The following is a 57671-nucleotide window of genomic DNA, read 5'->3' as shown; positions in this document are numbered from 1 at the left end:
CGGCCGTGACGGCAAGCCCAACGCCCCGCACCGGCTGGACGTGATCGGTCTGGACAACGGCAAGCAGTGGTTCTTCGCCGACGACGGCAGCAGCCAGGCCTCCGCCAGTAAGACGAAGATCCGCGTACCCAGGGGTCGCTACCTGATCTCCGCCCAGCTGACCCCGGACACGGACGAGCCGGTGGAGGTGACCCAGCTCGTCGCGCCCCGCCTGAACGTGAACAGGACCACGACAGTGACCCTGGACGCCCGCAAGGCCAAGCCCTTCAAGGTCACCGCCCCCGACCCCCGGGCCCGTCTGTCCTCCGGCGCGGTCGTGATCGGTGCGCGCGGGGCCAAGCCGGAGTACGACTACGCCGACTGGCTCGGGCTGGGTGACAACGACGTGTACAGCCGCTACTTCCTCGGCCAGGTCGGACCGTCCGCCCCCGCCGGGGACTTCATCGCCCAGGCCGGCGGCGTCTGGCAGCGCGGCACCACCGGTGACGTGTACGACCTGGTGACCACCCGCAGGGGCTCGTTCTTCACCGGTCTCACCCGCACCTACTCGGCTCGTGGTCTGGCCAAGGTCGTCACCTCGATCGGCTCCAACGCCAAGGGAAGCCTGGCGGCCCCGACGGCGTACTGGAGCACACCGGGATGGCCCGCTCTCTCCGCCGGCCCGGCCGGTGGCACGGGCAGCTTCCGCCCGGTGCCCGCCGCGTCCGTCGTGCACCACGTGTACACGGGTGACGGCCTGCGCTGGGACCTCGGCCCCGGCGTCACCAGCGACTCGATCTCCAGCACCTTCAAGGCGACCGCACCCCGCCGCTACTCGCCCGGCCGCACCTACCGCGAGACGTACAACACCGGCGTGTTCGGCCCGCTCACCACCGACTCCAAGACCGTCGGCGATCCCGGTGCCGTACGTGCGGGAGAGGCCTACGCGGTGTGCGTGCCGATGCTCTCCGACGGAGCGGGCCACGCCAACTACGACGCCGGCACGACACGGTTCCACCTCACTTCAGGCTCCAGGACCATCGCGGACATACCGGCGAACCCCTGCGGGGCCCCCTTGGCGGGCCTGCTGCCGCAGAAAGCCACCTACCGCCTCGCCATCAGCACCTCCCAGTCGGCCGGTTCGGTGACCGTCGGAGGCCGGGCATCGGCGGTATGGACCTTCACCTCGTCCCCGACGGCGGACAACAAGGTCGAACGCCTTCCCCTGTCCGTGGTCCGATTCACCCCGAAGCTGTCACTGACCAGTACGGCGAAGGCGGGCACCGAACTCACGGTGCCGATCCGGCTGCAGGGCCCGGCAGCGAAGCGGGGCGCGGTCAAATCCCTCGTGGTCAAGGTGTCGTACGACGGCGGCCGCACCTGGAAGTCCACCACCGTGCACACGGCCAAGGACGGCAAGCGGCACCTCACCCTCACCAGCCCCGCCCGCCCCACCACGGTCGGCCTCAAGGCCACGCTCGTCGACCGCGACGGCAACACGGTGACCGAGACCCTGCCCAGCGCGTACCGGACGGTCAGGTGACCTGATCGCTCTCCTCACCAGGTCACGGGAAGTTCGGTGACACCACCCGTGAGCGTGGGGCGTACCTCCAGCTCGTCGAGTCCCTTGGCGAGCTGGAGGCCCGGCAGACGACGAGCCAGGGTGGCGAAGACCACGCGCAGCTCGACACGGGCCAGGCTCGCGCCGATGCAGAAGTGCACGCCGTGGCCGAATCCGAGGTGGGTGTGGTCGGAGCGGTCGGGGTCGAAGTTGTCCGCCTCCGGGTAGACGGACGGGTCACGGTTGGCGGAGTTGACCGAAAGGATCACTGCGTCGCCGGACGGGATGGTGACGCCAGCGATGTCGACGTCGGTATGGGCGTAACGCAGCAAACCGAGGTCGCCGGGCGCGCCCATGCGCATGATCTCCTCGACCGTGGCGTCGACCCGGCCGTCGGGGTCGGCGGTCAGCGCCTGCCACCTGTCCGGTCGGGTGAGCAGGAACAAGGTGCCGAGACCGATGCGGTTGACGGTGGTCTCGTGCCCGGCGAACAGCAGGCCGACGCAGAGGCGGACCATCTCCTCGTAGTCGAAGTCCGGGTCGGCGCCCTGTGCACGGACGACGTCGGAGATGACGTCCTCGCCGGGCTGCGCGCGTTTGCTCTCGGCGAGCGAGGTCATGTAGTCGCTGAACTCGGCGCGCGCCCGGTGGGCTTCCTCTCCGATGGTGAGGTTGGCCATGCGTTCCGACAGCGAGGCGAAGTACGGGTGGTCGTCCTCGCGCACGCCGAGCAGCCGGCAGATGACCGCGACCGGCAGGGGGAAGGCCAGTCCGGTATGCAGGTCGACGATGCCGTTCGGGGCGGTGGTGTGCGCTGTGACGAGCTGGTCGACGCAGTCGTCGACCAGGTGCTGCACATGCTCGGAGAGCGCGCGCATGCGCTTGGCCGAGAACGCCGGGGTCAGCAGTCGACGCATCCGGGTGTGGTCGGCCTTCTCGGTGGCGTAGTTACCCGAAGGGCCGTCCTGGACCGCGGCTGTGGTGATGCGGGAGGCCCGCTCGGGCTCGGGATGGGAACGCCCGAGGCGTGGGTCGCTGAGCAGGTCACGGACTTCCGCGAAGCGGGTGACCAGCCAGGCCGGATCCCCGGCCGGTGTGATGACCGGTGTCACCGGTGCCTCCCGGCGCAGCACTTCGTACAGCGGGGCCAGGTCGAGGATGTTCGGCCGGTCGAGGGGCAGTTGGAGACGTTCGTCGGCGATGCTCATGGCTTTCCTCCGGTGATCTTCCGGTGGCTCGACCGTAGCTTTACTGGCAGCATCTGCCAATAAAGCTTTCGGCCAGTCGGCCCACGCCGCGGCCGTGTCTAAGATCCTTCGATGGAGGACTTCAGATCGGGCGGCGGCCGTGCGCCTCGTCGGGGGCGGCCGCCGGTGAGCGACGAGCAACGTGAGCTGCAGCGCCTCGACATCTCCCGCCACGCCGTACGGCTTTTCGCCGAGCGGGGCGTCGCGGCCACCTCGGGAGAGCAGATCGCGCAGACGGCGGGAGTCTCGGAACGTACGCTGTGGCGCTGTTTCCGCACCAAGGAGAGCTGTGTGGAGCCGCTGCTCACGAAGGCGATCGAAGCCTTCCGCGCCGCCCTGCACACCTGGCCGGCGGACACCGAGTTGACGGAGCATCTGCGCGAGGCCTACGAGGTTGTCCCCGACTGGTCGTCCGACACGGACGCCGAGGCGGTGCTCGCCGTGATCCGGATGACCCTGGACGAACCGGCGCTGCGTGCCGCCTACCTGATGCTTCGTGAGCGCGCGGAGGACACGTTCGCCGAGGTGCTGGCCGAACGCACAGGCGTGGAGCCCGACGCGTTCGTCCTCCGCGCGCAGGCTGCCGCCGTGAGCGCCGTGTTCAAAGTGGCGACCGATCGCCTCGCCGTCGACGCGGCCGCATCGGGCATCAGCACGGAAGTCCTGGACCGCCACCGCGAGCAGCTCGCGAACGCACTCAGTCTGGTCACCCGGGGGCTCTCGGATGCCTCCCGGCCCCGGGCTGACGGCTGACCGATCGTCATTTGAGTCATGGGGGCTTCCTCCATCCCTGTTTCAGCCGCCCATTCCAGGGTGGGTCAGCCGCCGAGCCCCGGCGTGCGAACTTGCCGCCGCAGCCTCACTCGTTGGCGCTGCAAGGAGGCCGGGCTAGGCCGGCGCTGCAGAAGAAGGGCCTGCGGGGGCCCGCCTCTTCGCCCGGCAGGTTTCGTCATACTGGACCCGCTTTCCGCTGGGCACTGTCGAAGGCGGTGACAGGATCCTGACCGGCGTGATTCCAAGGGAACTCGGTGACCACGCCCCCCAGCGAGCGGAAGACGGGTGCGGCGAGCGGCGCCCGCCTGGCCGCGACCAGCGAGAAGGCGAGAAGGTTGAGATCACGCAGGGCCTCCGCGTGGACCAGTTGGCCCGTCTGCGGCCACTGGGCAGCAGCATTCCTCAGCACGGTATCCGCCTCCTGCCCGGACCAGAAATGGTCGGCCATCAGGGCGTTGACGCCACCGTGGGCCACGGTCCGCAGGTATCGGTGGACCAGGGAGAACAGAGGCAACCCCACGATGGGCGCTGTGATCGGCGTCGACGTCCGCACGCGGTCGACGAACTCCAGAGCCTGAGCGTGGGAACCGCACTCGTCAGGGGAGAGATAGCCGTACATCTGCAGATGGGCCTCGCGATGCCACCGATCCCGTGCGGCGATCTCTTTCCATACGGCGAAGACCTCCTCGCGAGGGTGTCGCCACTGCCTGAGCAGTCCAAGGCGTGCCACCCATGGGCTGGGATCGGAGGGGTCCAGGCGAGCAGCCTTGTGGCACGCTTGCAGGGCGTCCGTGACCTCGCTGTGGGACAGGGCGGAATGGGCGCCGCGGACCATGGCGCCCCATGCGAGCAGGTTGTGCACGTCGGGACTGCCGGGCGACTGCTCGATGAGGGCGTACTGGCTGCCAGCGCTGATCGTGGCGCCCAGGACTGCGAGGCGGTGAGCGCGCCGGTCCCAGTCCCGGCCGGCGTCGTGGAGCAGCCGCTTCACGATCGGCTCTGTCAGGGGACGCCCTCGCGGGTTATGCCTGATATCGAACTGACGACATGCCTTGCCGAGGTCGGAGTCGTCGAGTTCCGGGGCCAGATGGGGGGTCGGTCTTCTACGGTTGAAGATCACAGTTCTGAGTTCCTGCACGGATCGGGGACGGACGTACTTCCGTATGGGCATGGACAGATACCGTGCGGCGAGCGGCGGCCAGCCGGTGCGAGAGCGTCACCGAACCAAACCTCGTCGACTGGGCTTTCGCGTCGGCCTCGGCCGTCGCCGGTCCCCAGAGCAGGGTTGGTACGGCCCGGTCCGGCGCCGGTGGCATCCCGACCGCGAAGTCGACCCATGCCAGCAACACCACCGCCGTGTCGCCGTGTGCCGACGATGGCGAGTCCTGGGGGCGCGACGCGGGATTCACTGGCGGTAGCCAACGGGGCGATCCTTCCAAGGGGAATCCTGAGACCCGCCAGCCGTCGTCGGCGAGTGCGTCCGTGGCAAGTCCTGATGGGCTGCCGCTCCCCGTACATTCGATGAGCGGACGATATGTGTCAAGCGGCGAACGGATAGCGTCCGTTGGTCTAAGCTTGACCAGCCTTTGGCGAAGTCCCTGGCCTGCCGCAGGATGTACGCGCCGGACTCGGCGAAGGCTGTAGGCACCTGTGCGGGGGCTGATATAGCCGATCTTGGTGGTGCTTCGGGACCACTTCAGGTCGGCGCTGCAAGCGGCCAGTAGTGGGCCGGCACCCAGGGTGGCGGTGCCCACACCGAGGCCTCTGAGGGCGGAGAAGCGAGTGAGCTGGTCGGCGGGGTGTCCCATGGCGGCTCCCAAGGGCCTTCGTCCGCAGGGGCGAACACTGCAACGGCATGCCGCGTGATGGGTGCCTTTTTTCCTCGGGCGACCGGCAGACCTTCAGCCAGTGCCGGATCATCGCCCGGCAGGACACCGTCCTGTGCAAGGCACCGGTCGCGACCGGCAGTACCGGCAGTACTTCGTCGGCTGTTACGTCGAGGGCGCGATCGACTTCATCTTCGGCAACGCCACCGCCGTCTTCGACGGGTGCAACATAGCCATGCGCAACTGGGTCGGCGGCACGGTGCTCGCGCCGAACACCGACAAGAGCCAGAAGTACGGCATCCTGATCGCCAGCAGCACGATCTACACCAACGGTGTACCGGCCAACACGATGTACCTCGGCCGCCCCTGGCACAACTCGGTCGACGCCTCGCCCCAGGCCGTGGTCCGCAACTCCACGATCAACTCCGGAGTCACCGCGGCTCACCCCTGGACCGACATGACCACCGACTATTCGTGGACGCAGGCCCGGTTCAAGGAGTACAAGAACACGGGTGCCGGCGCGGGCACCGGCACGAACGCGCCTCAGATGTCGGACTCCGAGGCTGCCGACTACACCGCCGACAAGTACCTGGCGGGCACGGACGGCTGGAGCCCGGTCTTCCACAGCTGACCGCTTCGGAGGCGACGGTCCCACCGCCCAAGCGAGGCCCTTGAGCCAGCGGCGTGACCGAGTCTCTCGGGGTGGCGGGTGCAGCGCGGCTGCACCCGCCACGCACGCGCGGGCCCGAGCGTCCTGGCGGACGAGCAGGGTCATTGACCGTGTGTCCCGCATGTCGAAACTTCGCGCATGGCCTGGCGGACAAGCAGCGGGGGCAGGGCGCTCCGGGCTTCGACCTACCGCAGTAGTAGGCGGGCGCCCGGAGAAGTACCGCGTATTCGGTAGGCGCTCATGCCGTTTCAGCAGTCGAAACTGCCAGCAGCGGCACGACGACCCGGCGGCACCTTCAAAGGCAGCCTGAGCAGGTACCCGAGACCGATATGGAGTCTGCCGTGGCTACCTTCCTCTTCCGACTGGGCCGCTGGGCTTTCCGACGACGCTGGTACGTCGCCCTTCTGTGGGCCGGCGTCCTGGCCTGTGTGGGGTTGGGCGCCCTCAAAGCTCCCGGCACCACTGACCAGGAGTTCTCGATGCCTGGGATCGAGTCCCAGAAGGCATTCGATCTCATGGAGGAGCGCTTTCCCGGGGCGGCTGCGGACGGGGCTACCGCTCGGGTGGTGTTCGTGGCTCCTGATGGCCAGAAGGTGACTGCGGCCGACAACCGCAAGGCCGTCGAGGAGGCGGTGGACTCGTTGGGTGACGGGTCGCAGGTGGCTGGTGTGGCGGATCCGTTCGAGTCGCAGGCGGTGAGCAAGGACGGCTCGACGGCGTATGCGACGGTCACCTACAAGGTGAAGTCCGAGGAGGTCACCGACGCCAGTCGTACGGCGGTGGACAAGGCTGCTGAGCAGGCGCGTGAGGCCGGCCTGACGGTTGAGGCGGGCGGCTCGGCGATGGACAGCGGTGGTGGGCCGGGTGGAGTCGCCGAGATCATCGGTATCTCGATGGCCGCGGTTGTGCTGCTGATCACCTTCGGTTCACTGGCTGCCGCCGGACTGCCCCTCCTGACGGCCATTATCGGTGTCGCCATCACCATGTTCACGATCACCCTGCTGGGCAGTGCCCTGGGGCTGTCCACGAGCACTGGCACCCTGGCGATGATGTTGGGGCTGGCGGTCGGCATCGACTACGCCCTGTTCGTCGTCTCCCGCTACCGCGAGGAGCGAGCCAAGGGCCACTCCCCACAGGAAGCGGCCGGGCTGGCCGTCGGCACAGCCGGGTCGGCGGTGGTCTTCGCCGGGCTCACCGTGGTCATAGCCCTGGCCGGTCTCGCGGTGGTCGGCATTCCGATGCTGACCAAGATGGGCCTGGCCGCCGCTGGCGCGGTCGTGGTCGCCGTGCTCATCGCCCTGACGGTCGTCCCGGCTCTCCTCGGCTTCTGGCCGAACGCCGTGCTGCCTCGCACCGCGCGTAGGGGGGCCAGGCGAGCCAAGAAGGCCAGGGTGCCTACCAGGACTCTGCTCGTCAGGAGAGCTGTGGCGGGGAAGAAGGCCGTATCAGGCCGCACAGTCCTGTCAGGCGAGGCGGCACTGGGCGAGCACCGCCTGCCGGGCGGCGAGGGCTCGTCCGATGCAGAGGCACCCAAGGACAACCTCGGTACCCGCTGGGCGCGTTTCGTGCTGCGTCGCCCGCTCCCTGTTCTGATCCTCGGCGTTCTGGGCCTCGCCGCCCTTGCGTTGCCGGCGACGGGCCTGCAGCTGGGAATGCCCGGTGACGAGGCCAAGTCAACCGCCACCACCGAGCGCCGGGCCTACGACGCGCTCGCGGACGGCTTCGGCCCCGGCTTCAACGGACCGCTGACCATCGTCGTGGACGCCAAGGGCGCCGCGGATCCGAAGGCCGCGGTGAGCACGATCAGTGAGGAGGTCTCCGACACCAAGGGCGTCGTCTCGGTCTCGCAGGCGCGCTTCAACGAGGCCGGCGACACCGCGGTCTTCAGTGCGACGCCGTCCACCAGCCCGACGGACGCGAAGACCAAGACGCTGGTCAAGACGATCCGCGCCGAACGCTCCGCGACCGAAGCCGCTGCGGACGGTGTCACCTTCGAGGTCACTGGTACTACGGCCTTGAACATCGACATTGCGACCAAGGTGCAGGGCGCACTGATCCCGTATCTGATCACCATCGTCGGCCTGGCGGTCGTTCTCCTGCTGATCGTCTTCCGCTCCCTGCTCGTCCCGCTCAAGGCGGCCTTCGGCTTCCTCCTCTCCGTCCTGGCGGCCCTCGGTGCAGTGGTGGCGGTCTTCCAGGAGGGGCATGGTGCGAGCCTGTTCGGGGTGGAGCAGACCGGGCCGATCATGAGCATGATGCCGATCTTCCTGGTGGGCATCGTCTTCGGACTCGCGATGGACTACGAGGTCTTCCTCGTCTCCCGGATGCGGGAGTCCTACGTACATGGGGAGTCGGCGCGCGAGGCTGTGGTCTCCGGATTCCGGCACAGCGCCCGCGTGGTGGTCGCCGCCGCACTGATCATGATCGCTGTCTTCGCCGGCTTCATCGGCGAGAGCGACTCCATGATCAAGATGATCGGCTTCGGTCTGGCGACGGCTGTGCTCTTCGACGCCTTCGTCGTCCGCATGGCCCTCGTGCCTGCGATCCTCAGCCTGCTCGGCGATAAGGCCTGGTGGCTGCCCAAGTGGATGGACCGGATTCTGCCGCGCGTCGATGTCGAGGGCGAGACCCTCAATCGTCGTCCGGCGGAGCACGAAGTTGAGGCTCTGGCTCCGGAGGACCCGGTGCGCGCGGGCGTCTGATCAGGAGACCGGCTCTCCTAAGTCCGCCCGCGGTGAACGCCGCGGGCGGACTTCGCAGGCTGGCGACCTTCCACCATAGAGCTCGGTTTGCCCCGGGCCCGATGCCTACCAGCCGATCTCACCCAGCCCTGCCACAGCGAACAACTCCGGAGAGCGACCGTCGTGATCACCATTCTCCTCATGGACAACCAGACCCTGCTTCGCCTCAGCTTCCGCGCGTTGCTGGATGCTCAGCCCGACATGACTGTCGTCGGCGAGGCCGCAGACGCCGCCGAAGCGGTCCGCAAGAGCGCTGAACTGAGCCCCGACGTCGTCCTGATGGATGTCCACGACCCGGGCATGGACAGCATCGAGGCCATCCGGCGCATTGCTCAGAGAGCCGTACTCCCGCAGAACTTCGGCTCCGTCGGGGCGGGGAAACGCATGCCCAGTGTCCTGGTCCTGACAACGCTGGACGTCGACGAGTACGCCTATGAGGCCTTGCGTGCCGGCACCAGCGGATTCCTGTCCAAAAATGCGTCGCCGGACGAACTGATCGCGACGATCCGGATGCTGGCGGCTGGAGACGCCGTCATCGCACCCGGCCTGACCCGCAAGTTCATCGACGCGGTCGCCCGTTTCCTTCCCCACTGCGTTCCGCAGCCGGAGCGGAATCTCTCGGAGCTCACAGCCCGTGAACGCGAGATCCTCATCGCTGTGGCCGCCGGCTGGAGCAATGCCGAGATCGGCGAACGCCTGCACGTCGCTGAGAGCACGGTCAAGTCCCATGTGAGTCACATGCTCGCCAAGATCGGGGCCCGCGACCGGGTCCAGGCCGTGGTCTTCGCTTACGAGGCGGGTCTGGTCCGGCCCTGTGTCGCCACTGCGCCGGATCCGCCGCACTCCGCGGTACGCCGCGTCGGCCTGCCTCAACAGCCGACCGGCGCTGTGAGGACAGTTGATCACAGGAACACTCGCCAGCTCTGCCGGTGAAGGTGGTTCGGGTCCGAGGCGATCGCGTCCGTCCCGCCACCGGTCCGTCACCTTCGGCCTTTCGGCGCACTGTGCGCGAGCACTCAACCCCTACTGCTCCTGCGCCTCGCCGGGACACATGTCGGCGCCTCCGAGCCGGAGCATGGACCGGTGGAGTTGGTCGCCGGTCAGCGGCGGTTCGGGGAGGAGATGGGCGCGGTCTGCGCGGAAGGCGTCGAGCATCAGATAGAGGTGGCGGCGCCAGTTGTCGGGTGCGATGCCATGGGTTGCGTGGGCGATCCGGGTATGGGACCAGACGACGTACGCCAGGTCTTCAGGGGTGATGTCGGTGCGTAGGGTGCCCTGACGCTGTGCACGCTCGACGATGTGGGTCGCGAGTTGTGCGATACGGCGTTGAACCTCATCCAGGCCTGCTGACTCGGGCAGGCGCACCGACGCCAAGTCGCCCAAGCCCCGGTCGTCGGCCAGCAGCTCACACGTCGTCTCCAGGTAGAGCCGGAAGCCTTCCCACGCGTCCTCTGCCGCCGCCGCTCGCTCGGCCGCCTCGTGCCAGAGACGCAGCTTGTGCACGAAGATCGCCTGGAGCAGTTCCACCCGCGTCGGGAAATGCCGGTACAGGGTGCCGATGGCCATGCCGGCGCGGCGTGCCACCTGCTCAAGCGGAGCGTCCAAGCCGCGTGCGGAGAAGATGTCCCGCGCCGCGGCCAACAAAGCGTCACGGTTGCGCTGTGCGTCGCGCCGCAGGGGCGGCCGCGCCGTGTCGCTGGCGCTCTCCATCTCGGCAGGCATGCCTCGACCCTATCAATCGGAGGATGCCCTCATGTTACGGTTCTCCTCAACCTGAGGGCACCCTCACATTTGGAGAGGCCGTGAGCAAGACCGAGAACGCCGCGCCCAAACTTCCTCCCGTCAAGGTATTCCGGCTGATGAATCGGGTGATACGCCCGCTGCTCGCATCACGCCTGCACCGCCTGATCAGCGGGCGTGTGATGCTGCTGAGTTACACCGGCAGGAAGACTGGGCGTGACATAACCGTCCCCATCTCCTACTTCGCCTGGGATCCCGGCACGGTCCTGGCCATGTCCAGCCAGCTGAGCTGGATCCCGAATCTGCGCACAGGCCCCACCGTCCGGCTCCGTATCCGCGGCCGCGAACACGACGCGGTTCCCACGGTGTTCGAGGAGCACATCGCGATCGCCGAACTGCTGGCGGAGTTCGCCCGCCGCAACGGACCGCGGGCGGCCAAGGCCCTGATGCTCGGCCTTCCTGGCGATCGCCAGCCGGCGCCGGAGGAACTGCGTGCGGCCAGCCAGAGGACACGCTTGGTTGTCTTCCGCCTGGCTCAGTGAGTGGTGTGCATCGCGTACTGATCACGGGTCTTCCGTAGGTGGCGGCGTGGAGTGGATCGCGCCTTGCCGGACGGAACTGGGGACGGCCACTGCGGAGTTGGTCGAGCAGCCACAGGGGTCCAGGAGGGAGGGGCAGAGCTGCTGATCATGGGGCGGGGCCTCAAAAGATCCTGGCGATCGGGCGGCACACCAGCACCCAGGTCCAAGCAATAGCGCTGGGTGAGGAGTTGGGTCCTCAGGCGGCTGTGCCGGAACCGAGCGTCAATCGATGCACGAGCCTGCGGCGTGCGGCGGACTCGGTCGTTCCTACGTACCTCGACTTCCTCGGAGTAATCCACACTGAGCCCGGCCTCGACGGCGACCTCTCGGCCCGGGACCAGATGCTCGACGCCCCGTGGAGTGGCTGAGCAAGGCGACGTGCCGGAATCCTTCGTCCAGCGGGGCCCAGCGGACCGGACGTGTCTTGTCTGCGTCTACCCGGACGTCGCGGTCGAGGCCGGTGGAAGTTCGTCCTGCCAGACCAGGAGCAAGGCACCAAAAGATCTTGCCGCCGTGTCCCGAACGGGCTGGGACAAATAGTCCCTGCGGTAGTGACGCAGAACCGCCGTGTGCCGCCGGTCGCCTCCAGGGGTCGGCGGCACACGACTGTGCAGGCATTCAGGACGGCGCCTACTGCCGACTTGTTCGCTGTGGGAATCAAGACGGCTTCCGTGTGAGGCGCTGCTGGCTGGTAAGTGATCAGGCAAGTGGCTCATATGGGGCGCAAGTTGTAGGCGCGACAGCCCCGTGACCTGCACATCGGCACGAGGTCGCGAAGTAGCTGTGCAGGCGCGAACAAGCGATGCCGTACTGCGATTTCAGTAGGAGCTCCAGCACGTTCAGTAGGGCCGACTGACAGCACAGGCAGGACGACCGGGGAGGGGCTCTCGCGAAAGGCTGGGCATGCACGCGGGACCGGAGGCGACCTTCCCCTAATCGTCTCCGGCTCGCGTCGCGATATCCCCACGTCCGCCGAGCACGGCGGCCCCCACAGCCCGTGAGGAACTTTTATGACCAGTACGGCGCCCGACGCTCCCGACTTCCCCTTCCGGCGCACCAGCGTTCTCCACCCCGAGTCCGCGGAGGGAGCGCCGCAGATCAAGTGCCCGGTGACCCGCGTGACGACCCCTGCCGGCGATCCCGCCTGGCTGGTTACCGGATACGACGAGGTGCGCGAGATCTACGCCGATGACAAGCGCTTCCTGCGTTCGCACCACGCCCCGGAGACGGCGCCCCGCATCACCCAGGCCTTCTTCCTGGGCGGCCCCACGCTGAACTACGGCAGGGAGCAGCAGGACCACGACCGGATGCGCCGGATGCTGGTGCCCGCGTTCTCGGTTCCCCGTATCCGGCGGCTCACCGAGCAGATCCACACGTTCATCGAGGAGTGCCTGGACGGCATGGAGGCGGCACGTCAGGCCCGGCCGGACCAGCCCGTGGACCTGTTCGAACTTCTGGCGAGCCGCCTGCCCGCCATGGTGGTCTGCGCGATGCTCGGGGCACCGGTCAAGGACCACGTCAAGTTCCATGACTGGTCGCAGCGGCTCGGCGCCGTCCACGGTGGCGACGACGGTAAGGCCGCCATGGGTGAGTTCATGGCCTATACGAGCCAGTTGGCCGACTTCAAGCGCGAGAACCCGGGAACCGACGCCATCTCGGACATCCTGGCCATGCAGGCCGAAGACCCCTCGTTCACCGACCGGGACGTGGCGATGATCGCGGCGGTCCTGCTGTCCGCGGGTGTGGACACGACCACCGACCGGATCGGTATGGGATCGGTGTGGCTGCTGTCCGACACGAGTCGGCGGGACTGGCTGGCGGCCGATCCGGATGCCCGGGTGAACGGAACGGTCGAGGAGATCCTGCGGATCGCCGCTCCGGGCGGTGTCGGTATGTTGCGCTACGCGGACGAGGACGTGGAGGTGGGCGGCGTCACCGTCGCCCGTGGCGAGGCGGTACTGCTGGGCAACGACGTGGCCAACCGAGACGCTGCCAAGTTCGAGAACCCTGACGAGTTCGACCCGAGCCGCAGCCCCAACCAGCACGTCTCCTTCGGCTACGGACCACGCGTGTGCATCGGCTCGAGCCTCGCCCGCACCGAGCTCCGCATGGTCTTCCCCGCCCTGCTGCGCCGCTTCCCCGACCTGCGTCTCGCCGTCGACGTCGACGAGATCGAACTCCGTTACGACCAGCACGTCACCGGCGGCGTAGGCAGTGTCCCCGTCCTCTGGTGAGCGTGCCCATCGAATCGACCTCCGTCTAGACCGGAGCCCTTGATCCGTCCGGGCGCGATGACCGCGCGCCCGGAGCCACAGGCATACCCCAACGTCCCTGTACGGCCGGTCCGTTGCATGCCGTGCGGACGAACCCCCACAACCCGAGGAGCAAGCATGACTGTGTCTGCCACCGGAGAGACCGTCCTTCCCCCCTTCCCCGTACCCCGTCCCGCAAGCTGCCCGCTGCAGATGGCTCCCGAGTACGGCGAATGGGTCGCGCAGGAGGGCTTGGAGCGGACCGTACTGGCCGATGGAACCCCCGTATGGGCGGTGAACCGGTACGCGGACATCAAGGAGGCGCTCGCCGACGAGCGGCTCAGCGCGGACGGCCGTAACCCCAACATGCCCGGACCGGGTACCGGCCCCGACGGCACACCGTCCTTCCCGAGGATGGACGACCCGGAACACAACCGGATCCGCCGCATGTTCACGAAGGACTTCACCGTCAAGCGGATCGAGGCGATGCGGCCCGGTATCCAGAAGATGGCGGACGACCTCCTCGACACCATGACCGCCAAGGAAGGCCCGGCGGACCTGGTCCAGGAGTACGCGCTGCCGCTGCCGTCCCTGGTGATCTCCCTCCTGCTCGGAGTGCCCTACGACGACCACGAGTTCTTCCAGAACCACACCATGCTCGTCCTGCGCTCCGGCGTGTCGAAGGAGGAGATGATGGGGTCGCGGAGGGCGATGTTCTCGTACCTGCTCGACCTGGTCGAGCGAAAGGAGCGCGAGCCGGCCGACGACCTGCTGAGCCGACTGGCGCAGGAGCAGATCCTCACCGGGCAACTCCGGCGCGAGGAAGCCGTGGTGAGCGCGAGCGCTCTCCTCGTCGCGGGGCATGAGACCACCGCCAACATGATCGCGTTGAGTACCCTGGCCCTGCTCCAGCACCCGGATCTCCTTGCCCGGATCCGCGACACCGACGACCCCAAGGTGGTCGCGAACGCGGTCGAGGAACTGCTGCGCTACCTGACGATCGTGCACAGCAACGTCTTCCGCGTCGCCACCGAGGACCTCACCCTCAGCGGGACGCGGATCAAGGCCGGCGAGGCCGTGTCGATGAATCTGCCCGCCGGGAACTGGGACCCCGCCTACACCACGGACCCCGGGACCTTCGACCTCGACCGGGACACCCGCGGCCACCTCGCCTTCGGCTACGGCACCCACCAGTGCGTCGGACAGCAACTCGCTCGCGCCGAACTGCAGATCGCCCTGCCCACCCTGCTGCGCCGACTGCCGGAGCTGAGCCTGGCGGTGCCGGCCGAGGAACTGACCTTCCGCAACGACATGATCGTCTACGGCCTGTACTCGCTGCCCGTCACCTGGTGACCCCCCACCCCCCCACTCACACCCAGGACCTGAGGAAAAACACCATGCATGTTGTACTTGACGAGCCCAAGTGCGTCGCCTCCGGGCAGTGCGTCATGGCCGCCCCCGACGTCTTCGACCAGCGTGACGAAGACGGCATCGCGATCCTGCTGAACGAGAACCCCGGCGACGAACTGCACGCAGGGGTGCGCGAGGCGGCCGCCATCTGCCCCGCCGCCGCGATCCTCCTGGCCGAGAAGTGAAGCGCGTCGTCATCGTCGGTGCCTCGGCCGCCGGACTCGCGGTAGCCGAGACACTCCGACGGGAAGGCTTCGACGGCACCCTCACCCTGATCGGCGACGAACCGTACCTGCCCTACGACCGACCGCCTCTGTCGAAGCAACTCCTGACCGGGGACTGGGACGCGGAGCGGCTCGCGCTCCGCACTCCCGCCGACGTGACCGGCCTGGAGCTGGACATGCTCCTGGGCGTTCCCGCGACCGGCCTCGACCTGGCGGACCGCACGGTGCAGCTGGGCGACGGCACGCCGGTGCCGTACGACGGACTGGTCATCGCGACCGGCGTACGACCGCGCCGCCTGCCCGGCGAGGGGGCGCACGTCCTACGCACCTTGGACGACGCGCTCGCGCTGCGGGGCGTGTTGAAGCCGGGCCGACGCCTGGTGGTGGTCGGCGCGGGGTTCCTGGGAGCCGAGGTGGCCGCGGTCGCCCGACAGCGCGGCTGCGACGTGACTCTTCTGGAACCGTCCCCGGTGCCGTTGGCGCATGCCGTGGGCGACGAGGTCGGCCGAGTGCTGACGCGGGCCCACCTGGAGCACGGCGTGAGCCTGCGCTGCGGAGTCAGCGTCACCGAGGTCGCGGAGCACGGCGTACGGCTCGCCGACGGGGAACTGGTCGAAGGCGACGCGGTGTTGGTCGCCGTCGGCTCGCTGCCCAACACCGAGTGGCTCGAAGGCAGCGGCCTGTCCACCGGCGATGGCGTGATGTGCGACGAGTACTGCGAGGCCGCGCGGAACGTGTACGCGGCCGGCGACGTCGCCCGCTGGTGGAACCCGCTCTTCGACACCGTGATGCGCATCGAGCACCGCACCAACGCCGCGGAGCAGGGCATGGCCGCCGCGCGCAACCTGCTCAACCCGGAGAGCCGCAAGCCGTTCGCGCCGGTGCCGTACTTCTGGTCAGACCAGTACGACATGAAGATCCAGGCGTACGGCTACCTGCGGGGGCACGACGAAGTCGCCGTGGTCGAGGGCGATGTGACGGATGGTCGGTTCCTGGCCGTCTATCGCACGGGCGACCGGCTCGTCGGCGCCCTGGCGGTCGGTATGCCGCCCAAGGCCATCCGGCAATGGCGGCAGGCCATCGCCGTTCGCGCCACCTGGCGTGACGCCGTACCGGACCGGTCGGCGGCTGCTGTCTGAGTCGCTTCGCTCAATAACGGCTGCGAGGCGCCCACGAGCCTCGCAGCCGCCACCACTACACGGCCCCCCGGCCTTCTCCCCGGCCGTTGTCACAGGCCACCCCTCACAGAGGCCAGTCCATGCATCCGACACATCCCTCCGCCCTCGACACCAAGGGCGCGGCGCAACCCAGGCTGAACGTCCTGGTCGCTGTTCTGACGTTCGCCGGCATCGCGGTCGCGTTCACGCAGAGCATGGTCTTCCCGATTGTTCCTCTGCTGCCGGGTCTGTTGAGCGCTGGATCGGCGGACACGGCGTGGGCCGTCACCGCCACACTGCTGTCCGGCGCCGTGGCCACGCCGGTCATGGGCCGTCTCGCCGACATGTACGGCAAGCGCCGCATGGTTCTGCTCGGCATAGTTGTGCTGGCGGCGGGATCGGTGCTCTGCGCGCTGAGTGAATCCCTTGCCCCGTTCCTCGTGGGACGCACACTGCAGGGCCTTGCGGCGCCCGTAGTCCCGCTCGGCATCAGCATCATGCGAGATCTGCTGCCCACCGAGAAAGTGCCTGGTGCCACGTCCGTCATGTCCGGCTCTCTGGGAGTCGGCGGCGCCGTGGGCCTGCCCGTTTCCGCCTTGATCGTCGACAACTTCGACTGGCACGTCCTGTTCTGGGCCGCCGCAGCGTTCGGTGTCGTCGCCGGAGCGCTCGTCGTGCTGCTGGTGCCCGAGTCGACGGTGCGGGCGGGAGGACGCTTCGATCTGACCGGCGCCCTCGGTCTGGCGGTCGGCCTGGTCTGCCTGCTGCTCGCGGTCTCCAAGGGCGAGGACTGGGGATGGGACAGCGGCAACACTCTCGGCCTGTTCGCAGGAGCCGCGGTTGTCCTTTCTTGGTGGGGCTGGTTCCAACTGCGCTCCCCACAGCCCCTGGTGAACCTGCGCACCGCCGCCCGCCCTCAGGTGCTGTTCACCAACCTCGTAGCGCTGGCGATCGGGTTCTCGCTGTTCGTGATGAGCCTGGTCCTGCCACAGCTGCTTCAGACACCGGAGTCCACCGGCTACGGGCTGGGCCAGTCCCTGGTGGTCGTCGGCCTGGTCATGGCTCCTTCGGGACTGGTCATGTTGGCCACCACGCCGCTGTCCTCCCGGCTCACCCGGGCCAAGGGGCCGAAGGTCACCCTCATGGTCGGATCCGTGATCACGGGAGCCGGATATCTGCTGGCCATGGTGATGATGTCCGAGATCTGGCAGCTGATCGTGGCCTCCTGCATCGTCGCCGTGGGCGTCAGCCTCGCACTCGGCGCGCTGCCCGGACTCATCATGGGCGCCGTACCGGTGTCCGAAACCGCCGCCGGCAACAGCCTCAACGCTCTGATGCGTTCCATCGGCAACACCGTCTCCAGCGCTGCTGCGGGCGTGATCCTCGCCCACATGACCGTCAGCTTCGGAGATGAGGTCCTGCCGTCCGAGAACGGTCTGCGTGCCGTCCTGGCCATCGGTGTCGGCTCTGCCGCCCTCGCTCTCGCCGTCGCGGGCTTCATCCCGCGTCAGAAGCCGGCCGCCCTACCTGAGGAAGTGTCCGCGTCGGCGGAGACGGCAGCCAGAAGGCCCGTCGCCGACGCCGACTAGGTGCCGTGAAGCAGCCCGCACGGCCCCCCACACCTGACAGAACACCTCCCTGAGGAGAAGCATGCAGTTGTTGCTTGCCCAAGCCGCGAACGAACCGACGACCGGCGTCGCCGGCTGGGCCCTCGACCTGATCGACTCACTCGGTGCAGTGGGCCTCGCAGTGCTCTCCGCTCTGGACAGCATGACCTCGGTCCTGCCTGTCGACGTGCTGCTACCGCTGGTCGGGTACTCCGCCACCCAGGGCGGCATCCTCATCGCCACCGCCATAGCCTGCGCCACCGCGGGATCGGTCACAGGCTTCCTCGTCCTGTACACCGTCGGGGCGCGGCTCGGCCGTGACCGTTCGCGGGCGATGCTGACGAAAATCCCGGGCATCAAGGGCGAAGGCGTCGACCGCGCCGAGGCGTGGTTCGCCCGGCACGGCACGAAGGCGGTGCTGTTCGGCCGAATGCTACCGGGTGTCCGTTGCTTCATCTCAATCCCGGCCGGGGTGGAGCGGATGCCGTTGCCGAAGTACCTGCTGTTCAGCGCACTCGGCAGTCTGATGTGGAATTCCACCTTGCTTCTCTCCGGCTACCTGCTCGGTGAAAATTGGCACCGCATCACCGACGTCGTCGGCATGCTCCCGTACGTCCTCATCGGCGCCGTGGTCGTGGCCGTCCCGATCGTTCTCCTCAAGCGCCGACGCCGTCGGCAGGGGAAGACCGCCGCGGTCCCGTCCGCCTTGCCCGTTCGGTCCGGTAGCAGCCGCCGGAAGCGGAAGGTCGCTGCGGTCCTGGCCGTCCCGATCGTTCTCCTCAAGCGCCGACTCCGTCGCCAGGGGAAGACCACTGCTGTCCCGTCCGACCCGCCCGCGCTGTCCCACTCGTCGGGCCGCAGCAGCCGGAACCAGAAGATCGCCGGGATCTTGGCCGCCCCGTCCGTCCTCCGGCGTCGCAACCGTCGGAAGAAGGTTGCTGAGCCTGCGGTGACCGAGAACGAGCACGTCGAGGTGACTCAGCCGTGAATGACGGACGCAGACTGGGGTCGACGGACTACGAGATCAGCCCCATTGGTCTGGGCTGTCTGCAGTTCGCCCAGGGCCGGGGCGTGGCGGGCCGGATCTTCTCACCGCTGGACGCGACCACGACGCGTGAGATCGTCGGCGCGGCGCTCGCCGGCGGGGTGAACTGGTTCGACACCGCCGAGGTGTACGGCCGCGGCGCCTCCGAACAGGCCCTGACGACAGCTCTCCGGGACAACCGGGTGACAACCGACGAGGTCTTGATCGCCACGAAGTGGGCTCCCTGGCTGCGACGGAGCGCGAGCATCGAGCGAACGATTTCCGATCGCTTCCGGGCGCTGCAGGGGTACCCGATCGGTCTCCACCAGATCCACGGCCCCCACGGCAGCCTGTCGTCGATGCGGGTGCAGCTGCGGGCGATGGCCCGGCTTGCCCGGGAGAACCGCATCGGCGCCGTCGGGGTCAGCGACTTCTCGGCGCAGCAACTACGCGAAGCCGCCGAGATCCTCCGCCAGGAGGGCGTCACCCTCGCCTCCAACCAGACCCGGATCAGCCTGCTGGACCGCGACATCGAGCACAACGGCGTTCTGCAGACCGCCCGCGACCTCGGTATCACCCTGATCGCCTACTCGCCGCTGTGCCGCGGCGTCCTCACCGGTCGGCTCCACGAGGACCCGGCGCACGTGCAGGCGCAGTCCCGGAGCCGGCGCCGACGCAATCCGCACCTGCGCGGGGAGGGCCTGGCACGGACCCGGCCTCTGATCGAAGAGATGCGTGCGATCGCGCACGCCTACGACGTGAGCGTGACCCAGGTCGCGTTGAACTGGCTGATCACCTTCTACGGCGACACGGTCGTCGCGATTCCGGGTGCCTCCCGGCCCCGTCAGGCGGAAGAAGCAGCCGCCGCGATGGAGTTGAAGCTGACCGGGAAGGAACTCGAGCGGCTGGCGGTCGCCGGCGAGCGCGTGAGGTGAAACGGGAGCGGCGCTCGGCCCGAGTGGTGTGACGGAGCTGACCCGCGCTGTCCGAGGAGGGACAGACGCGGGTCAGCCTGCGCGACATGTGCAAGGTGACGCGGGGCAGGAGGCTACTGGACGAGCTCCCAGTCCTGGGAACCGTCCGTGGTCGCGGTCTGCAAGGTCAGCTGTGCTCCGGCGGAGGCGCCGGTCAGGTAGAGGCTGGTGTTCTTGACGGACTGCAGTTTGTAGAAGCCGTCGCTGGTCTTGATGAGGTTCCAGCTGCCCGTGCTGCTGTTGTCCACCCACTGGCCGATCTTCTGACCGGCCGTCGCGTTGCCCGTCCAGATGGCCGCCGCACGTCCACCTGACTTGTTCAGCAGCGTCACACCGCCACTGGGTTCCGTCGTCAGGTGCCAGAACTGGGTGTCCGCGTTCGCCGCCGAGCCGGGGGCCTCCAGACGGACGTCGGGCACGTCGCCGTTGCCGAGGTTCGCGTCGTTGGTCTTGTTTCCCGTGCCGATCACCTGGTCCGTTTTGCGGTTCACCAGCTGGTAGTAGGCGCCGGCGGTGTGGCCGAGGTCGACTTCGGCGAACTTGAGTGTGGATGTGCCCTGGTTGTTGAGAATGGAGATGCGGCCGGTGCCCTCCACGTACTGCAGGTTACGGCTGTAACCGGCCTGCGAGGTGGTCTGGTACTCCTTCCACGTCCCGTCGCTGCGTCCGCTCGCGTTGACCCAGACGCTGCCGCTGCCCGCGGCGTTGTAGACCAGGCGGCCACCGGGGAGCCTGATGAGCACCGGGCTGCCACTCATTGCAAGAGTGTGTGAACCGGTGTCCACAGCAAGGGAGTTGACCCCCGTGCCCGTGGTTGACCCGGTGTAGAACTTCAGTGGGTCATCGGCGATCTTGTACCGGGTGTTGGCTCCGCCGCCCCAGTACTCGTAGGTGATCATCCACTTGCCGTCCGTCGTCCGGACGACGTTCGTCATGCCGGGGCGCCCGTCTCCGATCTCCGTCTTGCCGCCGCCCATGTCCTTGGTCAGGCCGGCGATGTCGACGACGGGAGCACTCCAGTTCGTGCTGCGCCCGTCCCACGTCTTGTGAACGAGGATCTGGCCGAGGGAGTCCGTGGCGGTGTCGTTCGCCGGGTCGAGGGTCGGGACGCCGGTGGTCGCGTTGAAGCCGGTGTAGTCGTTCTCGTCGGAGTAGTAGCAGACGAGCTGGCCCTTGTAGACCATGAGGTAGGGCTCCCAGAGGGGATCCACCTGTTTGTTCGTGTTGGCGTTCGCGATGTTCTGGCCGGTGGCACCCGCGCTGCCGCCCTGCCAGCCGCCGGTGGCGACGATGTTCAGGATCTTCCAGGTCGCGCCTTGGTCGGTGCTGGAGTACAGGGCGATCGCCAGGTCCTTGCGGTCTCCGTCGTTCGACGGGGTCCAGTTCGGGTCGGCTGCCTTGTGTTCCTTGTAGTAGTAGTCGTCCCCCGAGACGACGGTCGCGAGGAGCAGGGTGCCCTGCTTCAGGTCCCCGACGTCCTGCGGAAGCGTGTAGAGGTAAGGGTTGGTCCAGTTGCTCGTGTACTTCGCGTACTTGGAGTCACTGGACATGTACGCGGGCGCCTTGACCTCGGACAGCGGCTGCCACGATGTGCCATCGTCGTCGCTCTTGTAGACCGGGAGCGTCTGCTTGTCGGCGCTTCCTGTCTCCGCCACCACCGTGGACTTCTCGAACGCGGCCACCAGACGACCGCTCGGCAGCTGCGCCGACTTGGGGTAGACGGCGCAGTTGCCGCGCCCCTTCAGACACGGCTCGCTGCCGAGCTGGTACAGGGTGCCGCCCGTCGGGTTGTACGCCTGCGCACCGGACGCGGGTATCGCAAGCAGGGCAGACGCTGCGGCGAAGGTGCCCAGCGCCTTCCCTAGGGGTCTTCTCTGCACAGTTCCTCCTTCTGGGGATGACCATGGTGATGCCTGGGGTACGTCGGCCACCGGCATGGCGACCTGCTCTGTGGGTCCGCGCGGCAACTGCTCATATGGCCGGACGGGAAGAGGGCGGACTCTGAACGAAGGGGTCAGTCAGTGCTGTCGGTGGAGACGAGTACGCGAACGTCCCACGGACCCAGATCCAGGACGGCGCCGGCGGGCACGGCATCGTCGGTCAGGACGTCGGCCAGATCCACCGGGGCCTGGGCGCGTGCGGACTCCCAGCTCCAGTTGTGGACGATGTGGACGCGGCGTCCGTCGGGGGAGACACCGGTCGTGGCGGTCACGGAGGCGGGGAGCCCCTGCCACCCGCTGCGTGTGGCCGGAGTGAGCCAGTCGGCGAGTGTCCGGGCGAGGTCGCGGCCGGGCACGGTGCCCACGCAGGTGATGCGACCGGCGCCGTGCCGACGGGTGGTGACGGCCGGCCAGCGTCCGAAGTGCGGGTGGTCGTAGGAGGCCAGAACGTCGGCGTCAACGGCCGTGAGGCACTCGATCCAGTGCGTCGCGGTCGCGTCCCCGGCCGCCTTGAGCGAGCCGCCAGGCTCGACACGGACCGGCACGTCATGGGTGAGGTTGCTGAACTCGTCGTACCGGACGCCCGCGGCCTCGGTGAGACGGCCGGGGGCCGGTTCGGTGCGGGCGCGGGCCTCGTGGTCGGCGTACGCGGTGCGCGGGCCGAGGACCAGGTGGCCGCCCGCGTGGGCGTAGGCCGCGAGCCAGTCCAGCGTGGCGTCGTCGACCATGTACAGGGCCGGGGCGACGAGGACCGGATGCCGGCGCACGGCCTCATCGGCTGCCATCCCCTCCCGCTGCCCGCTGGGGTCGTGCAGCTGCCGGGCGTGGACGATGCGGACCTGGCGGCCGGCGTCGAAGGCGCCGCGGTAGAAGGGGTCGAAGATGCGGTGGTAGGCCGCCGGGTCGGGTTCACCGTTGGGCTTGGACAGCGGCGGGTACTTCTGCATCAGCCATTTGCTCGGCATCGAGTAGACCATGGTGATGTCGGCGTCCGGGTCCAGCCCGGCGACCAGCGGGCCGGCCTTGTCGAACTCAGCGCCCAGGCGGGCCAGTTCGCCGTACGTGCGGCCGGGCTGACCGCTGTGCGGCAGCACCCCGCCCCAGTAGGTCTCGGCGCCGAAGCGCAGGGTCTGCCACTGCCAGTACTCGATCATCCGGGCGCCGCGCGCCACGTGCGCCCAGGCGGCCTGCCGCCATTGCCCGTCGTAGCCCGGACGGTTGTCCCAGGCGAAGCCGATGGAGTTGGCGTTGGTCTCGGTGACGAGGAACGGCTGCTGCCGGGAGGAGAACATCCAGTCGGCTGTCTGGTACATCGACCACACGCCGGTGGTCTTCCAGACCTGCTCGTGCTCGTCCGGTGTCGGGTCGGGCAGCAGCAGTCCGTCCTGCATGTCGTAGTACGGGTTGCCGGAGGCGATGTCGAGGCGGTCGGACATCTCGTCGTCCTGCACCCCCTGGCGGGTGTAGGAGATACACGTCGTGACGAACTGCCCGTCCTGCGCGTACTCGCGGACGATGTCGGCCTGCCAGCCGATGAACTCCGTGACCTGGCGGGCCTGGAACTCCCGCCAGGCGACGTCGTACTGGGGCTGTTCGTTGCCGTCCGGGGTCCACAGGTCGGCCCAGGTGGACAGGCGGTGCGACCAGTAGACGAGGCCCCATTCGCGGTTGAGGGTCTCGACGTCGCCGTACTTCTCACGCAGGTGGTCGACGAAGCGCTGGAAGACGCCGTGGTTGTGGAAGAGGTGCAGGCCCGGTTCGTTGTCGACCTGCCAGCCGATGACCGCCGGGTGGTCGGCGTACCGGGCGACGATCTTGCGGATCACCCGTTCCGCGTGGAAACGGAAAGCGGGGTGGGTGAAGTCGACCTCCTGGCGGGCGCCCCAGCCGATGCGCTCGCCGGTGCGCCGCTCGCCGGTGATCTCCGGGTACTGGCGGGCCAGCCACGGCGGCACCGCGTAGGTCGGGGTGCCGAGGATGACGGAGATGCCGCGCTCGTGGGCGCCGTCGAGGACGGGTTGCAGCCAGTCGAGGTCGAAGCGGCCGCTCGAAGGCTCCCAGGTCGACCAGACCGACTCGCCCACCCGGATCACGGTGAAGTTCGCCTCGGCCATCAGGTCGAGGTCGGTCTTGAGCCGCTCGTCGGGGCGCAGTTCGGGGTCGTAGGCGGGCGTGTACTCGTGGTAGTACGCGGCGCCGAAGAGGACACGGGCAGGCAGAGCCGCCATGAAGAGAAACCTCCGAGGAGACGGGGAAAGGTAAGGAGGACGCGTGCTACTGCTTGACGCCGCCGGAGGCCAGTCCGCTCTGCCAGTAGCGTTGGAGCATCAGGAAGGCCACGACGAGGGGCAGGATCGAGATCAGGGATCCGGTCACGACGAGCGCGAGCATGTCGCTGCTGGCGCCCGCTCCGCCGTTCTGGGCCTGCGCGGCCCAGGACGAGAGACCGACCGTGATGGGGTACAGGTCCGGATCGTTGAGCATGATCAGCGGCAGGAAGTAGTTGTTCCAGGTCGCTACGAGGGTGAACAGCAGGACGGTCACCAGGCCGGGGCCCAGCAGCCGGAGAACGATCCGGAAGAAGATCCGGGCCTCGCGGGCGCCGTCGATGCGGGCGGCCTCCAGGATGCTGTCCGGTACGGCGTCCTCGGCGTAGACGCGCATCAGGTACAGGCCGAACGGGTTGACGAGGGACGGCAGGATGATCGCCCACGGGGTGTTGACCAGGCCCGCCTTCGCGAAGAGCAGGTACGTGGGGATCGCCAGGGCCGTGGTCGGCACCATGACGGCGCCGAGGACGAGGTTGAAGGCGGCCCGGTTGCCGCGGAAGCGGAACTTGGCGAACCCGTAGCCGCCGGCCGCGGCGAGCAGGGCGGCGCCGACCGCGCTGACGCCGGCATACATGACCGTGTTGAGCAGCCAGCGCAGGAAGACGCCGTCGTCCTGGGTGAAGGTCTCCTTGACGTTCGTCAGGAGCTGCGGGGCGTGGGAGAACCACAGGCCGAAGCTGTTGAACAGGTCCTGGGTGCTCTTGGTCGAGGCGATCAGCAGCCAGAACAGGGGGAGGAGGAAGTAGGCGAGGGCAGCGAGCATCGCGATCGTCAGCGGGGTGCTGCGACGACGTGACGACGGCCGGTGGCGCCTTGTGCGGTCCTTGCCGGCAGTGCGCCCAGCGGTCGGTTCGACGGCGGCCGGGGGAGTGAGGATCGTCACGAGGTACTCCTGCGGTTGGCGGTGAGCAGGACGCCGTAGGAGGCGATCACGATGACGAGGCCGAGGAGGAAGGACACCGTGGCCGCGTAGTTGACCTGCTGGCCGGTGAAGGAGAGGGAGTAGGCGTAGAGGTTGGCGGTGTAGGAGCTGCTGATGACGTCCGGGGCGACGTTCATCAGGAGCTTGGGCTCGTTGAAGAGCTGGAAGCTGCCGATCACGGAGAACAGCAGGGTGAGCAGCAACGCCGGGCGCAGTGCCGGGAGTTTGATGGACCACGCGATACGCCAGGCGCCCGCTCCGTCCACTGCGGCCGCCTCGTACAGCTCGGTGGGAACGGTGCGCAGGGCGGCGTACAGGATGATCATGTTGTAGCCGACGAACTCCCAGGTCACGATGTTCGCCAGGCTGCCGAGCATCCAGCCCTCGCTCAGGAAGTCCGGCACCGGCAGGTCCAGGTCCCGGCTCAGCTGGGCGAACGGGCCGAAGTCCGGGCCGTAGAGGTAACCCCACATGAGGGTGGCGACCACGCTGGGCACGGCGTAGGGCACGAAGATGCCGAGCCGGATCACCCGGGCGAGCCGTAGCAGACCGCTGTCCAGGGCGAGCGCGAACAGCAGCGCCAGCAGCAGCATGACGGGCACCTGGATCAGGAAGAACAGCGCCACCCGTCCGACGCCGTGCAGGAACTGCGAATCGCCGAGGGCCTGGGCGTAGTTGTCGAGTCCCACGAACACCGTGCCGCCGATGAGGCGCTCCTGGAAGAGGCTCAGGTAGGCGGCGTAGCCGAGCGGTGCGAGGAACAGCAACAGGAACAACACCATGAACGGTGCGACGAACAGGGGCCCTGCCGAGATGCGGCGGCTCTTGCCACCGCGCCGGGGGCTTGTCGGCCCGTCTCGGCGCCGGCCCTTGGCAGAGGCCGCGGCTGTGGCAGTCATCATCGGCCCTTTCTGGGGGAGGGGTTGGGCTGAGGTGAGACGGGCGGGTCCCGCGCCGCCGCGCGGGACCCCGCGAACCGTCAGGAGTGGACGGTGAAGCCCTGCTTCTTGGCGTACGTGGTGAGCCGCTGCTGCCAGGTGCCGAGCGCCGCGACCGTGTCGGACTTGTCGGCCAGTGATGTGCCGACCGTCTCGGTCCAGTCGGTCGCCGCCTGGTCGAGGAACGGCGGCCACTGGAAGGAGGGCGAGACGGTGTCTCCGACGTCGGCGAAGACCTGGTTGACCTTCTGGCCGCCATAGAAGGAGGGAGTGTCGCCGGTGAACGACGCGTCGGCGAGCAGGGACTTGGTGGCGGGGAAGAAGAACTGCTCGGTGGCGAACATCTTGGCGCTGGCCGGGTCGCTGTTGAGGAACTGGGCGAACATCGCGGCCGCGATGGGGTTCTTGGTGGAGCGGATGACCGCGGTGGTGGAGCCGCCCCAGTTGCCCGAGCTGGGCTTGGCCGCGTCCCACTGCGGCAGCGGGGCCGCCCGCCACTTGCCGGCGGTGGACTTGGCGGAGCCGGAGAGGAAGACCGGGCCCCAGGCCGCGGTGAGCCAGGTGGCGTACTTGCCCTTGTTGAGGGCCGCGTACCAGGAGTCGGTGAAGTCCGGCTCGACCCCGATGACTCCCTCCTTGGCGAGGCCGCCCCAGTACTCGCCGAGCTTCTTGGAGGCCGCGTCGTCGACGCTGATAGTGATGTCGCTCTTGCCGCTGGTGGCATAGGGCTTCGCGCCCGCCTGCCACAGCAGGCCGTGCCAGGCTGCGGGCTGGTTGGCCGCGAGGTTGGTGAGGTAGACGTCGGGGTCGGCCTTGTGGAGCTTGCGGGCCGCTTCGGCGAACTCGTCCCAGGTCTCCGGCACTTGGATGCCGTGCTTGTCGAAGATGTCCTTGCGGTACAGCATGCCCATCGGGCCGGTGTCCTGCGGGATCGCCCAGACCTCACCGTCGCTGCCGCTGACCTGGCCCCAAGTCCAGTCCACGAAGCGGTCCTTGAGGGCGGACGCGCCGTACGGCCGTAGATCCAGCAGGCTGTCGGTGATGGTGAAGGTCGGGATGGCCTGGTACTCGATCTGCACCATGTCCGGTGCGCCGCTGCCGGCCTTCAGCGCCGTGCGCAGCTTGGTGTACTGCGGGGTGCCCTGACCGGCGTTGACGATCTTGACCTTGATCGCCGGGTACTTCTTCTCGAAGAGGGCGACTTCCTTGGCGATGTTGGGTACCCAGGTCCAGAAGGTCAGCTCGGTCGGCGTCTTCATCGCCTTGTCGATGTCGGCCTGGCCGACCGGCTTGGCGGCGCCGGACGAGCCGCCGGAGTCGCCGCCGCACGCGGTCAGGGCGGCGCCGAGTGAGAGGGCCCCCGTGGCGGTGAGGAAGAGCCGGCGGCTCATCTGGGAAGTGCTGGGTGTGGAGTTGGATGTGCGCATGGTGAACTCCCGCCGAAGACTGAGTGAAGGGCACGCCGGGCGAAGGCGTGCGGAACAAGGGGTGACGAGGGAGAAAGAGGGCTCGGACGCGACGGCCAGGACACTGAGGTCGACAGGGCGTGGGCTTACGTCCTCGGGGCCTTCGACCGCGGGCGTTCCGCTGTTGTCGAGCGGGAAGCCGGTGGCCGGGGAAGGCACGGGATGGAGCGGAGAACTGTTGCGGCGAACCTGGTCAGCGGCAGCCGCAGAAGGGGACGCGTCGCCCGTGTAACGGGGTCTCCGTGAACTGCGCGGACGCGGTCGGGGAAGGGGCGATGGGTGCAGGGACCGGTACGGCGGCTCGCCAGGTGATCCCGTGCCCGGGGCTGAAGGGTCCGGCTGGGGCTGATCTGCTCTGGTCAGTCATGGGCGGACGAACCTCCGTCCAGGGACTGACCGTGCCGGTCCCCGCTCGGGCGAGAGGTGGTACGTCGGCCGCGCCCTCGGGGTGTCTGGAGCGGCGGGGGAGCGGTGGAGGCGCGGACCACGAGGTCCACCGGTGGTTCACTCGCCGGCAAGGGGTCCGCCTGCGGGTTCTCGATGGTGTGTACGAGACGTTTGATGCCCTCCTGCGCCACGACGTCGAAAGGCTGACGCACCGTGGTGAGAGGAGGAGTCACGTAGGCCGCGACGGGGATGTCGTCGAAGCCCACGACGCTGACGTCCTCCGGCACACGTAGGCCGGCCTCCGTCAGGGCCCGGACAAGGCCGATCGCCATGTCGTCGTTGGCGGCGAACACCGCGGTCATGTCGTCGACAGCGGCCAGTTCGCGGCCCGCCGCGTAACCGGAGGCCGCCGACCAGTCGCCCTCGATCACGGGCGGCACCGCCCTGCTCTTTTCGATGAGCACGGACCGCCAGCCCTCCATACGGTCCCGTGCGGAGTACCACTGTTGCGGACCGGCGAGATGATGGACCGTCTGATGTCCCAGGTCCAGCAGATGCTCGGTCGCCGTCTGCGCCATCAGATCGGCACCGACACCGGCGGCCAGCGCCCTGGGTGCGGGGAAGGGCGGCGCCCCCAGAACGAGGACGGGTACGTCGAGACGGTCTGCGAGGACTCCGTCCTGCCCGTCGTCGATCGGCTCGGAGATGACGATGCCGTCCACGCCCTGGTCGAGGAGGGAGTCGACGGCCCCGCCGATTCCCGCTGGGTCTCCCTCCACGGTGTTGACCACCCGCAGGGCGTAACCGGTGTCCCGTACGGCGCGCTCCACCCCCATGATCAATGAGGCGGGCCCGTACAGAGCGGTTCCCAGCGTCACCACACCGATGTGGCGAGTGCGCCCGGAGGCGAGTGCTCGGGCGGCGTTGTTCAACCGGTAGCCGAGCTCTGCGGCGGCTTCCAGAACGCGTCGGCGCACATCGGCGGAGACATACGGCTCGTTGTTGAAGACCCGGGAGACCGTCTTCTGCGAAACACCAGCCAGCTGGGCCACATCCACGCTGCGCGGTGCGCCGGAACTTCCGCCCCGTCCTGCCCCTCGTGCCATGGTGTCTCCCGACGATCGTGATTCGAGGCGGCACCAGCCGAATTCCGTCTGACTGCGCCGTCTGACTGCGTTGCCATGTCTACGCAGTCAGACGAAAGTCGTCAAGTGTTCAGAACACATTCGTCACGTCATACGAACCTGCCGTTCGGCCTGTCGACAACATGCTGGCGGAATGGCAACGAATGAGCCCGAGGTCTTGACCGGCCGTCCTCTGACTGCGTAGACATCTCGACGGGATGTCCCACCCGGGATGACGACGCAGCGCGCTCGTCGGCGACCGCCGCTCGCCCGCCGATCGGAGAGGAAGGTGCCTATCGCTTCTCGACCCGGTGGCTGGTTCTTCTCGAAGTGCCGGCTGCGCCGGTCGGCAGCCCAATGAGTCACTCCGGTCGACGCAGACCGTGACTCCGCTCCGGCCGGCGCGGAGCCACTTCGTGCAGACGTTCCCGTCACCAGGTCAGCAGGAGGCCGGCGAGCCGTTCAGGAGCAGGGCGCGTCAGTGTGCGCCTCGACGTCCTCGATGGTGATGCCGGGGGCGGTCTCGACGAGGGAGGCCGTTCGGGGTGATGTCGGTGACGGCTATGTCGGTGATGATGCGGTGGACGCAGGCCTCGCCGGTGAGCGGCAGGGTGCACTCCTTGCGGATCTTGGCGGTGCCGTCCTTGGCGGTGCGCGCAGTCGCCGAGGAGCTCCAGGCGGGTGACATCAAGGAGGCCTTCCCCATCGATGTCGATTAGTCGATTAGCTGACGAGCCCGCTTCCGCGCGCCTTCCAGTTCCTCGACGCACCGCCGAAACGGTTCGCCAGAACTTAATTCCGAAGCTGCGAGGCCGGCGCGGTGGCGCTGGACTCGTCGACGGGACTTCCTCTCGGTGCGCCAGGGCAGCTGTTCTCCCAGCCCCTTGTCCAGGCGACCGATGGTGAAGAGTTCATGATGGACGCCCTGTTGGGGGACGGTTCGCTGTGGTCACCTTCACGGCGTACGAGTGGGCGGACCACCTGGAGGTGCCCGATCACCCGCTCGTCAGCCCAAGAGGATCGACGTCCGCGCCGCGCTGGCGGACGCCGACGGATCGGTTGTCGCGCGGTCGTCGACACCACCGGAATCCTGAGCGGCTGGGCTCAGCAGCTACCGGCCGGAGTGGCTGTACTCCGTCCCGACAAGGCTGTGTACGGGACCTCGGGCAATCCGGCCGAGCTCGAACAGCTCCTGGGGCGGCTCCGAGCGGACTTCGCTGTCCGGGAGGGGCGGCCGGCGTGGACGATGACTGCCTGACTGGGAATTCGGTCGACTGGACCGCAGCAACAGTCGTACAGGCCCCGCCCGTTCGCCACGGGCGGGGCCTGTGTCGTACCGCAGGGAGACGTCGTCGCGCGGACCTCGCTTGACCTTCTCATTGATGTGAAGCTCTAGGTTCGGATCATGCGGCTCCGCGGCCCTCCAGGCCCGGACCCCGGTACGACGTCCGGGGCGCGCCGCCTGGCCTGACCGCTCCCGGCCCAGAGGTACAGCCCGTGTCCCCGATGCCCGATGCTCCGGTGCTTTCCCTGCTCGACAACGCCCCCATCCGCCGCGGGTACACCGCGCAGGACGCCCTGACGGACACCCTCACGCTCGCCGCTCACGCCGAGCGTCTCGGCTTCCACCGTTACTGGCTGGCCGAGCACCACAACTTCGAGACGATGGCGAGTTCCGCGAACATCGTCCTGGCCGGAGCAGTCGCAGCCGCGACCGAGACGATAGGGATAGGCACGGCCAGCCTCAACCTGTCCAACTACGCCCCGCTTGTCGTCGCCGAGCAGATCGGAACCCTCGACGCGCTGCACCCCGGTCGCTTCGCCCTCGGACTGGGCCGTGCTCCGGGCGCGGATCCGTGGACGGCAGCCGCTATCCGGCGCGGTCGCACCGACGGCGCGGACTTCGCGGAGCTGCTCGACGAGCTTCTCTCCTATCTACACGGCACCGACCCTCGAGTGCACGCGGTGCCGGGGGAGGGGAGCCGAGTTCCGATCCACTTCCTCGGCTCCGGCCTCTACAGCGCTCGCCTCGCCGCCCATCTGGGCTTGCCCTTCGGCTTCGCCGGCCATTTCGCACCGGCCCGGCTCCAGGAGGCGATGGACCTGTACCACTCCACCTTCCAGCCATCGGAGGTGCTGTCCGAGCCCTACGCGATGGTCTCGGCCCATGCCGTCCTCGCAGACACAGACGCGGAAGCCGCCCACCTCTTCACCTCGGTCCAGCAGAGGTTCCTCCATGCTGTGCAAGGCCCCATGCGCCCGGTCGACCCGCCGGTCGATGACATGGATCCGTTGTGGAGCCCGGAGGAGGCCGCGGCGGTAGGCGAACTGCTGGCCGAGTCGTACGTCGGTACGCCCGACACCGTACGGCCGCAGTTGGAGGATCTGGTCGCCTGTACCGGGGCTCGCGAGCTGATCCTCATGTCCGAGCCGTACGACCCGCGGGCGCGGGCACGCTCGTACGAGCTGATCGCCGGCCTGTGGGCCGACTGACGACGCACCTCTGCCGTCCCTTGGCAGCGGAGCCGGGCGTTTGCAGCGTGATCTGGGTCGACTGGCCACCCATAGGTGCAGCAAGGACGGTGCCGACGATGATGAATGCATATCGCCGTGGGGTTCCGCCACGGTGGCGGTCTCCCGCTGGGGCTGAATGCAACCGTGGTGGGGGAAGGGACCGAACACGAGAGCCACAACGGCAACGGCTGCCTACCCGACCACCGGACCGGAACGGGGCGCCCCCTCCGGGGAATTCGAGAAGGAGCGCTGCCGTTCTGAGCCCGCCCCGTAGGGGCGAGCTACCCATTGCGTCGACGGGAACCAGCACGTCGGGCCTGGCCACGAGGCCGGCGTGGCAGTGTGTCTTACGAGCCTCGCCCCTCTCAGGCGGCTACGACCTGCTCCTGCAGATCTTCGCTCCGGGCCGCCTGGGACAGGTAGGTGCGAATGGCGTCGCGGTTGCGGGTCAGCGTCTCGATGCGCTGCTCGATCTCACTGAGCTCCCGGGCCAGGCTGGCTGCCACCCAGTCGTCGACCACCGGGCGCATCGTCGGTCCTGAGCCGGTGAAGCACGGCAGGAGCTCGCGGATGACCTCAGTGCTCAGCCCTGCCTTGAGCAGGTCACGAACCTGCTCGACCCGCTGCACAGCGTGCTCGTGGAAGTCGCGGTAGCCGTTGGGCAGCCGACTGGGGTGGAGCAGCCCCTGCTGTTCGTAGTAGCGGAGCAGACGCGTGCTGACGCCTGTCCGGCGAGACAGCTCTCCGATCCTCACCTTGACCTACCTCGTATGGCTTGAGCCCAACCTTGACATCGATGTGCAAGTTTACCGGGATGGTGCAGGCCGAGAAGCTGGTGCGTCTGGGCGCGGCAGGAGTGTCTCGTCAGTCAGCCCAAAGCTCGGCGAGTAGTGCATAACTGCGCAGGCGGGCCTCGAAGTCCCATGTCTCCGTCTGGACGATCAACTCGTCCGCGCCGGTGCGCTTGACGATGTCCCTCAGCTGGGTCCGTACGGTATGAGGCGAACCCACCGCGGACACGCGCAGCATCGCGCTGACAGTCGCCTTCTCATGCGGGTTCCACAACCGGGACATGTCGTCCACCGGGGGCAGGAACTCCACGCCGCCGCGGCCATGGGTGAGGAACTTCTGCTGCAGCGTGGTGAATAGACGCCGCGCTTCCCGGTCGGTGTCGGCGACGAGGGCGTTCACACCGACGATCGCGTGCGGCTTCTCCAACTGCTCGGAGGGGCGGAAGTGGTCGCGGTAGGCCTCGAGCGCCATCAGCGGCTGATCGGGCGCGAAGTGTGAGGCGAAGGCGAACGGCAGACCCTCCTGCGCTGCGAGCGCGGCGCCGAAGGTGGACGAGCCGAGGATGTAGAGGGGGACGTGGGTGCCCTCGCCGGGGATGGCCCGTACCCGCTGGGTCGGTGTGGCTGTGCCCAAGTAACGGCGCACCTCAGTGACTTGCGCGGGGAAGTCCTTGCCGCTGGTCTCGCCGCGACGCAGCGCCCGTGCGGTCCACGGGTCGGTTCCCCGAGCACGTCCCAGGCCCAGGTCGATGCGGCCCGGGTGGAGGCTCTCAAGGGTGCCGAACTGCTCGGCGACCACGTAGGGCGCGTGGTTGGGGAGCATGATGCCGCCCGAGCCGACACGGATGTGGGAGGTGACGGCGGCGACCTGGCCGATGAGCAAGGAGGTGGCGGAGGAGGCGACCGCGGGCATGTTGTGGTGCTCGGCGATCCAATAGCGGTGGTATCCCATCTCCTCTGTTCCGCGCCCCAGCGCTATGGTCTCGCGCAGGGTCTCGGCTGCGGTCCCGTTCTTCCGGATGGGGGCGACGTCGAGGACGGACAGATTGACGTCAGGGGTCTTCGTCATGAGGAACATGCCCTTCGTGGTGCGTGTTCAGGGGCGAATGATGGCCACCGTAGGCATTCACATCGATGTCAAGGTCAAGCGAAGGGCCAGTGAGGTGGGCCACGCAGACGCCTTCCCCGCCGTGCTCTATTGCTCTATGGGCGGGGCACTGGCCCCTGAGGGGCCGGCTCGGTTACCTGCCGTGCTCCGGCCAACTCACTCGAACATTGATGCGGCAACATCAAATGCGGGTGCGGCAAGCGGTACTTCGGCCCAGATGGTCTTGCCGTCAGCGGTATAGCGAGTGCCCCATCGGCCCGTGAACTGGGCTACCAGGAAGAGCCCGCGACCACCCTCGTCGAAGAGGCCGGCCCGCCGGAGATGCGGGGAGGTGTGCCCGCCGTCCGAGACCTCACAGATCAAGGTGTGGCCCTGGTCCCACAGCAGGCGCAGCCGGACGGGGGCACCTCCGTAGCGGATCGCGTTGGTGACCAGCTCGCTGACGACCAATTCGACGACGAAGGCCACGTCGTCGAGCCCCCAGCGCGTCAGCTGTCGCGAGACCTGTCCACGCGCTCCAGCCACCTCTGCGGGGTCGGCCGGGACAGCCCAGCTCGCCATGGCTCGCTCGGCGAGTGTGTGTACGCGGACCAGCAGCAACGCCGCATCGTCCCGAGCGGGACCGGTCGGTGCTGTGCGCGAGGCGATCTGCTCACAGGCACGTGGCAGGGACAGCTTCGGCTGTCGTAGAACCTGGCATACGTCCGTCACGCCGGCCATGGGGTCACCGTCGCCCTGCTGAACAAGCCCGTCAGTGAACAGGGCCAGGACGCTTCCCTCAGGCAGGTCGAGCTCGGTGACCTCGAAGGGCAGCCCTCCGAGGCCCAGGGGAGGCCCTACGGCCATAGCGAGAGGCTCGGATGTTCCGTCGGGCCGGGCCACCACCGGAGGCAGGTGGCCCGCGCTCGCCAGGGAGCACCGGCCGGAAGCCGGGTCGTACACGGCGTACAGACATCGAGCCCCTGTAGCCGGATCCTCGTCGGCAGCAGGCTGGGCCGGGTGAATTCCGGTGCGGGCCTGAGCGACCAGGTCGTCCAGCCGCGCCAACAGCTCGCCGGGGTCGAGATCGAGAGCAGCCAGAGCGCTCACGGTCGTGCGCAGTCGGCCCATGGTGGCGGCGGCGTTCACGCCGTGGCCCACGACGTCTCCCACCACGAGTCCCACCCGGGCTCCCGAAAGGGGAATCACGTCGTACCAGTCGCCGCCGACACCCTTGGGGCCTGACGCCGGAGCGTAGTGGTGAGCGACCTCTACGCCGGTAGGCGCCGGCAGCGCGGGTGGAAGAAGGGTGCGCTGGAGCGTGAGCGCGGTTTTGTGCTCGCGTGCGTAGCGGTGCGCGTTGTCGATGCAGACGGCCGTGTGCGACACCAGCTCTGCGGCAAGGGCATGGTCCGCTTCGTCGAACGGGTCTCTGGACGCGGAGCGCAGGAACGTCACCTGACCCAACAGCGCTGCCCCCGCCCGCAAGGGAAGCGTCAAACGCATCCAGCTTCCGGTGCTTGCGGGGGTGTATGAGGGGAGGACCGCGGCGCTGTCGGCGGCACGCTCGGCGACCGTGCGCAGCGCCCGGGGGAACTCGGTGAGGGCAGCCGACGGTTGGTCTGCCGCCAGCACGCATTCGGCGACCTCGACCCGGGCGCTGTCGGAGAACTCCGGGACCACCAGGGCGGCCAGGTCGTCTGCCGTCTGTTCGACGTTCAGGCTGAGCCCGATCGTGCTGGCTCGGCTGAGCAGAGCGAGCCGTCGGTGGGTTTCGTACCGCTCGGTGATGTCGAACGCGCTTTCACACACACCGAGTGCGCGTCCCTCGCTGTCCTCGAGCCGGAAGTACGAGCAGGACCAGACGCGTTGATGAGTCGGGTCGCCGCGCAAGGGACTGCGAAAGTGGACGTCGAAGAGTGGCTTTCCCGTGAGCAACACCTGCTCGACCACGTTCTCCAACGAGTCGGGGTGGGCGGGGGAGAGCACCTCGCCGCCGGGAAGCATGTCCCTGACGTGCTTCCCGACCCATTCTTCCGGCGTGCCCATCTGTGCGTCCAACGCGGCGTTCACCCAGCTCACACGGCCGTCGGGCCCGTACACCGTCAGGATGATGGGGGACTGGGTGAACAAGCCGTGGAGCATGGCCTGGTCGGTGACCCAGTGTTTCAAGCGGGCCTCTGGCACCAGCGTCACCAGCCAGACCAGCCCGGCATCCGGGGATTCCAACGGGGACGCATGCAGCGCCGTACGCACCGTCCCGCCGTCGCGGTGGCGCAGCGAATACGCCTTGGTCAAAGGTCCTGGAGGCTCGGCGGCGATGAGCGGACCCGGCCACGTGCTTTCGGAGTCGAACAAAATGTCCTGGACAGACCGTTCCACGACCTCCTCGGCACTGAAGCCGTACGCCGAACGCGCGGCGTCATTCCACGCGAGAACTGCACCATGGCGATCGAGCACGACTGTGGCTGCCGTACGCGCGTCGAACGGGTCGCCTGGCGCGTCGGCCTCCGGTATACGGGCTGTCGCCATGGGAGTCCTGTCGTGGGTCCGTGCCCCTGTCAGCAGATTACTCGCCGCCTGTCGCCTTGCCAGCTGGGTTCGAAGGGCCGACGAGGCCCGCCAGGGCCCGGCCCGCCGAAGCGGGCGCCGTACGTGGAGAGTGGGAACCGCCCGTATCGCGTTGTTGACGCGGAGCCACTGGCCGAGATCGCCATGGTGCCGAGCGACAAGCTGAAAGGTGTACTCGGCGAGCCGTCCGGCGTCAAGGCGTTCATGGCAAACAGGTATCCGACCTGCTGTGGGCTTGGATCTTCGCGTGGCTGATGCTGCGGCTCAGGAACCCCGCCCTCGCGGCGGCAAGCGTTTCCCGTCGCCAGGAGGTAGATGCGTTTGCCCAGGTCAAACGACCCGCGCTGAAGAACTGCGCCCCAACCGTTCCCTGAAGTATTGACGCTCGTCACCTGTAGGGGTACTAATGCCGTAGTTGAGTTGTTCGAGCGCCCAACTAAGTCGAACGGTCAACGCGGATTTCGGCCGTTCCTGTTGGGCGCATGCGGCTCTCGGCGTGCGCGTTCTGGCTCCCCTCGCGGTCCATGCCACCTCTCCCCCCATCGCGAATGCTCACGCTTTGATCTTCGAGGAGACATAAATGCCCACCATCCACTACATATGTCCGGACGGCACGCGCCGCGACGTCGAAGCAGCTGCTGGCCTGTCGGTCATGGAGGCGGCCGTCAAGCAGGGCGTCCCCGGACTGATCGCCGAATGCGGCGGTGCCGCTGCCTGCGCGACCTGCCACGTCTACGTCGATGAGAAGTTCGCCGCAGCCGTCGGCGAAGCTGACGACATCGAGGCGGAGATGCTGGACGACGCGATGGCGGAGCGGCGGCCGACGAGCCGTCTCGCGTGTCAGATCGAGATCGGTGACGCTCTCGATGGCATGGAGATCGAGATTGCGGCGGTCCAGTGAGCTCGGGCCTGCTGGTCGTCGGAGGCGGCCAGGCCGCGGTGCAGGTGGCGTGTTCCCTGCGTGAGTCTGGATGGCAGTCCCCGATCACCATCGTGGGTGAGGAGGTGGCACTCCCGTATCAGCGGCCTCCGCTGTCGAAGGCGTTCCTCGCGGGCAAGGCGGACGCCGACAGCCTGGCGCTGCGCTCCGACGACTACTTCGCCCGAGAGGGCATTGAAGTCGTCCGCGGTGCACGCGTGACCCAGGTGACTGCCCCGGGCGCCGACGGAACAGCCCCCGGTGTGGCGGTCACGAGCGGGGGGCGCGCGTTCGAGTTCGCTCACCTCGCTCTCACGGTGGGCGCCAGCCCACGCCGGCTGAGTCTGTCCGGCTCCGACCTCCTGGGGATCAGCTACCTCAGGGACCTCTCCGATGCCGAGACCCTCAAGCGGGACCTCGCCGTGGCCAAGAGCGTCGTCGTCATCGGCGGTGGGTTCATCGGCCTCGAGGCTGCCGCAGTGGCACGGGCCCGAGGCCTTCACGTGACCGTGCTGGAGGCCGCGGACCGGCTCATCGGTCGCGTTGTCGCGCCGGTCGTCTCGGAGTTCTACCGGGAGGCCCACGAGCGGCGTGGAACCAAGGTTCGGCTGGGTGCCTCGGTGGTCGGATTCGAGGGACGTGAGGGGCGTGTGACGGCGGTCGAGCTCGCCGACGGTACGACGGTGCCCGCGGACCTCGTCGTGGTGGGCATCGGTGTGGTGCCACGTCTGGCGCTTGCCGAACAGCTCGGGCTGGAATGCGACAACGGGATCGTCGTCGACGAGTACGCGCGGACGAGTCACCCCGCGGTCGTCGCGGCCGGTGACTGCACCACGACGTCGCATCCGTTCGCCGGTGGCGCGCGCGTGCGTCTCGAATCCGTCCAGAACGCGGTCGACCAGGCGAAGTGCGCCGCCGCGACGATCGCTGGACGAGCCGAGCCGTACACCTCGGTTCCCTGGTTCTGGTCCGACCAGGACACCCTCAAGCTGCAGATCGCCGGCCTTTCCTCCGGATTCGACACCGCACTCGTGCGTGGGCGACCCGAAGAAGAGAAGTTCTCGGTGCTCTATTACCGCGATGGTCAGCTCCTCGCGGTGGACGCCGTCAACTCTCCGCGCGACTACATGGCTGTCCGTCGGGCCCTCGCCGCCGGACGAACGATCGATCCGGAGCGGGTCACAGACATGTCGACGGCGTTGACGCCGGTCTGACACCCCTCTGAGCGGAGGCAGTGCGCCTCTGCGTGATCGACAGCAGAAACAGAGCGTCAGCTTTGACGCAGTCAGGGCGACCCCACATTCCCAGTCGGGCGATTCCAGGGCGCAGTAGGCCCCCTTTCATCTGGAGGTACCACCATGTCCACGTCTTCGAAGTTCGACCACGCGGTCGTCATCGGGGCCAGCATCGCGGGCCTGCTCGCCGCCGGCGCAGCCAGCAAGTCCTTTGAGAAGGTGACCGTCCTCGAGCGGGACACGCTCGAGGACAAGGCTGAACCGCGCAAAGGCGTTCCCCAGGGCGCCCAGATCCACGCTCTTCTCCCCGCCGGGCTGAAGCGCATGCAGGCCGTGCTCCCCGGTCTCCGCGAGGACCTCCTCGCGGAGGGTGGTGCCCCCTTCGACGAGGCGGCCAGTGTGGTTGCCCTGACGGGCGCCGGCTGGCGCCTCCGGGTGCCGGGTCAGGAGTGGGTGGCCACCCGTCGTCCCCTGCTTGAGCTGGTCATCCGCCGGCGGGTACAGGCTCTTCCCAATGTCGAGATCGTGCACGCCTCCGTCGCCGGTCTTGAGGTGACGGAAGACCGCAGCAAGGTCACGGGGGTCACTCTCCGGGACGGCTCGTCCCTCGACGCCGATCTCGTCATCAACGCCACCGGTCGGCGCACCAAGGCCCCGGACTGGCTGGCGGCCCACGGGGTCGAGGCTCCGGCCGAGTCCTTCGTCAACGCCTACACGGGATACGCGACACAGTTCGTCCGGCTGCCCGACGACGCGCTGAAGCACGGGGTCATCGGACTCGGCGCGCTGCCGTGGCCGGGCGAGCACCGGGGCATCGCGCTGTTCCCCGCCGACAACGGCACCCACGCGCTCACGGCCGTGGGCATGATGCGCGACTACCCGCCGCGTGACCGCGAGGGCGTCATCGAGTTCCTCTCCGAGAGCACGACCCCGCTGTCGGCCGAGATCGCCCGCAAGGCGGAGCCGGTGAGCGACGTCAACACGTACCACATCGACGGTTCCCTGCTTCGCCGCTGGAACCTCGTCCCGAACATGCCCGACAGGTTCCTGGCCGTCGGTGACTCGGCAGCGTCGATGAACCCCATCTACGGACAGGGCATGAGCTTGTCCGCAGCCGCTGCTGTCCTCGTGATGGAGCACCTGGCCGCCGCCGACGACCTCGACGGCGTCGCCCGAGCGATCCAGAACGACCTGGCGCCGATCCTCGACGGAGCCTTCGGTCTCGCCGGCTCCACCGACGCGTGCTTCGAGGGCGCCGAGTGGAGTGACGACTTCACCCCGATGTCCGAGCAGGACGCGGCGCGAGGCCTCGCCATGGAGGTGCTCTCCACCCAGCGCCCGGACGTCTCCTCCACGGTCAACGACGCCCTGTACGACCTGCGGCCCGAGGACCTCGAAACCGAGGAGTTCATCGCCCTGTGCGACAAGTGGATCGCCGAAGGCAACGAGATCCCGCCGGTCGACCGGGAGCACTACCCCACCTCCGTGACGCCCCTCGACGGCACGGCGTGACGGCCAGGTCGAACCAGCTCAGGCGTACCGCACTCACGGAAACGGAACGACGATGACGACAGGCGCTGAGAACGCAACAGGCGACATCTTCAAAGACTTCGATCACTACAACCCACACATCGGCCCGGACGGCTCCCCGAGCGACTACATCGAGGCCATCCGCAACCAGGTCGCGGCCGGTCAGCGAATCGGCCGGAGCGAGATGTACGGGGGCTTCTGGGTCGCCGGCGGCTACGCCGAATGCCAGGACATCCTCAAGGACACCAAGACGTTCTCCAACAAGGGGAACATCTTCCCGAAGTACGAGACCGGCGACGCCATCCTCATGATGGCGGAGCAGGACGACCCCGATCACCGCAAGTACCGTCAGATGGTGGCCGGGCCGTTCAACCCCATGCGGGCCCGGGCGCTCACCGACCAGGTGCGCGAGCACGCCAACCGTCTCATCGACCGGTTCATCGGGCAGGGCGAGGTCAACGTCTCACAGGGACTGGCCAACGAACTGCCGGGTCAGTTCACCGCGGCGTTCCTCGGACTGCCCGCCGAAGACGGCGACATGTACCGGGACTGGGTCGAGGCGATGGCGCGCGGACACCTCACCGATCCCGAGGGCGCCAAGCGCAAGGTGGCCGACATGACGGCCTACGTGCAGAACGTGATCGACGAGCGCCGCCGGAAGCCCGGGGGAACCGACGTGTTCTCGACGATCATCGACACCGAGTTCGAGGGCGAGCGCCTCACGGACTGGGAGCTGCTCAGCTTCTTCACGATCCTGCTCATCGGCGGTCTCGAGAACACCTCGCGGATCATCTCGGGGTCCATCTGGAGGCTGAGCTGGGACCTCGACCTGCGACGGCGCCTGCTGGCCAAGCCCTCTCTCGTCGCCGGTGCGGTCGAGGAGATCATGCGGCTCTACACCGGCCCCGCCCCGTGCCGGCTCGTCACCGAGGACATCGAGTTCCACGGGATCGCGATGAAGAAGGGCGACACGGTCATGACCCTCTCGGGGGTTGCGAACCGGGACCCCGAGGTCTTCCCCAACCCCGACTACCTCATCCCCGACCGGTCGCCGAACCCCCACCTGTCCCTGGGACAGGGCGTCCACCGGTGCCTCGGCGCCCATCTGGTCCGGGTCGAGGCGAAGGTCGCCGTGGAGGAGTTCCTCAAGCGGGTCCCCGAGTTCCAGCTGGACAAGCGCGAGGGCAAGGAAGTCACCTGGGAGGGCGGTCAGGCGGCCGGCTTCACCAGCGTGCCGATCGTCTTCGAGCCTCAGCAGGCTGCTGGTTGAGATCGGAGGGACCATGCCTGACGCGACTCTGAATCTGCGATGCCCCTGCGGCGTGCTTCTCACGGGTGAGGGCGAAGACGGCCTGGTCGAGGTGGCTCAGGAGCATCTACGGGCGGTCCATCCGGACCTCGCCGACACGTATGGCAGGGACGAGATTCTCGTCTTCGCCTACTAGAAGGCAGTCGGCATTGCAAAGGCCGGTTCACGGCGCGTACCGCTTCGTGAACCGGCCTCGACTCGTGGGTGACGCCAGGCAGTCAGCCCCCATGGCCGCTGGGCAGGGGGGCGCGCGTTTGGGCGAGGGTCAGGATCATCTTCGCGATTCCTGTGATGTCCTCGGCGTCGACGTAGCTGTCACCAGCGCAGAGCATGCCGAACTGAACTCCGTCGCAAATGATCAGAATCAACTTGGCGAGATACCGGAAATCAGCGTCACGCTCATTCTCGCGGGCCGCCCTTTCCAGGGACGAGGAGATTTGGGAAAGCAAGCGCTCGTAGAGGTCTGCGGCCTCGCTCTCCGTGGCCTCGTTCCGCATGCTCCAGAGGAGAATGTCGAACTGGGCGAACGTCAGCGAGCGGTCGACGTTTCGGTAACCACCGAGGAGCTCATTGACGGCCTCCAGCAGACCAGAACCGGTTGGAATGCGGGCTTCGTCGAAAATCTCGTCAGTGATGGTTGTCGACCAGCGGAGCAATTCGGCGAAAAGTGCGTCTTTGCTACCGAAAGCGTAGTGAAGAATTGCTTGCGGAGCCCCGGCTTCGGTGGTGATGGCTCGTGTTGTGGCGCCGTTGACCCCTTGGCGACTGATCACGCGTGAGGCGGCCTGGATGAGCTGGATACGTCGCTCGTCTGCTGGAACGTGAGCCATTTTTCTCCCTCGGGGAAATTTGCGAATTCGAGTTTATCGCACGACTTGGTCACGGCAAAGGTCGTCCCCCGGCCGTTGGTGCCGGTCGGGGGTGGGCCGGGTGACCTGAGGCGACTCCTGGTCGACGGCGGATCGCGCGTCTCGTCCCGTACGCGTCGACTGTGCGGCGGTCGACCCCGAGCGCTTGACGCGCACCGTTAGGCACGGTACAAGGATAGTATTACTTGTTCGGGCGCCCAACTAAGTCATCTGCTCATAGCTATATCACGGCGATTCGCCTCCTGCTTCTGGTCGCACGACCTCAGTTCTCACGGCGTCACGGCCGGCCTGTGGGGCCGGAGGCGCGACCGCGTGGCCGATCCGGAAGCCGCGTGAGAGCGGACTGCAACCCGATTGCGCAGCGCATGACAATGTCGAGAAGGATCCGATGAGCACTGTTACTGAACGTGTCAATGGAGTCGTCCACGAGGCCCCGCTCGTGGTGGTGGCCGGATTCGGGGCCGCGGGTGCCGCGGCGGCGGTCGCGGCAGCCGAATCCGGCGCTCGGGTTCTTGTCTGCGACCGTGCGCCCGCGGTCGATCGCGGTGGCAACACTCGCGAGAACTTGTTCTACATGAGCATGAAGAGCGTGGATGAGGTCGACCCCGACCTGATCGCGGCCCTGCGCGCGTCCACGGCGCCGGCGGAAACGGCCGCCGCCGGGTGGGGTGTCGACCGCGAGTTCCTCTCCGCCTGGATCGAGGACGCGGCACCGACTCTCAAGTGGCTTCGGCAGCTGGGATTCGAGTTCTCCTACAGCGAGAGCGACATCATCGACGACGGCTTCGCGCCCGGTCTGATGCCTCACGGCGGCGGCAACGTGATGCTCGACGTCCTGGAGGACAAGGCGAAGCGGCTGGGCGTGCAGTTCGCCTACGAGACCGCACTCGTGGACATCCGGACTGGCGAGGACGGCACGGTCACCCATGTCGTTCTCGAAAGCGCCGGCGCACGCCGCAGCGTTTCGGCGCAGGCGGTGATCCTGGCAACGGGCGGGTTCCACGGCAACTACGAGCTCATGACCCAGTACCTCGGCCCCCGCGCGCGGTATGCCGTACCGCTGACTCGGTACGCCTACTACAACAAGGGCGAAGGCCTTCGCGTCGCCCTCGGTCTCGGCGCGGCGACCACCGGGGATCTGGGTGAGTGGCACGGACTGACCATCGACGCCCGCGCCAAGGGCGAACGGTGGGTCGTCGGTGGAGGCCCGCTGGGGATCATGGTGAACACGGACGGTCGGCGGTTCGTCGACGAGGCGCTGTGGGAGCCCGCGGAGAAGGCGGTCCGGGACCAGCCGGGCGGAACGGCGTTCTACCTCCTCGATGCGGAGGGAAGCCGCCATCCCTTCTACGAGCGGAGGTTCAGCAGCGGAGGGGCGCCCCTCCGTGCGAACACGATCGAGGAACTGGCGGAACTGATCGACGTTTCCCCCGAAGAACTCGCTCGCACGGTCGCGGAGTACAACGCCGCATGCGACGCGGACTCCGCTGGCGGTGGTGCGGGCACGAGCCTCGACATCCCGAAGACCGACGGTGCCGTACCGCTCACCGAAGCGCCCTTCGAGGCCTGGCCGGTCCAGGCGGGCATCTGCTTCAGCCTGGGCGGCTTGAGGGTCGACGCACACGGTCGTGTGCTCTCGCTCGACGGCAGGCCGATCCCGGGGCTCTACGCCGCCGGAGACGTCGCCGGCGGCTACTTCGGCGAGTACGTGAACTACACCTCATCCCTCAAGGCTCTCGTCCTGGGACGCCGAAGCGGTTGTCACGCCAGTACTTCTGAATCGAGTCCGACGGCGTGAGCCGTGAAAACCCAATCGGCCTGGGCAAGTAATCGAACCACCGGCACCCATGTGGAGCCGTTCCTATTCGGAGGAAAGTCTCGTGCACACTAACCAGCTCACACCGGACATGTTCGAGGTCAGGCATGACGGCGCGGTGGGAGGTATGGACTCCATCTTCCCCGATTGGGACCGGCATGACCGTTTCGGCATCGTGATCCACGAGGCATGGGGAGCGATCGGAGCCAGCCTCTTGATTCAGGGCGCCGTTTCCGAGTTCTTCCGGGCACGCCGTGCGGCGGGAATCAAGGACATCTATCCCGAGATCTACGCGATTCACGTGGGCCGGGATTTCGGTGACCTCAGCATGTACGATTTCTGGCCGCACAACAAGGAGACGGTCGTCGAGAACAACCCGGCGAAGGTGCTGCAGGCGATCAACGACCGGGCGATCACGCGACTGGCCGTTCCTGCCGGCGAGCGTAAGCGCTACGACCTGATCTGGCCCGAGGTGATCGCGGTCAAGGATCGTATGAGGACCGTCATCGCGTACGACGCCAGCGGCAGGACCCCCGAAGCAGACATCGAGATCCACGCCACGTCGGACAAGGTCGAGCCGAACACCGTGCAGAGCCTGGACATCCTCACCCCCATCCAGGAGTACAAGGACTCGGAGCTACCCGACCAGCGTCGCTGGATCGGCTACGTCAACGCCCGCCTCACAGCGGTCACGCCCGAAGAGACGCAGCGTGCCTTGGAAGCCCACCGCGCCAATCTCAAGGACGGTCTCCCGGTCGAGACGTTTCTGAAGGCCGACGTCAAGTACGCCCTGGACCGACTGGTGGCGTGAAAAGGGGGCCGCGACATCTCGCGGCACGCAAACGCACATGACAAGGAAAGAGTTCGCCGAGCACGGCGACATCGATCGGACCCCAGGTGGTCGATCACCAGGTCCGATATGTTGAAAGAAGGCGAGCGATGAGTTCCCCAATTGAGCTGCGTGTCGTCGATGTTGTCGCGGAGACCGTCGATGCCAAGTCTTTCGTCCTCGAACCGCCGGAGCCCACGAGCTACAGCTCCGGCCAGTTCCTGACGATAGCCGTGCCGTCCGAGGAGCAGGGCTTCGTCGCCCGTTGCTACTCCCTCGCGAGCGCTCCGCACGAGGGCGGTCTGCTGACGGTGACGGTCAAGCGCACACCCGGCGGTTACGCGTCGAACTGGCTGTGTGACAACGTCCGCGTCGGTCAGGCCCTCAAGTCACTGCCGCCCAGCGGGGTGTTCACCGCAGCATCGGTGGACGACGACCTTCTGCTGTTCGCCGGCGGAAGCGGCATCACGCCGGTCATCTCCCTGGCGAAGGAGACCCTGGCGCGTGGCTCCGGCTCGGTGGCGCTGTTCTACGCGAACCGCAGTGCCGACTCCGTCATCTTCGGATCGACGCTGGCGAAACTGGCCGCCGAGTACCCGGACCGGCTCACGATCACCAACTGGTTCGAGGACAGCCAAGGGCTTCCGACGGCGGCAGGCATCCGTGCATTCGCGGAGCAGTTCACGGACCGCCACGCGATGATGTGCGGCCCGGCTCCCTTCATGCAGGCTGTCTCGGACGTTCTGAAGTCTTTGGATTTCCCGCGGGAACGACGCCGTCAGGAGAAGTTCGTGTCCTTGAGCGGCAACCCCTTCGAGATCAGTGCCGAGGTCGTCGATGCTGCCGACCTCGGCGCGGCTGCTCCGGAGGGAGCCGGGTGCACGCGGGTCTCTGGTGAGATCGATGGTGCCGCATTCGAGTTCGACGACTGGCGGCCCGGGGTGCTGCTGCTCGACTTCCTGCTGGAGAAGGGCATCCCCGCCCCCTTTTCCTGCAGGCTCGGCGACTGCAGCGCCTGTGCGTGCCGGGTGATCGAGGGTGACGTGGAGATGGTCACGAACGAGGTGCTGGAGCCCGAGGACATCGAGGAGGGCATCCGCCTCGTGTGCCAGTCATTGCCCGTTACCGAGCATCTCAAGATCAGCTTCAGCTGAGCTGGGGTTACCCAGTGGCCCTGCCGAAGGGGGCTGCCTCGCTCTCGGTGAAGTCGTGGGAGTGGGGTGGTCGGGATTCGACCGTACGGTCAGCCCAATCGGCAGGGCCTGTCGGACATGCGGAAGGTGGTTGCCGACGGACGTTATTTGAACACCAGGTGCAGTATTTCTTCGCGCCCAGTGTTGGGTGCTCGGACTCGACTGCCGCAGCGAGCTCGATCCGCCGTGGGCGTGCTCCGGCGGACGCATTGTCTGGCGGTGGTATGGGCGTCAATCAAGGCCAGAACCTTCGCCATCGGTTGACCAAAGCTACCAAATGCCTCATCTGGCCGCACGGTTAACGGTATTCCCTTTGGTGAACGCGGCGCCCCTTCATTGCTGTTGAGGGCACCATTTTTGCTGCTCGCATAATTTGCTCGGAGCGTGCGATGAGTTGCCGCCCGTAGATCGCTCCTGCCGTTGTTCGTGTGTGATTTCTGATCGTCGGCTCGGGGCCTGACCTGCCTCGACCGGCGTCATCTCTTGCTGGCCCCTCCTGGGATCTCATGTCTCCGGCGCGTGGTGCGCGTGGAGTGGATCAGATGCCTGAGGCCTCGGGGTCGGCAATGGTTAGTTAAATCGGTCGAACGTTATCTGTGCGCGTCTTGACACTTATCGCTCACTCCCTGAGTGTACGAGAACAAGACTGACGCGTCGCCCAGAGCACTGGGTCGAAGACGCACTCGCCGGCGATGGCTGGTCAGTTCTCCGCTCATCTCTCACAGCCTTCAGGCCGCAGGCACAGCCTTCAGGCCGCAGGCACAGCCTTGAGGCCGCAGGATTCCCCCTCGAAAGGAACGTCGATGGCTACCACTGGTGAACCCATTGCCGTGGACCCTGGATCGCCTTCATCGGCGGACGGTGCCACCGGAAAGCAGCTGCGTGGCAAGCTCGGAACCCGTGACCTGATCTTCTCGGCGATAGCCCTGGCCGCACCTTTGAGCGCCACCACGGGCTACGTGTCCATCAACATCGCTTACGGCAACGGACTGGGCACCCCGACCACTTTCCTGGTGATCACCGTCGCGCTCGCCCTCTTCGCGGTCGCCTTTGGCGGGATGGCGCAGTACGTGGAGAGACCCGGTTCCTTCTACGCCTACATCTGTGCGGGGCTGGGCAAGCCCATCGGCCTGGGTGCCTCGTTCCTCACCCTCCTTGCCTACGCCGTCCTGTCCCTCGGCTTCTACGGCTATGCCGGCGTCGCGACCGCAGCGTTCGTCGTCCGGGAGGGCGGTCCGGATGTGCAGTGGTGGGTGTGGTCGCTGTTGTTCTGGGCCATCGTGGGCACCCTCGGATACCTTCGCATTGACATCTCGGCGAAGGTGCTCGGCGTCGCCCTGTTCGTCGAGGTGCTTGTCGTGCTGATCTTCGATGCGGTCGTCTTCGCCAAGGGCGGCCCCGAAGGTGTCTCCGCCACCGTCTTCACCCCGGACGAGTTCTTCTCCGGCCAGGTCGGCCTCGCCCTGGTGCTCGCGATCCTGTTCTTCGTCGGCTTCGAGTCGACCGCCATCTACCGCGACGAGACCTCCCAGCCCGGGAAGACCATCTCGCGGGCGTCCATCATCTCCGTGGTCCTGATCGGCGTCTTCTACACGATCACTTCGTGGGCGGTCATCACCGGGCTCGGCACTTCCCAGGCTGTCAAGGCCGTCAACGATGACCTGGCTGGTTCCTTCTTCACCGTGTCCGAGCGCTACATCAGCGCGGGCTTCAACGACGTCACGTCCGTGCTGCTGCTCACCAGCATCGCTGCCTCCCACCTGGGGCTGCAGAACATGATGAGCCGGTACGTGTTCAACCTCGCGAAGGACGGCATCCTCCCCAAGCCCCTCGCGGCGGTGCACGGACGTCACGACTCGCCCCACATCGCCTCGCTCACGACGAGCGGCGCCATGCTCCTGGGCGCCGGTGTCATGGCCGCTCTCGGTATGAAGGGCGAGGAGGTCTACTCATGGTTCGCCGGTGCGTCCTCAGCTCCGATCGCGTTCGCCCTGTCGCTCACCTCGCTTGCCGCGCTCGTCTACTTCGCGCGCGTCCAGAGCTCTGCCGCGATCTGGCGATACCGTATCTCTGCCGCCCTTGCCACGGCTTTCCTGCTGCTCTGCGTGACCATTGCGCTCCTCAACCTTCCTTCTCTCATGGGTGGTTCAGCGGCATTCCGCAACGGCACGCTCCTCGTCTTCTCGGCGGTCTTCATCGTGGGCGTCGCCTTCGCCGTCGCACTGCGTGGACGCCGTCCCGAGATCTATGCCCGAATCGGACGCGAGGAGGCGTAGTAGGAGTTGGGCTTACGTACTCGCTTTAGTCGTCCTACGAGCCCCCGCCCGTGCGCCCGATGCCAACCGTTGGCATCGGGCGCACCGACGTATCGACTGATCTGAGTCGAGCTGCGCACCATGGATCTTCAGCTGCGGATGACGCTCGCTCGGTCAGATGACCAGGAGGAGGGACCGTCGCCGTGGGTGTTGAGCGGGTCGGCAACGTCGAAGCTGGTTGTCCGGGGCTCCTCGGCGAGGCAGTGACCCTGCTCCGGCGTTTGAGGATCGACGGGCGGCCGAATTCGGGCCGAAGCCCAGATCGGACCCTCCTCCCATCCTCACGGTGTACAGATAGTGCGACGCTATACTCGCTCTTGTGACAAAAGAGCCCCAGGGTCCGGACGGAGAAGACGCAACGGTGTCCCGGCCATCAGCACCAAAGAGTGCTGCCGGTGAGTCGGCCGGGGGTTCTCTCACTCTCGAGCGCGGGCTGCGCGTGCTCACGCTGCTCGGTGAGCGTCCACTGGGATTGACGGTGTCCGCGATCTCTGAAGAGATGGGGACGCACCGAGCCGGCATCTACAGGCTCCTCAAGCCCTTGGAAGCGGCGAACCTCGTAGAGCGCCGGCCGGACGGGCGATTCACGCTCGGCCTGGGGCTGCTCAACCTCGCGGCCAATGTGCGTTCACGGCTCCAGGAGGTCGCCGCGCAAGAGCTGCAGGAACTGGCCAACGAGCTCTCTTGCACCTGTGCCCTCACGATCCGTCATGGCGAGGACGGGGTGGTGGCCATCGTTCAGGAGCCCGTCGTCTCTCGGATGCACATCGCCTACCGCCCTGGGCTTCGCCATCCACTCACGCAGGCAGCTTCCGGTCTGGCGATTCTGGCTGGTGACAACCCCCGTCCTGGAGAGCGACCGGAGATCACGAAGGCGCGCGAAGTCGGTTTCGCCGTGACTAGGGACGAACTCTTCACGGGGGCGAGTGGCGTGGCGGTCCCGGTTCTGGGGCCGGAAGGCAGGGCTACGGCGAGCGTCAGTGTGGTGTGGCTGGGGGTCAACCCGGACGAGAGCCGGGCGATCGAGGCGCTCCAGGCATGTGCGGCGCGGATCATGGCCGCTCTGCCGAAGGAGAACGGCGAGAGGTTGGCCCAGCCCATTTCTCGGAAATGAGGGCGCCGGGTTCGCTGCCACGGGGGATGGCGTAGGTTCGAGCCGGTTTCCCGTGGCGATCTGGCGTACGTTAAGTACGCGCTCTGTGCGCATATCGACCACATTCTGAACCCTGCTTCTGTGTCGTCTCTATGAATAGGAGGGTGCAGGTAGTCAGGATGTGGCGCCCAAACCAGCGCCGAGGCCGTCCCGCTGAGGGCGTATCCGCAGCGGAGCGCTTCCGGATGTAACGACGGAACGACGGCGCGAGTGGATCACCGCCGCTTGGACTCGTACTCCGCGATGAGCCTCCACCTGAATTCGAAGCACTTGCCCCACTCGGCCCTACTGCGTCTGCAGCACGAACAGTGCCAGCAGTGGCACGACGACGTAGGGGCCGCGCCCCGAGACGCTGAGGTGACTTCGGAAACCGGCAACCGTGCCGCTTCAGCGGTGAGGGCTGCCGCCGCACACCTTTTTTGCGGCGCCTGACGATCCGTCAGATCTGTTCACGTGCCAGCGCGTTCGACCGGACGATCCCACTCGGGCCGCGTACTGGAGGCAGGACCTCGATGAAGACTCGCACTACTCTCGGGCTTGCGGCAGTCGCCTCGTGCGCTGCGCTGGTCACCGCGGTCGGGATCGGTAGGGACAGCGACGGTAAGTCCGCGTCGTCCTACCTCAAGCCCTCGAACGGGCCGTACGTAGCCCTCGGAGACTCTTACACGTCCGGGCCGAAAATACCTGCACAGAATGGCAGGCCTGCAGGTTGCGACCGATCCAGTCGGAACTACCCCGCGCTGGTGGCAGGCGAACTCGGCGTGAAATCAGATGAGTTCCGAGACATGAGTTGCAGCGGTGCCACCACTGACGACTTGTTCGCTCCGCAGTCCACGGACAACGGAGTCAACCCGGCCCAGTTGTCCGCCGTGTCCGACGCGACCCGGCTGATCACCTTGGGAATCGGTGGCAATGACATCGGATTCAGCTCGATGATCACCACGTGCGTCAAGGTGGGCGTCCGCTATCAGATAGAGACAAGGATCGACTCGGAGACTGACGACGCTCCGTGCCGGCGCAAGTTCGTCTCCGCTGGCACCGATGAGGTCCAGGCGAAGATCGAGGCAGCAGGCGGGCGGCTGTCCAGCGTGCTTGACGACATCGAACGCCGGGCGCCCAAGGCGCGAGTGTACGTGGTGGGCTATCCGGCGATTCTGCCCGCCGACAGCAGCGGGTGCGAACGCGCGATGGGGCTCGCGCCAGGTGATGTGAGCTTCCTTCGGGAGAAGGAACAGCAGCTCAACGCGATGCTGCGCAACAGCGCAAGAGTTGCCGGAGCGGTGTACGTCGACACCTACACGTCCTCCATCGGGCGTGACGCCTGTGCGGGCCAGGACGTGCGCTGGGTCGAACCGCTCATCCCGGAGTCCGCAGCGGCTCCGGTGCACCCCAACGAACGCGGTGAGCTCGGGATGGCCAGGGCCGTTCTGCGCGTGGTAGGCGCGACCGGCTGACGCAGGCGCCGCGGGACCGGCAGAGCAACGGGCGACCCCGGCTGTACTGCGAATTCAGTACCCAGTCCAGCGGATTCGGTAGGCGGCATTGCCAGTAGCTGTATGACGACGGAACAGGTCCTCACCGGCAAGGCTGGAGGGGCAATCGAGAACGGACTTGGAGTTCGCTGACGTGGCAACTTTTCTGTATCGACTGGGCCGTATGGCCTTCCGGCGGCGAGGCTATGTCGCCCTCATGTGGGTGGCCCTCCTAGCCGCCGTGGGGCTGAGTGCTCTGCAGGCGCCGGCAGCCTCCGACGAGGAATTCTCGATGCCTGGGATCGAATCCCAGAAGGCATTCGACCTCCTGGAACAGCGTTTCCCTGGCGCAGCGGCCGACGGGGCCACCGCGCGGGTGGTGTTCGTCGCCCCCGACGGCCAGAAGGTGACCGCGACCGACAACCGGCAGGCGATCGAAGAAGCGGTCGACTCGCTGGCCGATGGTTCGCAGGTGGCGGGCGTCGCGGACCCGTTCGAGTCGCAGGCGGTCAGCAAGGACGGCTCAACGGCGTACGCGACGGTGTCGTACAAGGTAGCGTCCGACCAGGTCACCGACGCCAGTCGTACGGCGGTGGAGAAGGCCGCCGACCAGGCGCGTGAGGCGGGCCTGACCGTCGAGGCCGGTGGCTCGGCGATGGACAGTGGTGGCGGTCCGGGCGGGGTCGCCGAGATCATCGGCATCTCGGTGGCGGCGCTCGTGCTGTTGTTCACCTTCGGCTCGCTGGCCGCCGCCGGGCTACCGCTGCTGACCGCGATCCTCGGCGTCGGCGTGAGCCTGTTCTCGATCCTGGCCCTGTCCGACGCGCTCGGGCTGTCCACGAGCACCGGCACGCTGGCGATGATGCTGGGGCTGGCGGTCGGCATCGACTATGCCCTCTTCGTCGTCTCCCGCTACCGCGAGGAACGCGCGAAGGGCCGGACGCCGGAGGAGGCGACCGGGCTGGCTGTCGGTACCGCCGGGTCGGCGGTCGTCTTCGCCGGGCTCACCGTGGTCATCGCGCTGGTCGGCCTGTCGGTGGTCGGTATCCCGATGCTGACCAAGATGGGTCTGGCCGCCGCCGGCGCGGTTGTCGTCGCCGTGCTGGTCGCGCTGACCGTCGTCCCGGCGTTCCTCGGGTTCTGGCCGAACGCCGTGCTGACACGCCGGGCCCGCAAGCAATCCAAGGAGGGTGAGACCGCCGAGGTCCGCCGGCGAGCCGCGCGAGGCAGGCGGCTGCTGCCCGGGCGGAAGGCCCTGGCCCGGAAGAGCACAGAGGGCGAGGTCGTGCCTCTGAACAGCCTCTCGGCGGAGAAGCGCGACCGGGACAACATGGGCACCCGCTGGGCCCGCTTCGTGCTGCGCCGCCCGCTCCCCGTACTCATCCTCGGCGTCGTGTGTCTCGGCGCACTTGCGATACCGATGACCTCCCTCCAGCTGGGTATGCCCGGCGACGAGGCCAAGCCCACCTCCACTACGGAACGCCGCGCTTACGACGATCTCGCCGAGGGTTTCGGACCCGGCTTCAACGGGCCTCTGACCATCGTCGTGGACGCTCAGGGCTCCGCCGACGCGAAGGCGGCCGTGGCGACGATCAGCGAGAAGATCGGGGACACCGAGGGAATCGTCTCGGTCTCGCAGGCGCGCTTCAACGAGGCTGGTGACACCGCGGTGTTCATGGCCACGCCGTCCACCAGCCCCACCGACGAGAAGACCAAGACCCTCGTCAAGACCATCCGTGGTGAACGCCCCGCCATCGAGTCGGAGGCCGACGCGTCCTTCGAGGTCACCGGCACGACCGCGCTGAACATCGACATCGCCACCAAGGTTCAGTCGGCGCTGGTGCCGTATCTGATCGTGGTGGTCGGTTTGGCGATCGTCCTGCTGCTGGTGGTCTTCCGGTCCGTGCTGGTGCCGATCAAGGCGGCACTGGGCTTCCTGTTGTCGGTGCTGGCAGCCCTCGGCGTGGTCGTCCTGGTCTTCCAGCAGGGCCATGGTGCGAGCCTGTTCGGCGTGGAGCAGACGGGGCCGATCATGAGCCTGATGCCGATCTTCCTGGTCGGTATCGTCTTCGGCCTTGCCATGGACTACGAGGTCTTCCTTGTCGCCCGGATGCGGGAGTCCTACGTCCACGGGGAGTCGGCCCGGCAGGCGGTGGTCTCCGGGTTCCGTCACAGTGCTCGAGTTGTGGTGGCCGCCGCGCTGATCATGATCGCGGTCTTCGCCGGCTTCATCGGTGAGCACGACTCCATGATCAAGATGATCGGGTTCGGCCTGGCCTCCGCAGTGCTCTTCGACGCCTTTGTCGTGCGGATGGCGATCGTGCCCGCTGTTCTGGCCCTGCTTGGGGAGAAGGCCTGGTGGATGCCGAATGGACTGGATCGGATCCTGCCCCGGGTCGACGTGGAGGGTGAGGCCTTGAGCCGTCGGCCTGCCGAAAGTCAGGTTCTCGACCCGGACCCGACCCCGGACGAGTCGGTCGAGGTGCGTGTCTGACCCCGGCCTTGCCGATTCCTGGGCCGCCCGAGGCCACGCCTCGGGCGGCCCGCACGGGCCGTTCGCCGCCGCATCAGCCACCATGGACCAAGTACTCGCAGCCGGAGAAACACGATGACGAGCAACATTGAGCGCTTTACGGAGCGTCATCCCCACGCCGTGGACACGATGGCGATTTTGGCGCTGTTCGCATGCACGGCCCTCGGTACCTCGCTCAGTCTTCCCGGGGCCGATCTCCCACGCGACGATCGGATCGCGACTCTCCTGGCCGCCGTCTCCTGCCTCAGCCTGCTGAGGGCGCGCAGTCACCCGCGCTTCGCCGTAGCAGTGACCACTGTCTGCACTGTGGCCACCGGAGCCCTCGGCTACCTTCCCACTCCGCTGCTGCTTGCGCCCCTCATGATGGCGCTGTACTGGTTTGCGGTCCGCACCGATTCCAAGATCACGCGCTGGTACGGTCTGGTGATCATGGCCATGGTGGTGAGTACCGCCATCTTGGACAAGCCCAACAGCGACATGCTCCTGCTGCGGACGGTTGGTCCCGTGCTGTGGCTGCTGCTGCCCTTGGTCGGTGGCGGCAGCGCGCGCATGCGACACGATTATCTGCAATCCGTGCACGCACGGGCGGCGTATGCGGAGCGCACCCGCGAAGAGGAAGCACGGCTGCGTGTAGCGGAGGAGCGCATGCGTATCGCCCGCGAACTGCACGATGTGGTCGCTCACCACATGGCGGTGGCCCACGCGCAGGCCGGCACGGCTGCCCACCTCGCTCGCACCCACCCGGAGCAAGCGCAGAAGATCCTCGCCGACCTGGCGGGCACGACATCCTCCGCTCTGCTGGAGCTGCGGGCCACGGTGGGTGTACTGCGTCATGCCGAGGACTCGGAAGCCGAGTCGCTTGAACCGGCTCCCGGCCTGAGCCGCCTGCCGGAGCTGGTGGCGGCGTGTGAGTCGGCCGGCTTCGCGGTCACGGTCGTCAATGAGGGAGAAGTCCGGCCTCTGTCTCCGGGGGTCGACCTGACGGCGTATCGGATCATCCAGGAAGCTCTCACCAACGCCACGAAGCACGCGTCCGACCACGCCGCCCGTGTCCGGCTCGGTTACTCGGACACCTTTTTGACCATCACAGTCACCAACGATGGCACCACTGTCCCCCCGACGGTACCCGGCGGCGGGTACGGGCTGATGGGCATGCGTGAGCGCGCCAACTCGGTAGGCGGGAACCTGCGTGCCGGGCCCCGCCCCGAGGGCGGCTTCGAAGTGGCCACCGCCCTGCCGATTCAGCCCTACACCCAGGCGAACAGCCTGGCCGAACGACAAGAGGCAACCCCTTGACCATCCGTGTCCTGCTCGCCGACGACCAAGCCCTGCTGCGAGGCACGTTCCGGCTCCTGATCGACTCCTGCGCCGACATGGAGGTGGTCGGCGAGGCCGGGGACGGCCAAGAGGCCGTTGACCTCGCCCGCACTCATCACCCTGATGTCGTCCTCATGGACATCCGCATGCCGGGCACGGACGGTCTGACAGCCACGGCCGCAATCTGCGACGACCCCGATCTGGCCACCACTCGAGTCCTCGTTCTGACCATGTTCGAGACCGAGGAATACGTCGCCCAGGCCCTGCGCGTCGGTGCCAGTGGCTTCCTGGGCAAGTACGTCACCACGGAAGCGCTGCTGACAGGGATCCGTACCGTCGCAGCCGGCGAGGCCCTGCTGTCACCGGGGGCCACCCGGACCTTGATCAAGCGCTTCCTCACCGGCTCCTCGCCAGCAGCCCTCATCGCGCCCGTTGAACGCCTCAGCGACCTCACTCCGCGCGAACGTGAAGTCACCGCACTGGTCGCCCAAGGCCATTCCAACAACGAGATTGCCGACAAGCTCGTGCTGAGCGTCCTGACCGTGCGTACACACATTCAGCGTGCCTTGACCAAGCTCGGCGCCCGTGACCGTGCTCAACTTGTGGTCATTGCCTATCAGACCGGCCTGGTGCGTGCCGAGCCGACCAGTTTCTGACCGCGGCCACCGCATCGCTCCGGCTCGACAGCGGACAGGAGGATGTCAGACTCACCAACAGCCCTTCGAAAAGGCCCGTAGTTCTGCTTAGCCTCGCGCTTTCGGCTACTCCGGCCACGGCGTGCAGATGGCGACGCACATGGGCAAGCAGATGGCTGAGTACATGAACGGGACGCCAACCGCCAACCCCTGGCGAGACCTGCCCTTCCGACGTATCCCGGGACACTTCGGCCCGCCCTGGTTCCTGCCCTTCGCGGGCGCCTACTACAAGTTCAAGGACCTCATCAAGTAGGCGTGAGACAGGGACTGACGTGAGACAGGGACTGAACAGATGGGCGGTGGATGTATGACGGCCCCCTCGCACCCCTGGGCCGTACGCCCCGCCGGATCGCACCCGGTCTGCGGGTGGAGACCGGCCCGGGGGCCTGGCGTGGTGGACGCCGTCGCCTTGCGGCCAGCCGGCCGAGCAGGCGGGGGCCACACCCGGCCCGGGCCAATGCAGCGCCTGTTGCACCCCCGCCCGCAACAGCGAGCCGATCGTCCTGACCGTCCCGGAAATCCGCTGCCTGCTCCCCGCCTCTTCAAACCACCACGGTCCGGGCGGCATTGCCGGGTGGGGCCGTGGAGCCACGGGGATTTTCCCGGTCCCGGGTCTCTCGCCGACGGCACCGCTCACAGCGACACTGCTGCGGCGACGAGCGCGATGAGCGGCGGCGAGATCTGTGCCACGGTGCCGCCGACGCCGGAGCCTTTGGCGCGGCCGAGACCCATACGGTCCGAAACAGCGAGCGTGACCCCCGCGAGCACCATGTAAGCGCAGGTGTAGAACACCAGAGTGCGGCCGACGGTTTCGTTTCCGCTGTGCAACGCGATCAGGCCGATGACGGTGCCGAGGCCCAGGAACAGGTTGTAGAAGCCCTGGCAGAACGACCACAGCTTGACTGCCGGCACGTCCTCACTCGGGATGTGGAAGATCCCCTGGTGCACGCTCGGACGGTCGAACACGATGGTCTCCCACACGAACACCAAGACATGGATCGCCGCGGCCAGGCCCGCGAACAGTTGCGTGACCGCGTTCACGGCAGCTGTTCCGACAGCCGGATGCCGTGTCGGCCGACGACCTCCTGGAGCAGCGGGAACGCCTCCTCGAGCGGTGTGCCGGCGGGCACCGTCCGGTCGATGTCGCGGAAGAACCTGCCCATCGCGTCGGTGAGGCTGATGGCGAGGAACCGCACCGACGGGGTGTGGACGGTGAAGGTGTGCAGGGCGTTCGGCGGGATGGTGATCGACGCGCCGGGTCCCAGGTCGTGGAGCTCGCCGTCCACGAACACGGTCATCCGGCCGTGGAGCACGTAGTACGTCTTGGCCCACGGGGTGCCGTGCGGGGGCACGGTCGGACCTCTGGGGGCGTCGACCTCGAACAGTTCATAGGTGCCGTCGGTGTGCTCGGCGTCCACTTTGACGATGATCCTGGCGTCCGGCGAGTCCAGTTCGAGGCCCTCGCCCACGCTGCTGAGGTGTGTCTTGTGTGCCATGAGCCGAAGCTAGGACCCTGGCGTGGGGCTTTCCATCCCGGAAATCTGGGATATCGGACCGTCAGGACGAGGCGCATACTTCCGACATGTGGGAAGGACGGGCGCAGAGCGTGCGCCGTGACATCGCCGCACTCGCGACAGCGGGCCTCGGGATCACCGAACTGCACACGGCCGCGATCGAACTGGTGGGCCGGGTCGTATCCGCCGAACTGTCCTGCTGGGCCTCTCTGGACCCGGACACCGCAGTGATCAGCTCGATGACCAGTGGCGCCAGCCGCATCCCGCAGCGGTACGAGCCACTGCTGGCAACGTACGAGTACAACGGCACGGAACCGCACACCTTCGCCGAACTGGGCCGGCGCCCGGTGCCGGTGGCCAGATCGTCGGACCTTCCGCACCGCGACATCGTCCGCAGTGGCCGGGCCAACGAGGTCTGGCGACCTCTGGGGCTCGATCATGAACTGCGTGCCGTGTTCCGCGTCGACGGCGCGTGCTGGGGTGCGGCGGGCATGGTGCGGTCCGGCGACTTCAGCGACCGCGAGGTCGAGTTCGTCACGGCCGTGGCACCGGCGCTGGCCACCGCGACCCGCCTGGCGGCACGGTCCGGTGGCCGCCGTGGACCCGGTGAGCCCGCGATCGTCGTGGTCGGCCCGGACGGCAGACCCCGGGCTGCGACGGCAGCGGCCCAATCCTGGCGAGGCGAACTGGACGAGATCGCACCCGGCCGATTCGCGGTCATGCTGCGCGCGGTCGTGGTCGGTGCGCGGGCCGCCCCCTCCGGGGCGTTCCGGGCGCGGGTCCGCGACGCCTCGGGCGGCTGGATCCTGATGGAGGCCAGCAGACTGATCTCCGGGGAGGACGACGACGAAACCGTGGTCACCTTCAAGCAGCCCTCGGGCGCCGAACTCCTGGGACTGCTGTTCGCGGCGTACGCGCTGACCATCCGCGAACGCGACGTCTGCCGGGAGGTGATCGCCGGCCGCTCTACCTCGGACATCGCGACCAGGCTCGGGATCTCCCCGCATACCGTGCAGGATCACCTCAAGTCCATCTTCGGCAAGGCCGACGTATGCAGCCGAGGAGAGCTGGTCGCCAAGCTCCAGCCGGAGAACCACACCGTCCGCAGGAACGTGTCCCCGGGCCCCCCGTCGGC

General features: G+C 67.5%; 44 protein-coding genes and 2 pseudogenes (1 of these 46 running past the window's edge). 30 read left to right on the top strand and 16 right to left on the bottom strand.

All coding sequences use genetic code 11. The features are described from left to right. Nucleotides 1–1522, top strand: the 3' portion of a protein-coding gene (locus FNH04_RS00230; RefSeq protein WP_152779124.1) for a S8 family peptidase. 1910 nt of this gene lie to the left of the window's left edge; 1522 of the gene's 3432 nt are visible here — the last part of the coding sequence; its start codon lies beyond the left edge, outside the window; its stop codon occupies nucleotides 1520–1522. Between the two features lie 14 nt (nucleotides 1523–1536). Here the strand turns inward: FNH04_RS00230 and FNH04_RS00225 are convergent, their stop codons facing one another. Then, nucleotides 1537–2748: a cytochrome P450 gene (locus FNH04_RS00225; protein ID WP_152779123.1), complete on the bottom strand. Its 1212-nt coding sequence runs from the start codon at nucleotides 2746–2748 to the stop codon at nucleotides 1537–1539. Between the two features lie 111 nt (nucleotides 2749–2859). Here FNH04_RS00225 and FNH04_RS00220 point away from each other — a divergent pair, with 111 nt between their 5' ends. Continuing rightward, entirely contained in the window at nucleotides 2860–3540 is a 681-nt protein-coding gene (locus FNH04_RS00220; RefSeq protein ID WP_152779122.1) for a TetR/AcrR family transcriptional regulator, read from the top strand. 196 nt (nucleotides 3541–3736) lie between these two features. On the opposite strand, the gene FNH04_RS00215 is transcribed toward FNH04_RS00220, so the two are convergent. Continuing rightward, nucleotides 3737–4552, bottom strand: a complete 816-nt coding sequence (locus FNH04_RS00215; RefSeq protein WP_322722148.1) for a tetratricopeptide repeat protein — start codon at nucleotides 4550–4552, stop codon at nucleotides 3737–3739. Nucleotides 4553–5502: 950 nt separating this feature from the next. On the opposite strand from FNH04_RS00215, the gene FNH04_RS00210 reads away from it, so the two are divergent. The 3 genes and pseudogenes from FNH04_RS00210 to FNH04_RS00200 form a co-directional block, all read left to right on the top strand. Next, nucleotides 5503–6018 carry a pectinesterase family protein gene (locus FNH04_RS00210; RefSeq protein WP_152779121.1) on the top strand — a complete coding sequence of 172 codons (516 nt, stop codon included), beginning with the start codon at nucleotides 5503–5505 and terminating at the stop codon, nucleotides 6016–6018. Nucleotides 6019–6398: 380 nt separating this feature from the next. Beyond that, the gene (locus tag FNH04_RS00205) at nucleotides 6399–8759 is read left to right on the top strand and encodes an MMPL family transporter (RefSeq protein WP_322722145.1); all 2361 of its coding nucleotides are present in this window, start codon (nucleotides 6399–6401) and stop codon (nucleotides 8757–8759) included. Nucleotides 8760–8921: 162 nt separating this feature from the next. Next, nucleotides 8922–9614, top strand: a pseudogene (locus FNH04_RS00200) (LuxR C-terminal-related transcriptional regulator); the annotation flags it as partial. 207 nt (nucleotides 9615–9821) lie between these two features. Here the strand turns inward: FNH04_RS00200 and FNH04_RS00195 are convergent. Beyond that, nucleotides 9822–10520 (bottom strand): TetR/AcrR family transcriptional regulator, encoded by a 699-nt coding sequence (locus FNH04_RS00195; RefSeq protein ID WP_152779118.1) that lies wholly within the window; start codon nucleotides 10518–10520, stop codon nucleotides 9822–9824. A gap of 80 nt (nucleotides 10521–10600) precedes the next feature. Here FNH04_RS00195 and FNH04_RS00190 point away from each other — a divergent pair, with 80 nt between their 5' ends. The 8 genes from FNH04_RS00190 (at nucleotide 10601) to FNH04_RS00155 (ending at nucleotide 19728) form a co-directional block, all read left to right on the top strand. After that, on the top strand, nucleotides 10601–11080 hold the full coding sequence (locus FNH04_RS00190) for a nitroreductase/quinone reductase family protein (protein WP_322722142.1): 480 nt from the start codon (nucleotides 10601–10603) through the stop codon (nucleotides 11078–11080). A gap of 1049 nt (nucleotides 11081–12129) precedes the next feature. Continuing rightward, the gene (locus FNH04_RS00185; protein ID WP_152779116.1) at nucleotides 12130–13353 is read left to right on the top strand and encodes a cytochrome P450; all 1224 of its coding nucleotides are present in this window, start codon (nucleotides 12130–12132) and stop codon (nucleotides 13351–13353) included. A gap of 156 nt (nucleotides 13354–13509) precedes the next feature. Beyond that, nucleotides 13510–14724, top strand: coding sequence for a cytochrome P450 (locus tag FNH04_RS00180; RefSeq protein ID WP_152779115.1), 1215 nt, complete (start codon nucleotides 13510–13512; stop codon nucleotides 14722–14724). 44 nt (nucleotides 14725–14768) lie between these two features. Then, entirely contained in the window at nucleotides 14769–14966 is a 198-nt protein-coding gene (locus FNH04_RS00175; RefSeq protein WP_152779114.1) for a ferredoxin, read from the top strand. Further along, a complete protein-coding gene (locus tag FNH04_RS00170) occupies nucleotides 14963–16144 on the top strand; it encodes an NAD(P)/FAD-dependent oxidoreductase (protein ID WP_322722136.1) in 1182 nt (393 codons plus the stop codon). Before FNH04_RS00175 ends, FNH04_RS00170 begins: the two co-directional genes overlap by 4 nt. A gap of 119 nt (nucleotides 16145–16263) precedes the next feature. After that, nucleotides 16264–17751, top strand: coding sequence for an MFS transporter (locus FNH04_RS00165; protein ID WP_152779112.1), 1488 nt, complete (start codon nucleotides 16264–16266; stop codon nucleotides 17749–17751). A gap of 61 nt (nucleotides 17752–17812) precedes the next feature. Further along, nucleotides 17813–18757 (top strand): DedA family protein, encoded by a 945-nt coding sequence (locus tag FNH04_RS00160; protein WP_152779111.1) that lies wholly within the window; start codon nucleotides 17813–17815, stop codon nucleotides 18755–18757. Then, complete coding sequence (locus tag FNH04_RS00155; protein ID WP_322722132.1) at nucleotides 18754–19728, top strand: aldo/keto reductase; 975 nt, start codon at nucleotides 18754–18756, stop codon at nucleotides 19726–19728. Before FNH04_RS00160 ends, FNH04_RS00155 begins: the two co-directional genes overlap by 4 nt. Before the next feature lie 113 nt (nucleotides 19729–19841). Here FNH04_RS00155 and FNH04_RS00150 read toward each other — a convergent pair whose 3' ends face one another. The 7 genes and pseudogenes from FNH04_RS00150 to FNH04_RS47115 all read right to left on the bottom strand — a co-directional run. Further along, nucleotides 19842–21647, bottom strand: a complete 1806-nt coding sequence (locus FNH04_RS00150) for an RICIN domain-containing protein (RefSeq protein ID WP_322722130.1) — start codon at nucleotides 21645–21647, stop codon at nucleotides 19842–19844. Between the two features lie 134 nt (nucleotides 21648–21781). After that, a complete protein-coding gene (locus FNH04_RS00145) occupies nucleotides 21782–23935 on the bottom strand; it encodes a beta-galactosidase (protein WP_152779109.1) in 2154 nt (717 codons plus the stop codon). A gap of 46 nt (nucleotides 23936–23981) precedes the next feature. Then, complete coding sequence (locus FNH04_RS00140; RefSeq protein WP_322722127.1) at nucleotides 23982–24920, bottom strand: carbohydrate ABC transporter permease; 939 nt, start codon at nucleotides 24918–24920, stop codon at nucleotides 23982–23984. Next, nucleotides 24917–25858, bottom strand: a complete 942-nt coding sequence (locus FNH04_RS00135) for a carbohydrate ABC transporter permease (RefSeq protein ID WP_386573475.1) — start codon at nucleotides 25856–25858, stop codon at nucleotides 24917–24919. The genes FNH04_RS00140 and FNH04_RS00135 overlap by 4 nt, the downstream gene beginning before the upstream one ends. 80 nt (nucleotides 25859–25938) lie before the next feature. Further along, entirely contained in the window at nucleotides 25939–27324 is a 1386-nt protein-coding gene (locus FNH04_RS00130) for an ABC transporter substrate-binding protein (protein WP_152779108.1), read from the bottom strand. Between the two features lie 398 nt (nucleotides 27325–27722). Continuing rightward, nucleotides 27723–28808: a LacI family DNA-binding transcriptional regulator gene (locus FNH04_RS00125; RefSeq protein WP_322722180.1), complete on the bottom strand. Its 1086-nt coding sequence runs from the start codon at nucleotides 28806–28808 to the stop codon at nucleotides 27723–27725. A gap of 528 nt (nucleotides 28809–29336) precedes the next feature. Continuing rightward, nucleotides 29337–29526 (bottom strand): annotated as a pseudogene (locus tag FNH04_RS47115) (CoA-transferase); the annotation flags it as partial. An 854-nt stretch (nucleotides 29527–30380) separates the two neighbouring features. On the opposite strand from FNH04_RS47115, the gene FNH04_RS00115 reads away from it, so the two are divergent. Further along, entirely contained in the window at nucleotides 30381–31367 is a 987-nt protein-coding gene (locus FNH04_RS00115) for an LLM class flavin-dependent oxidoreductase (RefSeq protein ID WP_152779157.1), read from the top strand. Between the two features lie 386 nt (nucleotides 31368–31753). Here FNH04_RS00115 and FNH04_RS00110 read toward each other — a convergent pair whose 3' ends face one another. The 3 genes from FNH04_RS00110 to FNH04_RS00100 form a co-directional block, all read right to left on the bottom strand. Then, entirely contained in the window at nucleotides 31754–32143 is a 390-nt protein-coding gene (locus FNH04_RS00110; protein WP_322722123.1) for a MerR family transcriptional regulator, read from the bottom strand. Between the two features lie 109 nt (nucleotides 32144–32252). After that, nucleotides 32253–33248, bottom strand: coding sequence for an LLM class flavin-dependent oxidoreductase (locus tag FNH04_RS00105; RefSeq protein ID WP_228030916.1), 996 nt, complete (start codon nucleotides 33246–33248; stop codon nucleotides 32253–32255). Between the two features lie 195 nt (nucleotides 33249–33443). After that, the gene (locus tag FNH04_RS00100; protein WP_152779105.1) at nucleotides 33444–35798 is read right to left on the bottom strand and encodes a SpoIIE family protein phosphatase; all 2355 of its coding nucleotides are present in this window, start codon (nucleotides 35796–35798) and stop codon (nucleotides 33444–33446) included. Nucleotides 35799–36417: 619 nt separating this feature from the next. On the opposite strand from FNH04_RS00100, the gene FNH04_RS00095 reads away from it, so the two are divergent. From FNH04_RS00095 to FNH04_RS00075, 5 genes are all read left to right on the top strand, one after another. Next, complete coding sequence (locus FNH04_RS00095) at nucleotides 36418–36738, top strand: 2Fe-2S iron-sulfur cluster-binding protein (RefSeq protein ID WP_152779104.1); 321 nt, start codon at nucleotides 36418–36420, stop codon at nucleotides 36736–36738. Continuing rightward, nucleotides 36735–37970: an NAD(P)/FAD-dependent oxidoreductase gene (locus FNH04_RS00090; protein ID WP_322722119.1), complete on the top strand. Its 1236-nt coding sequence runs from the start codon at nucleotides 36735–36737 to the stop codon at nucleotides 37968–37970. The genes FNH04_RS00095 and FNH04_RS00090 overlap by 4 nt, the downstream gene beginning before the upstream one ends. Before the next feature lie 144 nt (nucleotides 37971–38114). Next, a complete protein-coding gene (locus FNH04_RS00085) occupies nucleotides 38115–39503 on the top strand; it encodes an FAD-dependent oxidoreductase (protein ID WP_152779103.1) in 1389 nt (462 codons plus the stop codon). A gap of 52 nt (nucleotides 39504–39555) precedes the next feature. Further along, the gene (locus FNH04_RS00080) at nucleotides 39556–40791 is read left to right on the top strand and encodes a cytochrome P450 (RefSeq protein WP_152779102.1); all 1236 of its coding nucleotides are present in this window, start codon (nucleotides 39556–39558) and stop codon (nucleotides 40789–40791) included. A 13-nt stretch (nucleotides 40792–40804) separates the two neighbouring features. Next, on the top strand, nucleotides 40805–40966 hold the full coding sequence (locus tag FNH04_RS00075) for a DUF1059 domain-containing protein (RefSeq protein ID WP_152779101.1): 162 nt from the start codon (nucleotides 40805–40807) through the stop codon (nucleotides 40964–40966). 82 nt (nucleotides 40967–41048) lie between these two features. Here FNH04_RS00075 and FNH04_RS00070 read toward each other — a convergent pair whose 3' ends face one another. Beyond that, nucleotides 41049–41660: a TetR/AcrR family transcriptional regulator gene (locus FNH04_RS00070; protein WP_152779100.1), complete on the bottom strand. Its 612-nt coding sequence runs from the start codon at nucleotides 41658–41660 to the stop codon at nucleotides 41049–41051. 427 nt (nucleotides 41661–42087) lie between these two features. Between FNH04_RS00070 and FNH04_RS00065 the strand changes: the two genes are divergently transcribed. From FNH04_RS00065 to FNH04_RS00020, 10 genes are all read left to right on the top strand, one after another. Beyond that, complete coding sequence (locus FNH04_RS00065; RefSeq protein ID WP_152779099.1) at nucleotides 42088–43497, top strand: FAD-binding protein; 1410 nt, start codon at nucleotides 42088–42090, stop codon at nucleotides 43495–43497. Nucleotides 43498–43579: 82 nt separating this feature from the next. Beyond that, complete coding sequence (locus FNH04_RS00060) at nucleotides 43580–44326, top strand: hypothetical protein (RefSeq protein ID WP_152779098.1); 747 nt, start codon at nucleotides 43580–43582, stop codon at nucleotides 44324–44326. A gap of 86 nt (nucleotides 44327–44412) precedes the next feature. After that, nucleotides 44413–45498 (top strand): ferredoxin--NADP reductase, encoded by a 1086-nt coding sequence (locus FNH04_RS00055; RefSeq protein ID WP_322722113.1) that lies wholly within the window; start codon nucleotides 44413–44415, stop codon nucleotides 45496–45498. 842 nt (nucleotides 45499–46340) lie between these two features. Beyond that, nucleotides 46341–47813, top strand: a complete 1473-nt coding sequence (locus tag FNH04_RS00050; protein ID WP_194236479.1) for an APC family permease — start codon at nucleotides 46341–46343, stop codon at nucleotides 47811–47813. 358 nt (nucleotides 47814–48171) lie between these two features. Next, the gene (locus FNH04_RS48810; RefSeq protein WP_152779096.1) at nucleotides 48172–48966 is read left to right on the top strand and encodes an IclR family transcriptional regulator; all 795 of its coding nucleotides are present in this window, start codon (nucleotides 48172–48174) and stop codon (nucleotides 48964–48966) included. Nucleotides 48967–49517: 551 nt separating this feature from the next. Further along, complete coding sequence (locus FNH04_RS00040) at nucleotides 49518–50459, top strand: SGNH/GDSL hydrolase family protein (protein WP_152779095.1); 942 nt, start codon at nucleotides 49518–49520, stop codon at nucleotides 50457–50459. A gap of 172 nt (nucleotides 50460–50631) precedes the next feature. Next, on the top strand, nucleotides 50632–52971 hold the full coding sequence (locus FNH04_RS00035) for an MMPL family transporter (RefSeq protein WP_322722108.1): 2340 nt from the start codon (nucleotides 50632–50634) through the stop codon (nucleotides 52969–52971). A gap of 114 nt (nucleotides 52972–53085) precedes the next feature. After that, nucleotides 53086–54306, top strand: coding sequence for a sensor histidine kinase (locus FNH04_RS00030; RefSeq protein ID WP_152779094.1), 1221 nt, complete (start codon nucleotides 53086–53088; stop codon nucleotides 54304–54306). After that, nucleotides 54303–54983 carry a response regulator transcription factor gene (locus FNH04_RS00025; RefSeq protein WP_152779093.1) on the top strand — a complete coding sequence of 227 codons (681 nt, stop codon included), beginning with the start codon at nucleotides 54303–54305 and terminating at the stop codon, nucleotides 54981–54983. The genes FNH04_RS00030 and FNH04_RS00025 overlap by 4 nt, the downstream gene beginning before the upstream one ends. Nucleotides 54984–55110: 127 nt before the next feature. Then, entirely contained in the window at nucleotides 55111–55275 is a 165-nt protein-coding gene (locus FNH04_RS00020) for a hypothetical protein (RefSeq protein WP_228030915.1), read from the top strand. 380 nt (nucleotides 55276–55655) lie between these two features. Here FNH04_RS00020 and FNH04_RS00015 read toward each other — a convergent pair whose 3' ends face one another. Both FNH04_RS00015 and FNH04_RS00010 read right to left on the bottom strand, forming a co-directional pair. Next, nucleotides 55656–56063 (bottom strand): DUF1304 domain-containing protein, encoded by a 408-nt coding sequence (locus tag FNH04_RS00015; RefSeq protein WP_322722105.1) that lies wholly within the window; start codon nucleotides 56061–56063, stop codon nucleotides 55656–55658. After that, the gene (locus FNH04_RS00010) at nucleotides 56060–56518 is read right to left on the bottom strand and encodes a cupin domain-containing protein (RefSeq protein WP_152779092.1); all 459 of its coding nucleotides are present in this window, start codon (nucleotides 56516–56518) and stop codon (nucleotides 56060–56062) included. The genes FNH04_RS00015 and FNH04_RS00010 overlap by 4 nt, the downstream gene beginning before the upstream one ends. Before the next feature lie 86 nt (nucleotides 56519–56604). Here FNH04_RS00010 and FNH04_RS00005 point away from each other — a divergent pair. After that, nucleotides 56605–57671: helix-turn-helix transcriptional regulator (locus FNH04_RS00005; RefSeq protein ID WP_152779091.1), on the top strand; the 1067-nt coding region annotated here is incomplete at its 3' end.

Source organism: Streptomyces phyllanthi, from assembly GCF_009377205.1.
Classification (GTDB): Bacteria; Actinomycetota; Actinomycetes; order Streptomycetales; family Streptomycetaceae; genus Streptomyces; species Streptomyces phyllanthi.
Note: the sequence above shows the minus strand (reverse complement) of the source record. Positions and strands in the feature narration are given on the sequence as shown.

Coding starts and splice junctions, on each gene's coding strand:
- FNH04_RS00195 (WP_152779118.1), bottom strand. CDS start 10,520: ATGCCTGCCGAGATGGAGAGCGCCAGCGACACGGCGCGGCCGCCCCTG.
- FNH04_RS00225 (WP_152779123.1), bottom strand. CDS start 2,748: ATGAGCATCGCCGACGAACGTCTCCAACTGCCCCTCGACCGGCCGAAC.
- FNH04_RS00010 (WP_152779092.1), bottom strand. CDS start 56,518: ATGGCACACAAGACACACCTCAGCAGCGTGGGCGAGGGCCTCGAACTG.
- FNH04_RS00030 (WP_152779094.1), top strand. CDS start 53,086: ATGACGAGCAACATTGAGCGCTTTACGGAGCGTCATCCCCACGCCGTG.
- FNH04_RS00135 (WP_386573475.1), bottom strand. CDS start 25,858: ATGACTGCCACAGCCGCGGCCTCTGCCAAGGGCCGGCGCCGAGACGGG.
- FNH04_RS00175 (WP_152779114.1), top strand. CDS start 14,769: ATGCATGTTGTACTTGACGAGCCCAAGTGCGTCGCCTCCGGGCAGTGC.
- FNH04_RS00130 (WP_152779108.1), bottom strand. CDS start 27,324: ATGCGCACATCCAACTCCACACCCAGCACTTCCCAGATGAGCCGCCGG.
- FNH04_RS00095 (WP_152779104.1), top strand. CDS start 36,418: ATGCCCACCATCCACTACATATGTCCGGACGGCACGCGCCGCGACGTC.
- FNH04_RS00065 (WP_152779099.1), top strand. CDS start 42,088: ATGAGCACTGTTACTGAACGTGTCAATGGAGTCGTCCACGAGGCCCCG.
- FNH04_RS00100 (WP_152779105.1), bottom strand. CDS start 35,798: ATGGCGACAGCCCGTATACCGGAGGCCGACGCGCCAGGCGACCCGTTC.
- FNH04_RS00050 (WP_194236479.1), top strand. CDS start 46,341: ATGGCTACCACTGGTGAACCCATTGCCGTGGACCCTGGATCGCCTTCA.
- FNH04_RS00085 (WP_152779103.1), top strand. CDS start 38,115: ATGTCCACGTCTTCGAAGTTCGACCACGCGGTCGTCATCGGGGCCAGC.
- FNH04_RS00220 (WP_152779122.1), top strand. CDS start 2,860: ATGGAGGACTTCAGATCGGGCGGCGGCCGTGCGCCTCGTCGGGGGCGG.
- FNH04_RS00105 (WP_228030916.1), bottom strand. CDS start 33,248: ATGACGAAGACCCCTGACGTCAATCTGTCCGTCCTCGACGTCGCCCCC.
- FNH04_RS00040 (WP_152779095.1), top strand. CDS start 49,518: ATGAAGACTCGCACTACTCTCGGGCTTGCGGCAGTCGCCTCGTGCGCT.
- FNH04_RS00185 (WP_152779116.1), top strand. CDS start 12,130: ATGACCAGTACGGCGCCCGACGCTCCCGACTTCCCCTTCCGGCGCACC.
- FNH04_RS00080 (WP_152779102.1), top strand. CDS start 39,556: ATGACGACAGGCGCTGAGAACGCAACAGGCGACATCTTCAAAGACTTC.
- FNH04_RS00070 (WP_152779100.1), bottom strand. CDS start 41,660: ATGGCTCACGTTCCAGCAGACGAGCGACGTATCCAGCTCATCCAGGCC.
- FNH04_RS00020 (WP_228030915.1), top strand. CDS start 55,111: ATGGCGACGCACATGGGCAAGCAGATGGCTGAGTACATGAACGGGACG.
- FNH04_RS00115 (WP_152779157.1), top strand. CDS start 30,381: ATGCCCGATGCTCCGGTGCTTTCCCTGCTCGACAACGCCCCCATCCGC.
- FNH04_RS00165 (WP_152779112.1), top strand. CDS start 16,264: ATGCATCCGACACATCCCTCCGCCCTCGACACCAAGGGCGCGGCGCAA.
- FNH04_RS00075 (WP_152779101.1), top strand. CDS start 40,805: ATGCCTGACGCGACTCTGAATCTGCGATGCCCCTGCGGCGTGCTTCTC.
- FNH04_RS00145 (WP_152779109.1), bottom strand. CDS start 23,935: ATGGCGGCTCTGCCTGCCCGTGTCCTCTTCGGCGCCGCGTACTACCAC.
- FNH04_RS00180 (WP_152779115.1), top strand. CDS start 13,510: ATGACTGTGTCTGCCACCGGAGAGACCGTCCTTCCCCCCTTCCCCGTA.
- FNH04_RS00160 (WP_152779111.1), top strand. CDS start 17,813: ATGCAGTTGTTGCTTGCCCAAGCCGCGAACGAACCGACGACCGGCGTC.